This window comes from Catenovulum adriaticum (assembly GCF_026725475.1).
In the GTDB taxonomy this organism is placed as follows: Bacteria; Pseudomonadota; Gammaproteobacteria; order Enterobacterales; family Alteromonadaceae; genus Catenovulum; species Catenovulum adriaticum.
This window is the reverse complement of record NZ_CP109965.1, coordinates 288,358-346,028: the sequence shown is the minus strand read 5'-3', so window position 1 is coordinate 346,028 and position 57,671 is coordinate 288,358. Positions and strand designations below refer to the sequence as shown.

General features: G+C 39.7%; 38 protein-coding genes (2 of these 38 only partly in view). 17 read left to right on the top strand and 21 right to left on the bottom strand.

Annotated features, from left to right (window positions below):
• The 3 genes from OLW01_RS01435 to OLW01_RS01425 form a co-directional block, all read right to left on the bottom strand.
• On the bottom strand, positions 1-1,246 hold the 5' portion of the coding sequence (locus OLW01_RS01435) for a GGDEF domain-containing response regulator (RefSeq protein ID WP_268074860.1). The gene continues 17 nt to the left of window position 1, outside the view; 1,246 of the gene's 1,263 nt are visible here — the first part of the coding sequence; its start codon is at positions 1,244-1,246; the stop codon falls past the left edge of the window.
• A gap of 91 nt (positions 1,247-1,337) precedes the next feature.
• Positions 1,338-3,503, bottom strand: a complete 2,166-nt coding sequence (gene uvrD / locus OLW01_RS01430) for a DNA helicase II (protein WP_268074859.1) — start codon at positions 3,501-3,503, stop codon at positions 1,338-1,340.
• A gap of 294 nt (positions 3,504-3,797) precedes the next feature.
• Entirely contained in the window at positions 3,798-20,129 is a 16,332-nt protein-coding gene (locus OLW01_RS01425) for an Ig-like domain-containing protein (protein ID WP_268074858.1), read from the bottom strand.
• A 231-nt stretch (positions 20,130-20,360) separates the two neighbouring features.
• On the opposite strand from OLW01_RS01425, the gene OLW01_RS01420 reads away from it, so the two are divergent.
• From OLW01_RS01420 to OLW01_RS01405, 4 genes are all read left to right on the top strand, one after another.
• Positions 20,361-22,289 carry a TolC family outer membrane protein gene (locus tag OLW01_RS01420; RefSeq protein ID WP_268074857.1) on the top strand — a complete coding sequence of 643 codons (1,929 nt, stop codon included), beginning with the start codon at positions 20,361-20,363 and terminating at the stop codon, positions 22,287-22,289.
• An 81-nt stretch (positions 22,290-22,370) separates the two neighbouring features.
• Positions 22,371-24,509 (top strand): type I secretion system permease/ATPase, encoded by a 2,139-nt coding sequence (locus tag OLW01_RS01415; RefSeq protein WP_268074856.1) that lies wholly within the window; start codon positions 22,371-22,373, stop codon positions 24,507-24,509.
• Positions 24,506-25,933: an HlyD family type I secretion periplasmic adaptor subunit gene (locus OLW01_RS01410; RefSeq protein ID WP_268074855.1), complete on the top strand. Its 1,428-nt coding sequence runs from the start codon at positions 24,506-24,508 to the stop codon at positions 25,931-25,933. Before OLW01_RS01415 ends, OLW01_RS01410 begins: the two co-directional genes overlap by 4 nt.
• Entirely contained in the window at positions 25,930-26,526 is a 597-nt protein-coding gene (locus tag OLW01_RS01405) for a response regulator transcription factor (protein ID WP_268074854.1), read from the top strand. The genes OLW01_RS01410 and OLW01_RS01405 overlap by 4 nt, the downstream gene beginning before the upstream one ends.
• A 1-nt stretch (position 26,527) precedes the next feature.
• Here the strand turns inward: OLW01_RS01405 and OLW01_RS01400 are convergent, their stop codons facing one another.
• Positions 26,528-26,722 carry a hypothetical protein gene (locus OLW01_RS01400; RefSeq protein WP_268074853.1) on the bottom strand — a complete coding sequence of 65 codons (195 nt, stop codon included), beginning with the start codon at positions 26,720-26,722 and terminating at the stop codon, positions 26,528-26,530.
• Between the two features lie 555 nt (positions 26,723-27,277).
• Here OLW01_RS01400 and OLW01_RS01395 point away from each other — a divergent pair.
• On the top strand, positions 27,278-28,027 hold the full coding sequence (locus tag OLW01_RS01395; RefSeq protein ID WP_268074852.1) for a siderophore-interacting protein: 750 nt from the start codon (positions 27,278-27,280) through the stop codon (positions 28,025-28,027).
• Positions 28,028-28,133: 106 nt separating this feature from the next.
• Here OLW01_RS01395 and OLW01_RS01390 read toward each other — a convergent pair whose 3' ends face one another.
• The 5 genes from OLW01_RS01390 to OLW01_RS01370 form a co-directional block, all read right to left on the bottom strand.
• Positions 28,134-30,110, bottom strand: a complete 1,977-nt coding sequence (locus OLW01_RS01390) for a bifunctional diguanylate cyclase/phosphodiesterase (RefSeq protein WP_268074851.1) — start codon at positions 30,108-30,110, stop codon at positions 28,134-28,136.
• Between the two features lie 27 nt (positions 30,111-30,137).
• Positions 30,138-30,755 carry a transglutaminase-like cysteine peptidase gene (locus tag OLW01_RS01385; protein WP_268074850.1) on the bottom strand — a complete coding sequence of 206 codons (618 nt, stop codon included), beginning with the start codon at positions 30,753-30,755 and terminating at the stop codon, positions 30,138-30,140.
• A 212-nt stretch (positions 30,756-30,967) separates the two neighbouring features.
• On the bottom strand, positions 30,968-33,355 hold the full coding sequence (locus tag OLW01_RS01380; RefSeq protein WP_268074849.1) for an efflux RND transporter permease subunit: 2,388 nt from the start codon (positions 33,353-33,355) through the stop codon (positions 30,968-30,970).
• The gene (locus tag OLW01_RS01375) at positions 33,348-34,169 is read right to left on the bottom strand and encodes an MlaA family lipoprotein (RefSeq protein ID WP_268074848.1); all 822 of its coding nucleotides are present in this window, start codon (positions 34,167-34,169) and stop codon (positions 33,348-33,350) included. Before OLW01_RS01375 ends, OLW01_RS01380 begins: the two co-directional genes overlap by 8 nt.
• Positions 34,170-34,595: 426 nt before the next feature.
• Positions 34,596-36,629 carry an oxidoreductase gene (locus OLW01_RS01370; RefSeq protein ID WP_268074847.1) on the bottom strand — a complete coding sequence of 678 codons (2,034 nt, stop codon included), beginning with the start codon at positions 36,627-36,629 and terminating at the stop codon, positions 34,596-34,598.
• Between the two features lie 100 nt (positions 36,630-36,729).
• Here OLW01_RS01370 and OLW01_RS01365 point away from each other — a divergent pair, with 100 nt between their 5' ends.
• The 4 genes from OLW01_RS01365 to OLW01_RS01350 all read left to right on the top strand — a co-directional run bounded on the left by OLW01_RS01365 (position 36,730) and on the right by OLW01_RS01350 (position 40,157).
• The gene (locus tag OLW01_RS01365) at positions 36,730-37,608 is read left to right on the top strand and encodes a YihY family inner membrane protein (protein ID WP_268074846.1); all 879 of its coding nucleotides are present in this window, start codon (positions 36,730-36,732) and stop codon (positions 37,606-37,608) included.
• A gap of 5 nt (positions 37,609-37,613) precedes the next feature.
• Complete coding sequence (pip, locus tag OLW01_RS01360; protein ID WP_268074845.1) at positions 37,614-38,591, top strand: prolyl aminopeptidase; 978 nt, start codon at positions 37,614-37,616, stop codon at positions 38,589-38,591.
• Positions 38,588-39,025 (top strand): D-aminoacyl-tRNA deacylase, encoded by a 438-nt coding sequence (dtd, locus tag OLW01_RS01355; protein WP_268074844.1) that lies wholly within the window; start codon positions 38,588-38,590, stop codon positions 39,023-39,025. Before pip ends, dtd begins: the two co-directional genes overlap by 4 nt.
• A gap of 319 nt (positions 39,026-39,344) precedes the next feature.
• Entirely contained in the window at positions 39,345-40,157 is an 813-nt protein-coding gene (locus tag OLW01_RS01350) for a hypothetical protein (protein WP_268074843.1), read from the top strand.
• Between the two features lie 124 nt (positions 40,158-40,281).
• Here the strand turns inward: OLW01_RS01350 and OLW01_RS01345 are convergent, their stop codons facing one another.
• Positions 40,282-40,923: a hypothetical protein gene (locus OLW01_RS01345; protein WP_268074842.1), complete on the bottom strand. Its 642-nt coding sequence runs from the start codon at positions 40,921-40,923 to the stop codon at positions 40,282-40,284.
• Positions 40,924-40,987: 64 nt separating this feature from the next.
• On the bottom strand, positions 40,988-41,476 hold the full coding sequence (gene trmL / locus OLW01_RS01340) for a tRNA (uridine(34)/cytosine(34)/5-carboxymethylaminomethyluridine(34)-2'-O)-methyltransferase TrmL (RefSeq protein ID WP_268074841.1): 489 nt from the start codon (positions 41,474-41,476) through the stop codon (positions 40,988-40,990).
• A 342-nt stretch (positions 41,477-41,818) separates the two neighbouring features.
• Here trmL and OLW01_RS01335 point away from each other — a divergent pair, with 342 nt between their 5' ends.
• Positions 41,819-41,995, top strand: coding sequence for a DUF1328 family protein (locus OLW01_RS01335; RefSeq protein ID WP_268074840.1), 177 nt, complete (start codon positions 41,819-41,821; stop codon positions 41,993-41,995).
• Between the two features lie 59 nt (positions 41,996-42,054).
• On the top strand, positions 42,055-42,249 hold the full coding sequence (locus OLW01_RS01330) for a hypothetical protein (RefSeq protein ID WP_268074839.1): 195 nt from the start codon (positions 42,055-42,057) through the stop codon (positions 42,247-42,249).
• Positions 42,250-42,367: 118 nt separating this feature from the next.
• Here OLW01_RS01330 and OLW01_RS01325 read toward each other — a convergent pair.
• From OLW01_RS01325 to OLW01_RS01305, 5 genes are all read right to left on the bottom strand, one after another.
• Positions 42,368-43,479, bottom strand: a protein-coding gene (locus OLW01_RS01325; RefSeq protein WP_268074538.1) for an IS3 family transposase whose coding sequence is annotated in 2 segments (ribosomal slippage) — positions 42,368-43,218 and positions 43,218-43,479 — 1,113 coding nt in all. Because the reading frame shifts where the segments join, the coding sequence is not laid out codon by codon here.
• A gap of 290 nt (positions 43,480-43,769) precedes the next feature.
• The gene (locus OLW01_RS01320; protein WP_268074838.1) at positions 43,770-44,165 is read right to left on the bottom strand and encodes a DUF3465 domain-containing protein; all 396 of its coding nucleotides are present in this window, start codon (positions 44,163-44,165) and stop codon (positions 43,770-43,772) included.
• 347 nt (positions 44,166-44,512) lie between these two features.
• Positions 44,513-45,049, bottom strand: coding sequence for a CC0125/CC1285 family lipoprotein (locus OLW01_RS01315; RefSeq protein WP_268074837.1), 537 nt, complete (start codon positions 45,047-45,049; stop codon positions 44,513-44,515).
• A 16-nt stretch (positions 45,050-45,065) separates the two neighbouring features.
• Entirely contained in the window at positions 45,066-45,851 is a 786-nt protein-coding gene (locus OLW01_RS01310) for an anti-sigma factor family protein (protein ID WP_268074836.1), read from the bottom strand.
• Entirely contained in the window at positions 45,848-46,342 is a 495-nt protein-coding gene (locus OLW01_RS01305; protein ID WP_268074835.1) for an RNA polymerase sigma factor, read from the bottom strand. The genes OLW01_RS01310 and OLW01_RS01305 overlap by 4 nt, the downstream gene beginning before the upstream one ends.
• Before the next feature lie 150 nt (positions 46,343-46,492).
• Between OLW01_RS01305 and OLW01_RS01300 the strand changes: the two genes are divergently transcribed.
• Positions 46,493-47,884 (top strand): S8 family serine peptidase, encoded by a 1,392-nt coding sequence (locus tag OLW01_RS01300; RefSeq protein WP_268074834.1) that lies wholly within the window; start codon positions 46,493-46,495, stop codon positions 47,882-47,884.
• Between the two features lie 59 nt (positions 47,885-47,943).
• Here the strand turns inward: OLW01_RS01300 and OLW01_RS01295 are convergent, their stop codons facing one another.
• A complete protein-coding gene (locus OLW01_RS01295) occupies positions 47,944-48,855 on the bottom strand; it encodes a hypothetical protein (protein ID WP_268074833.1) in 912 nt (303 codons plus the stop codon).
• 77 nt (positions 48,856-48,932) lie between these two features.
• Entirely contained in the window at positions 48,933-49,796 is an 864-nt protein-coding gene (locus OLW01_RS01290; protein WP_268074832.1) for a hypothetical protein, read from the bottom strand.
• Between the two features lie 132 nt (positions 49,797-49,928).
• Here OLW01_RS01290 and OLW01_RS01285 point away from each other — a divergent pair, with 132 nt between their 5' ends.
• Entirely contained in the window at positions 49,929-51,203 is a 1,275-nt protein-coding gene (locus tag OLW01_RS01285) for a GGDEF domain-containing protein (RefSeq protein WP_268074831.1), read from the top strand.
• Here the strand turns inward: OLW01_RS01285 and OLW01_RS01280 are convergent.
• Positions 51,200-51,559 carry a hypothetical protein gene (locus tag OLW01_RS01280; protein WP_268074830.1) on the bottom strand — a complete coding sequence of 120 codons (360 nt, stop codon included), beginning with the start codon at positions 51,557-51,559 and terminating at the stop codon, positions 51,200-51,202. The two genes, OLW01_RS01285 and OLW01_RS01280, sit on opposite strands and share 4 nt — an antisense overlap.
• Positions 51,560-51,822: 263 nt before the next feature.
• Between OLW01_RS01280 and ccoG the strand changes: the two genes are divergently transcribed.
• From ccoG to OLW01_RS01265, 3 genes are all read left to right on the top strand, one after another.
• Entirely contained in the window at positions 51,823-53,268 is a 1,446-nt protein-coding gene (gene ccoG / locus OLW01_RS01275) for a cytochrome c oxidase accessory protein CcoG (protein ID WP_268074829.1), read from the top strand.
• A gap of 115 nt (positions 53,269-53,383) precedes the next feature.
• Positions 53,384-54,382, top strand: a complete 999-nt coding sequence (locus tag OLW01_RS01270) for a serine/threonine protein kinase (RefSeq protein WP_268074828.1) — start codon at positions 53,384-53,386, stop codon at positions 54,380-54,382.
• A 72-nt stretch (positions 54,383-54,454) separates the two neighbouring features.
• Positions 54,455-55,072 (top strand): thiol:disulfide interchange protein DsbA/DsbL, encoded by a 618-nt coding sequence (locus tag OLW01_RS01265; RefSeq protein ID WP_268074827.1) that lies wholly within the window; start codon positions 54,455-54,457, stop codon positions 55,070-55,072.
• A 118-nt stretch (positions 55,073-55,190) separates the two neighbouring features.
• Here the strand turns inward: OLW01_RS01265 and OLW01_RS01260 are convergent, their stop codons facing one another.
• Positions 55,191-56,345, bottom strand: coding sequence for an iron-containing alcohol dehydrogenase (locus OLW01_RS01260; RefSeq protein WP_268074826.1), 1,155 nt, complete (start codon positions 56,343-56,345; stop codon positions 55,191-55,193).
• A gap of 159 nt (positions 56,346-56,504) precedes the next feature.
• Here OLW01_RS01260 and OLW01_RS01255 point away from each other — a divergent pair, with 159 nt between their 5' ends.
• Positions 56,505-57,404: a LysR family transcriptional regulator gene (locus OLW01_RS01255; protein ID WP_268074825.1), complete on the top strand. Its 900-nt coding sequence runs from the start codon at positions 56,505-56,507 to the stop codon at positions 57,402-57,404.
• A 197-nt stretch (positions 57,405-57,601) separates the two neighbouring features.
• Here the strand turns inward: OLW01_RS01255 and OLW01_RS01250 are convergent, their stop codons facing one another.
• On the bottom strand, positions 57,602-57,671 hold the final stretch of the coding sequence (locus OLW01_RS01250) for an outer membrane beta-barrel protein (RefSeq protein WP_268074824.1). The gene runs 461 nt beyond the window's last position; only the last 70 of its 531 coding nucleotides appear in the window; the start codon falls outside the window, past its right edge; its stop codon occupies positions 57,602-57,604.

Here is a 57,671-nt window from a genome sequence, read left to right as displayed (position 1 = left end):
TGCGCCCACTTTGTTTACTCTGATAAAGCGCTTTGTCGGCTTGGGTGATCATAACATCTAGCATACTAACCTCGACAGCTACACCTATACTCACCGTATATTGAATTAGTTTATCTTCAAAAGCTACTTTCACTTTTGCTATTTTTTTCCGTAATTGTTCAATTTGCTTAACTAATGTTTTTAAGTCTTGGCCATATATAAATAAACAAAATTCTTCACCTCCAAAACGTGCAATTAAAGGCTCATCTTGCGTATGTTTAATTGCGGCAAAAAAATCAGTCATACAATCAGCAGTTGCTTTGATCACTTTATCACCGGCATCATGCCCGTATTGATCATTTACCTGTTTAAAATGATCTATGTCGAGCATAGCAATGCAAAACGCTTGTTCGTTTGTTTTAATTCGCTTAATCAATTTAGGGGCTTTTTGAAAAAAACACTGGCGATTGATTAAACCAGTCAGGTAATCAATATTTGCAAGCCGTTGAATTTGATTAACATACTCTGTATTTTCTATATTTTGATTAACCCGACAATAAAAATCCTCTAAACAAAATGATTTAGGGAGAAAGTCATTAGCACCATTTTGAATAAAACGAGACGACAAAGCACTCGCATTGGCACCAGAAAGTGCAATAATCGCTAATTGATCTTTCTCGTAGCGTTTTCGAATTTCACTAACAAACCGAATACCACTCATTACAGGCATTTCGTGATCAGTAATCACCAGTTTAATATCCGAAAACTGCTGCAGTTTAACTAACCCTTGGGCTCCATTTTCAGCTTCTGAAATTTTAAAATGATGGCGTTTTAATAATTTACAGATATAAGACCGAGCTGAGCTAGAATCATCCACAACCAAAATTCTAACCTTTTTATTGCTTTGCAAGCGGCTCAGCAATTTACCCAAATATAAATAAGTTTGAGCTGTTTCTTTAGGAATATAGTCAATAACGGAGCGTTTTAAAATTAACTCCCGAGTTTCACTATCGACTCTGCCTGTTAATACAATAGATGGGACTTGGTGAGATAAGGTTAAATCTACAGCTTCACCATTTTGTGCATCCGGTAAATTATAATCGACTGATGCCAGTTGATAAGTTTTGTTCGACTTTAATAAAGCTTGCGCTTGAGCATAACTGGATGCGATATCAACTTGATAGCCAGCTTTATACGCAATGTGTTTAATAACAGAGGCGATAGGCTTGCTATCTTCAATCACTAACATAGGTATTAAACTATCCAAACTTTACCCTTATCCTTTGAATCTAAGTGACTCATTTTTAAAGATTATAGAAGCTTATTTCGTTGAAAAAAAGCTCGCTTTTCAAACTTAGTTAACAGGCTTCTAATCGCGCATAAGCTAACATCAACCATTTAGACCCCAAATCATCAAAACTAACTTCAACTCGGCTTTGATTACCCGCGCCTTCAAAATTAGTGATAACCCCTCGACCAAATTTAGCATGTGAAACACTTTGCCCTAAACTAAAACCAGTTTCATTAAAAGATTCAGTCTTTACTGTTTGACTAAAACGGCCGGCTGAACTAGGCCGAGACACCTGATTATTTAAACGAACTTCTTCAATGCAATCAGCTGGAATCTCTTGCAAAAAACGACTCGGAGAGTGATATTGATCCTTCCCGTAAATACGTCGAGTTTCAGCGTGCGTAATATATAATTTTTGCTTTGCGCGCGTCATACCCACATAACAAAGCCGACGCTCTTCTTCCATTCGACCTGATTCTTCTGTGGTTTGCAAGCTTGGAAACATACCTTCTTCAACACCCGCCATAAATACCAATGGAAACTCTAACCCTTTCGCTGTATGTAATGTCATTAGCTGAACCGCATCTTGATGTTTATCCGCTTGGTTTTCTCCAGACTCTAGTGCCGCGTGTGATAAAAATGCACTTAAATCGGTTAACTCCGGTTCAGTATTATCAAATTGCCGACAAGCCGTGATTAACTCTTCAATATTTTCAACTTTAGCTTGCGCTTTTTCACCTTTATCAGATTGATACATTTGTAACAATCCTGATTTTTTAATCGCTGCGTCTGCTTGTTGATATAAAGGTAAATCGTCTATCTCATTATCAATTTGCGAAATTAACTGTACAAAGCCTTTAATACTTGAGGCCGCTCGCCCTGCTAATAGTTGTTTCTCGAGCATTTCTGTTGCGGCATCCCACAATGTAACCGAATGCTGACGAGCAAATTGACGAATTTGCTCAAGCGATTTATTACCGACCCCCCGAGTTGGCGTATTAACAATACGCTCAAATGCGGCGTCATCTTGACGATTATTGATGATTCTTAAATATGCGAGTGCGTCTTTAATTTCTTGCCGATCAAAAAAGCGCAAGCCGCCGTAAATACGATAAGCAATTTTTTCCATTAGCAAAGCTTCTTCCAATACCCGAGATTGAGCATTGCTTCGATACAAAATGGCACTTTCTGCTAATTTATTACCTTGGCTAAACCAATCTTTAATTCGTCCAACAATAAATCTTGCTTCATCTAATTCGTTAAAAGCGGCATACTCGGTAATGGTTTCACCATCACTGGCTTGAGTCCACAAGCTTTTGCCTAAACGATCACTATTATTTTTAATAACGGTATTAGCTGCTTTTAGAATAGTACCGGTTGAGCGATAATTTTGCTCTAGACGAATAGTGTGAGCATCTGGAAAGTCGGTTAAAAAGCGCTGTAGGTTTTCAACTTTTGCGCCGCGCCAGCCATAAATTGATTGATCGTCGTCACCCACTATCATCATATGGTTATCAGCATCGGCCAATAACCTTAACCAAGCATATTGAATATTATTTGTATCTTGAAACTCATCGACCAAAATATGTTTAAATCGGTTTTGGTAATGCTTTAACAGCTGAGGCTGCTTTAACCACAACTCATGAGCTCGCAGGAGTAATTCAGCAAAATCAACTAAACCAGAGCGATCACAGGTCTGCTGATAAGTCTGATACACTTTTTTCCAAACTTCTTCCTGTTGATTTCCATAGGTTTCTATATGTTGGGCGCGCAAACCTTCATCTTTTTTACCGTTGATGTACCACATAGCTTGCTTAGGTGGCCACTTTTTTTCATCTAGCTCCATGGCTTTAACAATACGTTTAATCAACCTATGCTGGTCATCTGAGTCTAGTATTTGAAAACCTTCAGGTAAACCAGCATCAGCGTAATGCAAACGCAGCATTCTATGAGCGAGGCCATGGAATGTCCCTATCCACATGCTTTGTACTGAGGTTTGTAATAAGTCTTCAACTCGGTTGCGCATTTCAGCAGCCGCTTTGTTGGTAAAGGTAACGGCTAAAATAGAATGTGGGGAGATATTTTCAACTTGCATTAAATACGCGATTCTTTGCACCAGCACTCGGGTTTTACCACTACCAGCACCCGCTAATACCAACATTGATTGCTCTGGCGCGGCTACGGCTTCGCGTTGCTTGTCATTTAAGCCATCAATTAAATTTGTAATATCCATCCAGATCCCATTTTATAAATACGCAATTAAACTCATTGGCGAATTGTACTGGATAAACTAACAGTTCCCAAGTTAACGGCTGAATTTATTTTTATCTGGATTAAAAGTAAACAAAAAAAGAATTTAAGATTACTTAATGAGGAGATTCGGTTGGTTAACCGAATGTGTTTAAATAAATTAAAACCAAGCATATAATGCAATTTAAAATTACATTATATGCTTATTTTACTTAATCGATGAGCGAATGCGCATTTATCTTTGTTTATAATTTGAACTGAACGAAAGATTCACACCTTAAATATCTAACTTACTATCTGACATGCTACGCATGATTTCCTCATCTGCACTGCTAGAAGGTGAACCTGATTCACTTGGGGCTGACCCTAAACTTACATCTTGTTGCCCGCTTAAACTTACGCTGTCACTGCCTAAAATATCATCAGCATTATCAGCTAATAAATCATTAAGTGTTAAACTCGTGACTTCATCACCTGAGATTTGCCCCGCGTCATCAGCATAATTTATTTCAATACTTTCATCATTTGATAATAAATCGTCATCAACAAACCCTCTTGTAGCCAGCATAGGTCGACCGGCGGTACCAACATCATCAGCATCTACAGTTAATGTGGCGAGATTACCATCACCATCCTCCATAGATATTGTAATGTTAGCAATATCCAATAAACTGAGCTCTGTAATAGTCCAGCTACCATCAGATTGAACCAAAGCGGTGCCTAGTTCTACAGTTAAAGCGCTAAGCAACTCAACAGAAACTGTAAGTTCTGTACCCTCCTCCGCATCTGAGGTACCTGAAATTGTTGTAGATTTAAGCGCAACCAGATCAATAACATCTATTGACGTGACCTCTAAGGTTGGCGGTATTATATTTAAATCAGCCCCTATATCTAAAGTCGTTTTATTCTCGGCTTCATCTTCCACCGCTAGTTGTAAACTAATATCACCATCTTCTAAATCAGTAATGTTTTCAAATAAACCTGCGGTTAAATCGATAGAAAAATCGCCGTTTGCATCTGCTTGTAAAGTTGTTACTTCAGATAAAGCACCAAGCACATTGACGCTAAGCGTAATATTCGCATTTGCTTCGGTTGAACCAGATAAGGCAGGTGACAGCACGGTACTAATGACACCAGTCAATGACCCATCAAGTAAACCATCGACATTTAAAATAGGCGCTGTGATATCTAAATTGGCGCCGACACTGGTGGTATTTATATTACCATTCGCATCCGAAACACTGGCCTCCAACGTCAGTGCACCATCATCAATCCCTGATAAGACTGTTGGGTTAAGTGTTAAGCTAAAGTTGCCACTGCCATCGGCCGTTGTGGTGAGCGTGGTTTCTGTTACTCCGCCAGCTTTTACTGCCACATTCACAGTCGCGCCCGCTTCAGTTACCCCAGTCAATGCCGGTGATAAAGTCGAGCTAATCACGCTAGCCAGTGGATTTAAACTAAGGCTTGGCGCTGTGATATCTAAATTGGCGCCGACACTGGTGGTATTTATATTACCATTCGCATCCGAAACACTGGCCTCCAACGTCAGTGCACCATCATCAATCCCTGATAAGACTATTGGATTAAGTGCTAAGCTAAAGTTGCCACTGCCATCGGCCGTTGTGGTGAGCGTGGTTTCTGTTACTCCGCCAGCTTTTACTGCCACATTCACAGTCGCGCCCGCTTCAGTTACCCCAGTCAATGCCGGTGATAAAGTCGAGCTAATCACGCTAGCCAGTGGTTCTAGGGTTAAATTCGGTGGGGTAATATCTAATACGGCATCAATATCGACCACGTTTTCGTTCCCCGCGGCATCGGCGACACTGGCTTCAATAACCAGGGTGCCTTCACTAATGCCTTCGCCGGTTAATAAATCTGCATCAATATCGAGGGTGAAATCGCCGTTGGCATCCGCGGTAGCGACTCCAATTTCAACTAATTCATTGCCCACCACCCCGGCTTTAATGGTAATACTGGCGCCCGCGACTGTGCTGCCGGTTAAGGTTTGGGTGAGCACTGAGTTGATCACATCATCCAGTGGTTCTAGGGTTAAATTCGGTGGGGTAATATCTAATACGGCATCAATATCGACCACGTTTTCGTTCCCCGCGGCATCGGCGACACTGGCTTCAATAACCAGGGTGCCTTCACTAATGCCTTCGCCGGTTAATAAATCTGCATCAATATCGAGGGTGAAATCGCCGTTGGCATCCGCGGTAGCGACTCCAATTTCAACTAATTCATTGCCCACCACCCCGGCTTTAATGGTAATACTGGCGCCCGCGACTGTGCTGCCGGTTAAGGTTTGGGTGAGCACTGAGTTGATCACATCATCCAGCGGTTCTAGGGTTAAATTCGGTGGGGTAATATCTAATACGGCATCAATATCGACCACGTTTTCGTTCCCCGCGGCATCGGCGACACTGGCTTCAATGACTAGGGTGCCTTCACTAATGCCTTCGCCGGTTAATAAATCTGCATCAATATCGAGGGTGAAATCGCCGTTGGCATCCGCGGTAGCGACTCCAATTTCAACTAATTCATTGCCCACCACCCCGGCTTTAATGGTAATGCTGGCGCCCGCGACTGTGCTGCCGGTTAAGGTTTGGGTGAGCACTGAGTTGATCACATCATCCAGTGGGTCTAGGGTTAAATTCGGTGGGGTAATATCTAATACGGCATCAATATCGACCACGTTTTCGTTCCCCGCGGCATCGGCGACACTGGCTTCAATAACCAGGGTGCCTTCACTAATGCCTTCGCCGGTTAATAAATCTGCATCAATATCGAGGGTGAAATCGCCGTTGGCATCCGCGGTAGCGACTCCAATTTCAACTAATTCATTGCCCACCACCCCGGCTTTAATGGTAATACTGGCGCCCGCGACTGTGCTGCCGGTTAAGGTTTGGGTGAGTACTGAGTTGATCACATCATCCAGTGGTTCTAGGGTTAAATTCGGTGGGGTAATATCTAATACGGCATCAATATCGACCACGTTTTCGTTCCCCGCGGCATCGGCGACACTGGCTTCAATAACCAGGGTGCCTTCACTAATGCCTTCGCCGGTTAATAAATCTGCATCAATATCGAGGGTGAAATCGCCGTTGGCATCCGCGGTAGCGACTCCAATTTCAACTAATTCATTGCCCACCACCCCGGCTTTAATGGTAATACTGGCGCCCGCGACTGTGCTGCCGGTTAAGGTTTGGGTGAGCACTGAGTTGATCACATCATCCAGCGGTTCTAGGGTTAAATTCGGTGGGGTAATATCTAATACGGCATCAATATCGACCACGTTTTCGTTCCCCGCGGCATCGGCGACACTGGCTTCAATGACTAGGGTGCCTTCACTAATGCCTTCGCCGGTTAATAAATCTGCATCAATATCGAGGGTGAAATCGCCGTTGGCATCCGCGGTAGCGACTCCAATTTCAACTAATTCATTGCCCACCACCCCGGCTTTAATGGTAATGCTGGCGCCCGCGACTGTGCTGCCGGTTAAGGTTTGGGTGAGCACTGAGTTGATCACATCATCCAGTGGGTCTAGGGTTAAATTCGGTGGGGTAATATCTAATACGGCATCAATATCGACCACGTTTTCGTTCCCCGCGGCATCGGCGACACTGGCTTCAATAACCAGGGTGCCTTCACTAATGCCTTCGCCGGTTAATAAATCTGCATCAATATCGAGGGTGAAATCGCCGTTGGCATCCGCGGTAGCGACTCCAATTTCAACTAATTCATTGCCCACCACCCCGGCTTTAATGGTAATGCTGGCGCCCGCGACTGTGCTGCCGGTTAAGGTTTGGGTGAGCACTGAGTTGATCACATCATCCAGTGGGTCTAGGGTTAAATTCGGTGGGGTAATATCTAATACGGCATCAATATCGACCACGTTTTCGTTCCCCGCGGCATCGGCGACACTGGCTTCAATAACCAGGGTGCCTTCACTAATGCCTTCGCCGGTTAATAAATCTGCATCAATATCGAGGGTGAAATCGCCGTTGGCATCCGCGGTAGCGACTCCAATTTCAACTAATTCATTGCCCACCACCCCGGCTTTAATGGTAATGCTGGCGCCCGCGACTGTGCTGCCGGTTAAGGTTTGGGTGAGCACTGAGTTGATCACATCATCCAGTGGGTCTAGGGTTAAATTCGGTGGGGTAATATCTAATACGGCATCAATATCGACCACGTTTTCGTTCCCCGCGGCATCGGCGACACTGGCTTCAATGACTAGGGTGCCTTCACTAATGCCTTCGCCGGTTAATAAATCTGCATCAATATCGAGGGTGAAATCGCCGTTGGCATCCGCGGTAGCGACTCCAATTTCAACTAATTCATTGCCCACCACCCCGGCTTTAATGGTAATGCTGGCGCCCGCGACTGTGCTGCCGGTTAAGGTTTGGGTGAGCACTGAGTTGATCACATCATCCAGTGGGTCTAGGGTTAAATTCGGTGGGGTAATATCTAATACGGCATCAATATCGACCACGTTTTCGTTCCCCGCGGCATCGGCGACACTGGCTTCAATAACCAGGGTGCCTTCACTAATGCCTTCGCCGGTTAATAAATCTGCATCAATATCGAGGGTGAAATCGCCGTTGGCATCCGCGGTAGCGACTCCAATTTCAACTAATTCATTGCCCACCACCCCGGCTTTAATGGTAATGCTGGCGCCCGCGACTGTGCTGCCGGTTAAGGTTTGGGTGAGCACTGAGTTGATCACATCATCCAGTGGGTCTAGGGTTAAATTCGGTGGGGTAATATCTAATACGGCATCAATATCGACCACGTTTTCGTTCCCCGCGGCATCGGCGACACTGGCTTCAATGACTAGGGTGCCTTCACTAATGCCTTCGCCGGTTAATAAATCTGCATCAATATCGAGGGTGAAATCGCCGTTGGCATCCGCGGTAGCGACTCCAATTTCAACTAATTCATTGCCCACCACCCCGGCTTTAATGATAATACTGGCGCCCGCGACGGTGCTGCCGGTTAAGGTTTGGGTGAGCACTGAGTTGATCACATCATCCAGTGGGTCTAGGGTTAAATTCGGTGGGGTAATATCTAATACGGCATCAATATCGACCACGTTTTCGTTCCCCGCGGCATCGGCGACACTGGCTTCAATGACTAGGGTGCCTTCACTAATGCCTTCGCCGGTTAATAAATCTGCATCAATATCGAGGGTGAAATCGCCGTTGGCATCCGCGGTAGCGACTCCAATTTCAACTAATTCATTGCCCACCACCCCAGCTTTAATGGTAATACTGGCGCCCGCGACGGTGCTGCCGGTTAAGGTTTGGGTGAGCACTGAGTTGATCACATCATCCAGTGGGTCTAGGGTTAAATTCGGTGGGGTAATATCTAATACGGCATCAATATCGACCACGTTTTCGTTCCCCGCGGCATCGGCGACACTGGCTTCAATAACCAGGGTGCCTTCACTAATGCCTTCGCCGGTTAATAAATCTGCATCAATATCGAGGGTGAAATCGCCGTTGGCATCCGCGGTAGCGACTCCAATTTCAACTAATTCATTGCCCACCACCCCAGCTTTAATGGTAATACTGGCGCCCGCGACGGTGCTGCCGGTTAAGGTTTGGGTGAGCACTGAGTTGATCACATCATCCAGTGGGTCTAGGGTTAAATTCGGTGGGGTAATATCTAATACGGCATCAATATCGACCACGTTTTCGTTCCCCGCGGCATCGGCGACACTGGCTTCAATAACCAGGGTGCCTTCACTAATGCCTTCGCCGGTTAATAAATCTGCATCAATATCGAGGGTGAAATCGCCGTTGGCATCCGCGGTAGCGACTCCAATTTCAACTAATTCATTGCCCACCACCCCGGCTTTAATGATAATACTGGCGCCCGCGACGGTGCTGCCAGTTAAGGTTTGGGTGAGCACTGAGTTGATCACATCATCCAGTGGGTCTAGGGTTAAATTCGGTGGGGTAATATCTAATACGGCATCAATATCGACCACGTTTTCGTTCCCCGCGGCATCGGCGACACTGGCTTCAATGACTAGGGTGCCTTCACTAATGCCTTCGCCGGTTAATAAATCTGCATCAATATCGAGGGTGAAATCGCCGTTTGCATCCGCGGTAGCGACTCCAATTTCAACTAATTCTCCCCCATAATTTCCAACTCTAATGGTTACATCCACTCCTGGCTCAGTTTTCCCTGAAAGCAAATTAGTTAAAATGGAATTTATCGTATCTAAGTTGGCATCTAGATCGAGTGTTAATAAAGGTGGTGTGGTATCTATATTACCGACTGCATTAGCAGATTCTGTATTTCCAGCAAGATCGCTAATACTGGCATTAACAGAAAACTCTCCATCTACCAGTTCAGTTTCTGCTTCGACTTGCCAATTACCTGTAGCATCTACCACTGCTTCCAGAGTTTGCTTATTTCCTTCTGCATCAATAATATCTAGATTAACTACAGTGTTTTCTACCGCATTGGACGTGCCTGAAATAGTAGGCGTATTGTCCCCTTCAGCTCCCGTAGACTCAATGATTAAACTTGGCGCTGTCGTATCTATTTCAGCCGTCATATTGTCACTGATCGCATTTCCGGCTTGATCAGCTACGACAGCCGAAACACTAAATTCGCCTTCGGCTAATGCAGATGGCACTTCGATACTCCAAGTACTATCAGCTTTAATTTCTGCGGTTAAAGTTTGTGTAATGCCATTAGAAACTACATTTACACTCACAATTTGTCCCATACCCGCCGAACTAATCCCTGAAATAATCGGCGTCGTATCGTTAGTTATACCCACTTCATCAATTCGAATTTCTGGTGGGGTAATATCTACTTCGCCATTGGCAAATATACTGGTTTTATTGCCAGCGACATCAGTCACACTAGCATTAACGACAAAGTTGCCTTCTGTAAGTTCATCATTTACTAATACTTGCCAACTGCCGTCAGCGTTAACTGTTGTTTGAAGTACCTGTTCGTCGTCACTATTTGGATTAATCGTTAGATTAATCACAGTACCTGCGGGCTCGTCAGAAGAACCTGACAATAATGGTGTCGCATCATTAGTTACACCAATATCATTAATAACAAGGCTTGGTGCTTGAGTATCAATATTTGACGAACTAGAGGCAGTTGCTTGGTTACCAACGTCATCTGATACGCTAGCAATAATTGAAAAATCGCCGTCTACCAAAGAGTTTTGTGTTTCAGTACTCCAGCGGCCATCACTTAACACATTTGCGGTTAATTGCTGCACATTCCCATCGCTGTCTTCTACCGTAATATTTACCTGACTACCCAATTTAGCATTACTTACACCACTAATTTCAGGCGTAACATCGCTCGTGGTATTTACCGAGTCAATTGTAAGTGTTGGAGGGGTTACATCTAATTCAGCCGTTGTGGTGGCAGATCCCTCGTTACCTGCTGCGTCCGTCGCACTCGCCGTAATACTAAACTCACCTTCAGCCAATGCATCATTCGTTGCTACTGACCAATTACCATTGCTATCAACTTGAGTATCTAAGCTGTAACTAACATTATCCGCATCTACAACCTGAATATAAATCGTTTCGCCTACAGCTAAATCACTTTGCCCTGAAATTAAAGGAGTTGTATCATTAATTAGGTTTAATTCGTCTATTTCAATTTCGGGGCCACTTATATCTAGCTCGCCAATCCCATCTATCGTAGTTTGATTTCCTGCAGCATCTGTAGCCGTAACAGATATGTCAAACTGACCTTCGGCTAAAATATCCGTTATCGTTGCACTCCAGCCCCCGTTTGAATCGACCGAGGTTTGCATTGAATATTCATTGTTTAATGCATCAGTTATAACCAAATTGATAAAACCACCAAAGGCCAAGTTTGAACTACCTGAGATGACAGGTGTAGAATCATTGGTTATTCCGACATTATTTAAACTAACCTCTGGTGCCGTTAAATCGAGTGTTCCCGTTGCATTTGCAGTGCTGATATTACCCGCTGCATCAGTAATACGGGCCGTTACACTAAAATCACCTTCTGCAAGTTCATTCGGTACACTTGCAAGCCACTGTCCTGAATCTCCTACCGTTGCAATAAAGTTTTGACTACCACCCAAACCATCTATTACCGTAATTTCAACTTGAGTTCCTGGAAGCTCATTTGTTATCCCCTGAATAACAGGCGTAGTATCTTTAGTATCTGAGAATTCAGATATTTCTATACTTGGCGGTGTTGTATCAATAGTAGCATTTATGCTGGTTTGACTCGTTTGTCCATTATTCGTAATAGAAGCACTAACCTCAAAATCACCTTCGCCTAAAGCTGAACCAATTTGTACATCCCAGCTACCATCATCGCTGGTTGTTACGTTGAATGTTTGAGTTGTTCCATCAACAGAGTTAATCACAACGGTAACAGCCCCATTCGCTACACTGCTTGTACCTTCAATTAAAGGGGTTGAGTCATTGATTTCACCTATCGCTTGAATGCTAATACTAGGTGCGGTTGAATCTAAATTAGCCGTTTGCTCAGCGCGGGTTTGATTTCCTGCTGAGTCCGTAACCGAAACTTCCACCGTAAAAGCGCCCTCGGCCATTTCATTTGGTACGTCAGCTAGCCAATTACCATTGCTATCCGTTTGCGCCGTAAAATTTTGCGCTTGGCCGCTGGAATCAATTACAGTTATTTCAATTAATGTATTAACAGGTGCATTTGATTCACCAGAAATAATTGGGGTTGTATCATTAACGACCCCTAACGGTGTTAATGAAAGCTGGTAAGCTAAAGTATCAATCGTAGCAGAGTCCACTACCTGTGTTGAATTGCCTGCGCTGTCTGTAATACTTGCCGATACATTAAATTCACCATCGGATAAAACGCTACTCTCCACTTGCCAGTTACCATCATCATCAACTTGAGTTATAAGCTGCTGTTCATTTCCAGCTTCATCGATAATATTAATTGTAACTTCTGATCCCGCAAGAGAGCTTGTACCACTAATTAATGGGGTTGGATCATTAGACAACTCGTTAAGGGTTACTGTCAGTTCAGGTGCTGTCGTATCTAATACCCCTGCAGCACTTGTATTTGCTTGGCTTCCAGCAAGGTTTTCAGTCGTTACCTCAATATCAAAACTGCCTTCGGCAATAGGTTGCTCCAATTCCAATTGCCACTTACCATGCGAATCTATGTGTGTTGTCTGAGTAAAAGTATTGCCATCTGCATCCGTTAAAATGAGTGTGACTGTTTGGTTTTCACCCGCATTACTATTACCAAAAATGAGAGGCATATTATCATTTACAATCAAAGACGAAGTAATATCAATAGTTGGTAGCGCTGAATCAATTTCCCCTTCGGCTCCTACTGATGTTAAATTTCCAGCAGTGTCTGCTGCTCTCACTAGTACTTCGAATTGACCATCACTTAACGCTGCTTCTGTTTCTATTTGCCAGTCACCATTTTCGTCAACGCTCGCTTGTAATGTCTGGCTTTCACCATTTAAGTCTGTAATGACAAGAGTCACCACACTATTAGCAGGTAAGTCTGATGAACCAGAAATTATCGGGGTTGTATCATTTAAAATGCCTAGGGTATCGATAGATAAGCTAGGCGCTTGGGTATCAATATTGCCTACTGCATTTTCAACCACTTCATTACCTGCACTATCAACGCCTTGAACTAAAACATTAAATTGGCCATCACTTAAGGCTACTGGTGACTCTTGCTCCCAACTCCCTTGATCATCTGTGTTAACATCAAAATTACTAATATTGCCAGTGGCATCTGTGACCCTGATACTTAGCGAGCTATTAATAAGGTTACTTGTGCCACTTATAACGGGTGTCACATCGTTTGTATCGTTCAATGCATCAATGGTTATAATTGGCGCGCTAGTATCGATTTCGCCTTGAGCCTGAGCAGTGGTTAAATTACCAGCTTGATCTTCAATACTTGCATGTATTTGGTACTCGCCTTCTGGAAGTACATTTTCCAACTCGACTTGCCAACTTCCATCTTCAGATATATTTGCAACCAAAACTTGCTCAGTTCCAGCTGAATCAGTGATCATTAATTTCACTTGTGAACCAACTGGCTCATCACTTGTTCCAGAGATCAGAGGAGTCGTATCATTAGAAATAGCGGGAACATCAATAGTTAAGGTCGGCTTAACAGAGTCTAAAAAAGAAACCGAATTCGCAGTGCTTTCATTGCCAGCCTCATCAATTATATTTGCGGTAATGGTGAATTCACCTTCACTTAGCTCATTCGAAATAACGGCAATCCAGCTACCGTTATCAGCAACTTGAGCCACCATATTTTGAGTTACACCATGTGAATCAACCACTTCGATTTGCACAGGTGTGCCTGCAATTGCATCCGACTGACCACTGATTACTGGAGTTGTATCATGGGTAAATGCTGAGTCATTAATAGTCAATGAGTAAGCTTGTGTATCGAGTATACCCGATTGTTCTGCTGAGCTTTGGTTGCCGGCTACATCTTCAGCAGTGACTACAACGCTAAAACGCCCATCGACTAAATCACCAGATTCGACCTGCCATTGACCATTATCGCCAACCTCTGCGGTTAAAGCTTGGTTACCCCCTTGCGCATCAGTAATACTGACATTGACTATTGAACCCGCTGCTAAATTACTGTCACCACTAATGACTGGAGTTGCATCATTGGTTTGACCAATAGAATCAATTGATAATTCTGGCGCCACTGTATCTATTAAACCCGCTTGGCTAGCCGTGGCAGTGTTTCCCGCTGCATCTGTTACGCTGCCTGTTACCGTAAATTCTCCATCTGGTAATTCAGTTGGTATTGCGACTTGCCAATGCCCTTCTTGTCCTATTGTAATTTCAACCTGCTGTGTGCCGCCTTCGCTATCCACCACGGTTAAATTAACTGTATCTCCTGCATTTAAATTACTATTCCCTTCTATGGTGGGGGTCGTGTCATTCGTATCTGCTAATGCATTAATGCTAAATTCTGGTGCTGTAGTATCTATTTGACCTGTTTCTGTTGCTTCGCTAATAACACCGTTGCTTTCTATTTGCGCTGTAACTTCATATTCGCCTTCTGCAAGCTCATCCAATACATCGACTGACCAGTTACCATTTTCATCAACTTGTGCTGTAATTGTTTGGCTGGTATTGCCACTATCCACTACTATAACGACCACATCTGAGCTCTGAGCTGCGCTTGTACTTCCGCTAATTGTTGGCGTAGTATCATTTGTGCTATCTAGGGCGTTGATATTGAGTTCGACCCCACTACTGTTCAGGTTGCCAGACTCGCTGTCTGTTCCTTCATTTCCTGCACTATCACGCACTGAAGCGTTTACTTCAAAATCACCTTCAGCTAGCGCATTATCCGGCTCAACTGACCAGCTTCCATCATTTTGAACCTGGACAATTTCAGTTTGAATGACGCCCGCTGAATCTGTCACCGTGATGGATATGTCACTGCCCGGCGCTACATTTGAGCTACCGGTAATGGTTGGCTGAGTATTAATGACCTGACCGATAGGATTAATTTCTATGGTTGGCGCTAGGGTATCAATCGTGCCCGTAGCACTAACTTGGGTTTGATTCCCTGCTGCATCTGTAGCGCTGGCTGTAACGGTAAAATCACCATCCACTAATTCAGCTGCGGTGACTGTCCAACTTCCATCTTCGTTAACTATCGCGGCTTGCGTTTGGCTATCTCCATTGACATCTGTAATGGTAACGCTAATTTCACTGCCTTGTACTTCATCTGAAATACCGCTAATTTGTGGTGTATTATCATTATTTTCACCAAGTGGATTAATGCTAATACCGGGTGCTTGGGTATCGACTGAAAAGGTGATGTTTTGGCTGCTTTGGTTGCCGGCTTCATCACTGAGTTGTGCACTAATTTCAACTTCACCATCAGCAACCGCTGAGGGTAACTGTGCTGACCAACTGCCATCTCCTGTTACTAATGCGTCTATGCTTTGAGTTTGACCCTCGCTGTCTATCACGCTAATTTGAATTTCACTGCCCACAGTTGCATTACTGGTTCCGCTCACTGTCGGTTGGTTATTATTGATTGTACCTAACTCTGTCACGCTCAATTCTGGCGCCGTTAAATCTATTTCGCCTTGTGCTTGCGCTGTACCTGTATTACCTGCGCTATCTGTTACACTTGCATTAACACTATAAGGACCTTCGGCTAAAGCTTGGTCCGCCTCTACACTCCAGTTTCCGTCCTCGTCAACTTCACTCGTTAATAATTGCTGGCTGCCTGCATTGTCAGTCACAACTAAATTAATAATCGCACCTGTGCCCGCGGTACTTGTACCATCAACTAGTGGCGTTTCATCATTTGTAATTGTAAGTGGGTTAATGGCGACTTCAGGCAACTCAGTCAGACTAAAAGTACCAGATTGTGAAGCTGTGGTTTGATTACCAACACTATCTGAAACTTGTCCTGTAACCGTGAAATCCCCTTGTGCTATATCCTCAACTACTTCGACCTGCCATTGACCATTATCACCAACCTCTGCGGTTAAAGCTTGGTTACCCCCTTGCGCATCAGTAATACTGACATTGACTATTGAACCCGCTGCTAAATTACTGTCACCACTAATGACTGGAGTTGCATCATTGGTTTGACCAATCGAATCAATTGATAATTCTGGCGCCACTGTATCTATTAAACCCGCTTGGCTAGCCGTGGCAGTGTTTCCCGCTGCATCTGTTACGCTGCCTGTTACCGTAAATTCTCCATCTGGTAATTCAGTTGGTATTGCGACTTGCCAATGCCCTTCTTGTCCTATTGTAATTTCAACCTGCTGTGTGCCGCCTTCGCTATCCACCACGGTTAAATTAACTGTATCTCCTGCATTTAAATTACTATTCCCTTCTATGGTGGGGGTCGTGTCATTCGTATCTGCTAATGCATTAATGCTAAATTCTGGTGCTGTAGTATCTATTTGACCTGTTTCTGTTGCTTCGCTAATAACACCGTTGCTTTCTATTTGCGCTGTAACTTCATATTCGCCTTCTGCAAGCTCATCCAATACATCGACTGACCAGTTACCATTTTCATCAACTTGTGCTGTAATTGTTTGGCTGGTATTGCCACTATCCACTACTATAACGACCACATCTGAGCTCTGAGCTGCGCTTGTACTTCCGCTAATTGTTGGCGTAGTATCATTTGTGCTATCTAGGGCGTTGATATTGAGTTCGACCCCACTACTGTTCAGGTTGCCAGACTCGCTGTCTGTTCCTTCATTTCCTGCACTATCACGCACTGAAGCGTTTACTTCAAAATCACCTTCAGCTAGCGCATTATCCGGCTCAACTGACCAGCTTCCATCATTTTGAACCTGGACAATTTCAGTTTGAATGACGCCCGCTGAATCTGTCACCGTGATGGATATGTCACTGCCCGGCGCTACATTTGAGCTACCGGTAATGGTTGGCTGAGTATTAATGACCTGACCGATAGGATTAATTTCTATGGTTGGCGCTAGGGTATCAATCGTGCCCGTAGCACTAACTTGGGTTTGATTCCCTGCTGCATCTGTAGCGCTGGCTGTAACGGTAAAATCACCATCCACTAATTCAGCTGCGGTGACTGTCCAACTTCCATCTTCGTTAACTATCGCGGCTTGCGTTTGGCTATCTCCATTGACATCTGTAATGGTAACGCTAATTTCACTGCCTTGTACTTCATCTGAAATACCGCTAATTTGTGGTGTATTATCATTATTTTCACCAAGTGGATTAATGCTAATACCGGGTGCTTGGGTATCGACTGAAAAGGTGATGTTTTGGCTGCTTTGGTTGCCGGCTTCATCACTGAGTTGTGCACTAATTTCAACTTCACCATCAGCAACCGCTGAGGGTAACTGTGCTGACCAACTGCCATCTCCTGTTACTAATGCGTCTATGCTTTGAGTTTGACCCTCGCTGTCTATCACGCTAATTTGAATTTCACTGCCCACAGTTGCATTACTGGTTCCGCTCACTGTCGGTTGGTTATTATTGATTGTACCTAACTCTGTCACGCTCAATTCTGGCGCCGTTAAATCTATTTCGCCTTGTGCTTGCGCTGTACCTGTATTACCTGCGCTATCTGTTACACTTGCATTAACACTATAAGGACCTTCGGCTAAAGCTTGGTCCGCCTCTACACTCCAGTTTCCGTCCTCGTCAACTGTCGCGGCTTGCGTTTGGCTATCTCCATTGACATCTGTAATGGTAACGCTAATTTCACTGCCTTGTACTTCATCTGAAATACCGCTAATTTGTGGTGTATTATCATTATTTTCACCAAGTGGATTAATGCTAATACCGGGTGCTTGGGTATCGACTGAAAAGGTGATGTTTTGGCTGCTTTGATTGCCGGCTTCATCACTGAGTTGTGCACTAATTTCAACTTCACCATCAGCAACCGCTGAGGGTAACTGTGCTGACCAACTGCCATCTCCTGTTACTAATGCGTCTATGCTTTGAGTTTGACCCTCGCTGTCTATCACGCTAATTTGAATTTCACTGCCCACAGTTGCATTACTGGTTCCGCTCACTGTCGGTTGGTTATTATTGATTGTACCTAACTCTGTCACGCTCAATTCTGGCGCCGTTAAATCTATTTCGCCTTGTGCTTGCGCTGTACCTGTATTACCTGCACTATCTGCTGCACTTAAACCAACTGAAAACTCGCCTTCACTTATCGCAGCTGGCACCTCAACCTGCCATAAACCTTGCTGATCGACTTCGGCTGACAAAGTTTGCTCATTACCCTGTGAATCAGTCACCACAATCGTAATTAAACTAGCTGGCGGCAGATTAGAGCTTCCCGTGAGTGTTGGCTGTTGTTCATTTATTGATCCAATCTCATCCATGCTCATAACGGGCGGTGTAACATCAATTTCACCAGTTTCACTAAGCGTGGTTGTGACCCCATTTTCCGTCACGTTTACTTCTATCGTAAATTCCCCTTCGGATAATTCCTCAGCAACCTCAACTGACCAACCACCATTTTCATCCACTTCAGCTGTCACATTTTGAATATTTCCAGCACCATCGGTTACTTCAATATTAATACTAGTACCTTGACCAGCATCGCTGGTTCCGCTCACACTCGGTGTTAAATCATTAGTTACGGGAATTTCATTAATTGTTAATTCGGGTGCGGCTAGGCTTAAAGTGCCATTTTGCTGGGCATTAGCTTGATTACCCGCTAAATCTGAAACTGACGCAGATACAGTAAAATCACCTTCACTTAATTCATTACCCATTTCAACTTGCCAACTTCCATCTGCTTGAACCTCAGTGGTTGTATTTTGTTCAGTTCCAAGGGAATCAGTTACAGTTATATCAACAACACTGCCAGACGCTGCGTCGCTAGCGCCAATAATTAATGGGGTAGCATCATTTATCACACCGATCTCATCAATACTAATCACAGGTGCAGTTAAATCGACCTCACCACTGCCACTTATTTGCGTTATATTGCCGGCAGGATCAGATACACTGACTGTATAGCTAAACTCTCCTTCAGGTAATACGCCAACCTCAACTGACCAGTTACCATCACCATCTGTTTCAGCTGTTAGTTGTTGAGTTGCGCCTGCGCTATCGTTTATCACTACGGTAACAAGAGTCTCTGCATCTAAATCACTACTGCCACTTATAATTGGTGATTGGTCATTGATCTCGCCAATTTCATTAACTGTTACAATAGGGGGTGTCGTATCGATAGTGCCTGTTTCTGTATCTCCGTCATTGGTCGCTACATTTCCGTTATTACTTTCAATTGAACCGTCAACAGAGAACTCACCTTCAGGTAAGTCTGTATCAGCTTCAACAGACCAATTACCATTTTCATCCACTTCAGTTGTTAACACTTGAGTTTGACCATCGCTATCTATTATAGAAATACTAACTTGGCTGCCTGCTTCAGCTGTTGAACTACCTGTAATTGTCGGTGTTGGATTATTTATATCGCCGAGAGGATCAATATTAAAAGATAAATCTTCTACTTGAATGTCTGTGATAGCGGCAGTGTCATTGGCAAAATTCTGCTGTAAAGGTGTAGTTTGATCATTATCCGCATTAAACTGAAAACTAAGTGGTTCAGTGGTTTGGGCAATTCGTAATAAGCGAACAAAAGAAACCCCACCACCACCGCCGTTTGCTTGACCACCCGCGGCGGTTGCTTCCAATTGAGAAAGAATATCGCCGTCACCAGACAGAGCCGTTAAAAAATCGTCAACGCCCTGCTCATCAGTCGCATCATCCTGTTGTTGCGGGACATTCTCTGAATTTTCATCATTTTGATAAGGTAATTGCTCAAGCCATGAAAAGGTTTCATCTATACTGGATTCATCTACTTGGCTTTCTAATCGTTCGATAATCGCTGCTGTCGATAAATTAGGCGTAATTTCTATGATTTGATTTTCGGGAATCGTAATTTGGTCTTCACCGAAATTAAGGGTTATAAACGAGTTTTGATAAGTAATAAGGGTTTCGCCTTGTACTATCTGACTACCTGCCTCCAGTGACGTAAGCTCACCACCTGCTCCTTGCACAAAACAATCACCTTGAATTTCTACAACAACCGCAATAACTTCATTCATAGTCTTCACCAAATCCGTTAATTAAACGACTCTAGGCTGAATGGGGTATTCAACCTATATGATAATTTAAGTGTAGAAGTGCTTGACCGGATATCTATTGGACTAAAGTCCAGTTAAAGCAAAAATAATAAAATTGCAGTTAATAAAAAAATTAATTTGCAGAATGTGAATTTGTTTTCTAAGTTTTAAATTCAAGGAAATTTGTAAGTGAATCATACTCGGAGAAACCGTATGACTTGTTCAATTAAGTATGCAGTTAACTATTTAATACGTACACTCACAGTAACTACCACCGTATTAGTATCACCACTAAGCTTCGCAGAGCAAACTCAAGGAATCACTCAACAAGTTCAACAAGCCATCAATAAAAATCCAAGGGTACAAGAAAAATGGCATGCGTTTAAAAGCGCTATTCAAGGCACTGAAATAGCAGAATCTGGATTTTTCCCCACCATAGATTTTAATGCCAACATTGGTTACCAAAAACAAAACTATGGTAACAGCGACAGCTTCTCAACAAATAGTGCTGAAATCAGTTTGACGCAAATGTTATACGATGGTTTTGAAACCAGTAATAACGTTGCTCGTTTTGAGAATACTCAAGTAGTCCGCTATTTTGAACTAATGGAACAAGCGAATTTAACAGCATTTGAAGCAGCCAGAGCCTATTTAGATGTGCTTAAATTTAAACAACTCACCCTCATTGCCAAAGACAGCTTAAAAACGCATGAAGCTGTATTTAATCAAATAAAGCAAAGTGTCGACGCTGGTGTTTCTCGAGCTGCCGATCTTGAGCAAATCACGGGCCGTTTATCACTCGCCCAAACCAACTTATTAACTGAAAAATCAAACTTGCATGACGTAATAGCTAGATATTTACGAATTATTGGGCAAATGCCACCCAAAAACATGACCCCTTTTTCTGTACCATCGAGTAATATTCCTAACAAAATCAAGTCAGTACTCAATCAAGCTTATTCAAATAACCCTAAGTTTTATGCAACTTTGTACAATATCCAAGCACAAGAATCTCTAGCTAAAAGCCGAAAGTCTGGCTACCACCCCCGCGTTAATTTAACCGCCCGTTATGGTATAGAAGACAGAGATGAATTTGGTTTTGACGAAGATAGAACTGAAGGTCGAGTCGGTATTGAAATTCGTTACAACTTATTTCGAGGCGGCGCAGATAAAGCATCAATCAAACAAGCTTATCAAGATGTTAATTTAGCGAAAGACTTACGAGATCAGGCCTGTCAGGAAATCAGACAGAATGTACAGATCGCATACAATGATATCCGTGTTATTGGTTCACAACTCCCTGCTTTAGAAAACCACAGAAATGCTTCAAGCAAAGTTAAAACAGCTTATAAAGACCAATTTGATATAGGTCAGCGCACCTTGCTAGATGTGCTAGATTCAGAAAATGAGTTCTTCCAGTCTAGCCGAGCATACATTAGCGCTCAATACGATAAATTAACTGCACAACTCAGTGTTTTAACCGAAATGGGACAAATTTTACCAGTATTAAATGTTAGCCCAAATGAAATCCCCTCAGTTAATCAGTTAACTGATGAGCCTATAAAGTTTGATCCTAACTCAGCGTGTCCTACTTACGATATCAACCAAGCAATGCGTCAATATGAACCACATGAACCACGCGAAATTGCAAAACCAGATACGACAGATACCGATAAAGACGGAGTTTACGACTCAATTGACCTTTGCCCTGATACCTCACCTAATGACAGAGTTAATGCACGTGGCTGTACTTTGTTTAAAAACGAAACGGTTTCTGTTGATATCAAAATTCCATTTGCATCTAACTCGTCAGAAGTTCAAAGACAATATTACTTAGAAATAAAAAAGCTATCGGATTTTTTAGAGAAATATCCTGAAACTGTTGTTGAGATTCAAGGACATAGTTCGCTTGATGGTGATGCAAACTACAACAAAAAACTATCTGAAAAACGCGCATTCTCCGTTGCAGATGTATTAACCCGAACTTACGGCGTATCTCCAAATAGAGTTCGTTCAATTGGCTACGGTGAAGAGCAACCAAAAATCAATGAAATTACATCTAGAGCCAATGCTATAAATAGAAGAATAGAGGCAAAAGTAAGTGCGGAATTTCAGCAGGCTATAAAAAAAAATAGCTTTTAGCTCATGATAACAATAATTCGGCGTTGAGTGATGCTCAACGCTGCTCGCTATACAAAGTAAACGGCTACAACAAGGACTTTGATGAGTAACTCTATTCAAGACGACTCAGGCGGCATTTTATACAACTGCTTACAAGCGATTGCCCACTATCATAATATTAATATTGCTGGTCAATCTATTTTATCGGGCTTGCCATTAGAAAACGGTGAGCTTAAACCTTCTAATTTCAGCCGAGCTGCAAAACGTGTTGGGTTTACTAGCAAAATAGCGAGCCGAGCTTTAATGCAAATAAATAAACAGCTACTACCCGTTATTTTACTCCTAAAAGATAACCAAGCTTGCATATTAATCAAAATAGAATCTAACCAAGAAATTGCACATGTTATTTACCCCGAGCTAGATCACTCAGTCGTTGAAGTTGCAATGAATGAGCTAGAGCAAACTTATACTCAACAGCTCATATATATTCGACCTGAGTTTCATTTTGACAACAGAACGTCCGATATAAATACAGATAAACCCGTCAGTTGGTTTTGGAGTATTGTCAAAGAATGCAGACCACTTTACCGAGATGTAATTATTTGTGCGGCGGTCATTAGCATTTTTTCAATCGCAATGCCGCTATTTGTAATGAATGTTTACGACCGAGTTGTGCCTAATAGCGCAACCGAAACTTTATGGGTACTCGCGATTGGCGTTATTATTGCGCTAAGCGCAGATTTAGTTTTAAGATTGGTCAGAAATTATTTTGTTGAGCTAGCAGCGAGTCGTATCGATATTAAAGCCTCATCTCGCATTATGGAAAATGTACTCGGGATGCAATTGCTTAATCGCCCCGTTTCAGCAGGCTCATTTGCAACTAACGTTCAAGCTTTTGAATCCGTACGTAACTTTTGCGGTTCTATGATAGTAGTGGCTTTAGTTGATTTACCTTTTGTGCTCATTTTTATCACTATTATTGCGTTAATTAGTCCCCAACTTATTATTCCAATTATATTTGGGGCTATTTTTATTTTTTTATATGCATTATCCGCTCAACATAAAATGCATGAATTAACCGAACTTTCAATGAAAGCCAGCGCGATGCGCAACGCCACATTAGTAGAAAGCATTCATAATATTGATGAAATAAAAAGCTTTAATGTTGAGTCGAAAACTCAACAGACTTGGGAAAGCACCACTATTGAACTAGCCAGTATCACAGCAAAAATTCGCTCAATTTCAGTATCTATTAATAATTTGGCAACTTGGCTGCAGCAAACCGTTGGAATTGCAATTATTATTACAGGTGTATATTTAATTATTGAAGGTGAATTAAGCCAAGGGGGGTTAATAGCTGCTTATTTATTATCATCTCGAGCCATGGGGCCTTTAAGTCAAACTGCTGCATTAATTTCTCAATACCATAACGCAGCAACCTCCATGAACTCACTTGATGAAATCATGGATAAACCAATAGAAAAACCTCATGATAAATCTTATCTGAGTCACCCTGTTATTCACGGTGATATCGAATTTAAAAATGTTTATTTTAAATACCCAGATCAACAAAAACACGCTTTAGCCAATGTCAGCTTTAAGATAAAAGCTGGAGAACATATAGCCATTTTAGGTAAAAATGGCTCGGGTAAAAGTACAATTGAAAAATTATTAATGGGTTTATACCAAGCGGAATCTGGCAGTATTTTAATTGACGGCATCGAAATTTCACAATTAGACCCATTTGAACTTAGACATAACATAGGCTATGTTCCGCAAGATATTTGCCTGTTTTATGGCTCGCTCAAAGACAACATTAATATCGCATTTGGACAACCTTCTGATGATGATTTTTTAAGAGCCTGCAAAATGAGTCATTTAGATACACTTATTCACTTTCACCCGGACGGCGCAAACTTACCCGTGGGGGAACAAGGAAAATTATTATCTGGTGGTCAACGACAATCAATTGCCATTGCTCGTGCCATTATCAACAATCCAAACTTATATTTACTAGATGAACCAACGGGTGCATTAGATCACCAAAGTGAACATAAAATAATTCACAACTTCAAACAACTATCTGCAGAAAAAACGCTCATTTTAATTACGCATAAATCATCTTTATTGGAGTTAGCAGACAGAGTGATCGTCTTAGACCAAGGTAAATTAGTTGCCGACGGGGCAAAAGAAAAAGTGATTTTATCATTACGAAATGGTGAGGTTAGCAAAGCATCATGAGCCAAGATAAAAAAAATAAAGATAGCTTAGAACAAAAAGGATTTAACAGCATATCCAAGCTAACGCAACATAAAGCAGATAAGTCTTCGTGGCTATCTAAACTTTTCGATAAATGGATAAAACCAGCTGACAGCAAAGACTGGGTTATCGATGCAAAATGGCAACAAATTCAACAAGAACCCGCCAATGCTAGAAAGTTGCTCTATATCATTGTGCTTAGTTTAATTTGCCTGATTGTTTGGGCTGGGTTTGCCCAATTAGACGAAATAACCAAAGGGGAAGGTAAAGTAATACCATCACATAAACTGCAAGTTGTTCAATCTTACGATGGTGGCATGATAGAAGATATTTTAGTAACAGAGGGTCAAACAGTTGATAAAGGAGATTTATTAATTGAAATAGATCCAACTCGCTTTATCTCCAGTTTACGAGAAAACCAAACTCAGTTTTTTTCTTTAAGTGCAGAGGTTGTGCGCTTGAAAGCCTTAACCTCAAAAACAACGCCTATTTTTCCAAAAACTTTAATTAAAAACGCACCTCAAGCTGTCGCGCATGAACGACTTATTTACAACTCAAATTTAGAAGGATTAGATAAACAAATTGAAATTCAACAAAAACAAGTAGAACAAAAACAGCAAGATTTAAATGAGTCACTGGCTGCTAAAGAGCAATACAGCAGCAGTTTAAAATTAGTAAAACGAGAGCTTTCAGTTACTAAGCCTTTATTAAAGTCAGGCGCTGTATCAGATATGGATATCATCAGATTAGAGCGCCAAGTTATCGAATTAGAGGGGGAAATAAAACGAGCGCAAGCAGCCATTAATAAAAGCCGCTCGGCTATTAGCCAAGCCAGCAACAAAATAAGAGAAATAGAACTGAGTGCCATCAATAAATGGAATAATCAATTATCTGAAACCATTATCCGGTTAGATGCACTTAGAGAAAGTAAATCAGGACTGGCAGATAAAGTCACACAAACCGCAATTCGCTCTCCGGTAAGAGGCACAATTCAACGAATGCTTGTTAATACGATTGGAGGCATCATTCAACCGGGCAGTAATTTAATTGAAATCATTCCTCTGGACGACCAATTAGTGGTTGAAGCTAAAATATCCCCTAAAGATATTGCCTTTTTAAAAGCTGGACAATCAGCAACGATAAAATTTAGTGCATATGACTTTACCATTTATGGAGGCTTAGAAGCTGAATTGGTGCACATTAGCCCAGATACTATTACTGACGAAAAAGATAATACTTTTTATCTTGTCAGGCTCACAACTAAAGCAACCAAACTTGCTGAGCAGTTCTCAATCATCCCAGGAATGACTACTCAGGTCGATATTATCACTGGCAAAAAAACTATTTTAGAATATTTAATGAAACCTATTTTACGCGCGACTTCACAGGCAATGACAGAACGATGAAACGACATTTATTTATTACTGAAAAAAACTTAGTGTCACCTCGCTGGAAACAAGCTTGTCCGATCGCTCAAATCGTTGCTGAAAAAAACGATATCGCAACTTTTCAAGAGACTGAAATTTGTTGGATTTTAGCTGGTATTCCAAATTGGCTAACCATTATCAGAAAGTATGAAACGCAGGGCACTCCCGTGGTCGTGATGACTAAAAGATTAACTGTTGAAGAGCTCTGCCAAGCCTTAGAGGCTGGTGCGAGAGGTTATCTCGAGGCATTATCCAGTAGCCATATTATTGAACAGGCTAGTGCCACAATTCAAAGCGGTGCATTATGGATACCCAGTGGTTTGCTAGCAAATTTAGTGGGCAGGTTAGCTAAAAGTGCGCCAACCCCAGCTGCTAATCAAGAAAAGTTATTACAAAAATTAACAAAACGTGAACTAGAGGTCGCCACTCAAGTGATTACCGGTCAAAGTAATAAACAAGTGGCGCTCACTTTAAATATTACAGAACGAACCGTTAAAGAGCACTTAACGTCCATTTTCTATAAATTAAAAGTTAAAGACAGGATGCATTTAATGCTATTACTAAAAGCCTAAGCTAACATAAAATTTTAGCAGCACTGCTTAAATTATTTGTCATCTCTTTCACCACTCGGTTGAAGGTAGCTAAATCTTCACTTGATATATCTTGTTCTAACTTTTGCTGAACCACCAGATCCCTACTGCTGATTATACTCAATAGCGCAATTTGAGCTTGATCTCTTTTCATAACTTGAGCAATTTTATTTGCCACACATCGACTCTGAGAAATGGCTTGCACTATATTAAAATATCGATATGCAATGCTGATAACCCCAATTCATTGACGTGGACACGGCAAATTAGCGCGTCAATAGCTAGCCTCGACTTCAGTTCCAACGACGCTCTACCTATACCTCCCCCATCCATGGTGTCGTATTGCCAAGGAATTTAACGCTGTCCCCGTGAAAAAAGCCGTTTGAAACATCTTCATTAAACTGAGTTGAGGTTAAATAACATTTTACAGCTTTGTATTAATTTTACGATTGATTCTTGAACACTCATTTTGCTTCATAACTTAATTACAAAAATTTAAATCACCCTTCAAATTAGTTGACAATGTCTACCAAATGAATATAGTAGACTTTATCAACCTTATGAGCAGTGCGCATCTAAACATTATTTATCTTGATAGGTCGGCATTTTTAGTAAAAGAAAAAGATTTATTTGTACCGTTATTTAAAGATATCAATTCAAAATGTTGTTCGCTTCGTTTGTACTAAATACATAACCCAGCTAAACAACACACCAAATAGGAGTAGGAATCAACATGAAAAAAGCAATTCGTCTAACTCGAGTAACTCAAATTATTGATTTATCACCTCATTTGCGAAGAATTATTTTAACAGGCGAAGCGTTAAGTGATTTTCCTCAAGATCAAATTGGAGCTTATATTAAGGTATTAATTCCTGATGCTAACCCCACCGCGCCGGGCGTTAACGCGGAAGACGAAAACACGCTAATTAAACGCTCCTACACCATACAAAACTTTAATCCCACCACCAAAGAGCTCTCTTTGGATTTTGTCATAAATTGTCATAATGGTCCTGCAAGCAATTGGGCAAAAACAGCTAAAATTGGAGACGAGTTAAAAATAGCTGGCCCTGGCCCAAGAAAATTAACTAACTTGTCCGCAAGTAACTATCTATTTATTGGTGATCTAACGTCAATCAATGCGATTGCCGCTTATAATAATATGATCCCACCAGATGCACTTAGTTATATTTTTATTACCGTACCAACAGAAAAAGACATACCTACTGGCAATATAAATACACTCACTGGCTTTAATGTTCATTGGATTATCGATAATGCGCTAGATGAATACAGTAATCAACTGCTAGAGCAACTCGCAGCTCTACCTAAGTTACCGACAGACACTCAAGTATTTATTGGAGCCGAAGGACATCAAGTTAGAATTACTAAAAATTATTTAAGTAATGAACACAACTTAAATAATTTTGCTGCAAGTGCGTATTGGAAAAAAGGGATCAATGCTGATGGTCGTACATCGCCATAATACAGTCCATTCCCAATGCTCAATTTCCACAATAAAACGAATGGCTCTTACAACAAAAGGCGTTACTGTACACAAACTAGATAGCGTTTAGCCGACACCTTGCCTGTTACAGCATTTCTAAATCGTTATCTTGAAAATTAGGAACAATGGCATCGCACCCCATTTCAAAAATCAATTCAGAATCCAGCGGAGAGGAAATGCCATCGGCAACAACTTCAATGCCAATAGAATGCGCCAAAGCACATAAGCCACGAATGTAAAACTGGTTCGACTGGTTATTCGCAATATTATGAACGTAAGCACAATCGACTTTAATTGTATCAAGTCCCAGTTCATGAATTTTCGGTACTTTGGAAAAATTAGCGCCAACTTGGCGTAAACCAAATTTAGCACCGGTTGCTTTAATTGCTCGGCAAAATTCAACGAATACAGCTTTAGATTCAATGGCGCAACTTTCTTTCACTTCAATGCAAATATGCTGGACTTTATCTGGGTGCTGATTTAGTAGCCCGATAATCCTCGAACGTGTGACAGCATCTGTCATACTCGCTTTTGAAATAAGCAAAGAAATATTATCTGAAACTAAAGGCTGAATTGAATTTAAAGTTCGAGTCAGCGCAAGTAAATCGATTTTTTCAAGCAAACCTAGTTCTTGTGCCCATTGTAAATAATAACCGCCTATATGAACTTCATCATTTATATTAAGCCCGACTATAGATTGCATATGAGATAACTCATCCCCTTGCTTCATCACTGGATGAGATAAAATTTCTATTGCTTCATTTGATAAAGCTTCGTTAATTGCGTTTTTCCATTCTTCAGGTTTAAGAATATGAGCTTCATTTTGCTCGACAAGGGCACCAGCAATAGCTTGATTATCTTGCACCTTTTTCAGCATTAAATCTAACTGCTTTAACATAGCAGATATACTGCTTTGTTTTTGTATATAACAACCAGCGTGAACAATGACTACATCAACTTCTTGCCGGTAATTTTCAGCTATTTTCTGATGCATCTCTATTAAATTTTTTCTAATTAACGAAATATCAGCCGCCACCGTAAATAAAATCGCAAACTCAGAGCCATTTAACCTCGCAATATGGCTATCGTTATAACGACCATTTAAATCTTCTAATAATAAAATCAAAGATTCTGAAATTTCACAAATCAGTTCATCAACATCAGTTCTGTCTAAATTCCGATTTAAGTTATCCAAATTACAAAGCTTAATAATAAAAAGTGCAGATTGACCTTGATAAAGATTTTGATCGCTAATTAAAGCCGATAGTGCCCCCATAAAGTAATTCCGAGAGGCAAGGCCGGTTAAGCTATCGTGCTGCATTTGAAAGCGCATTTTTTCTAGCCGTTTATTACCTTGGGTTATCGTCTTTTTAAATCGAACAGATAAAGTATTAATAGCTTGCACAACAACAGCAAATTCAGGTGTTGATGGCACAGGAGACATAATAAATTGTTTATTGCCTAAGGCCGTCGCGTGATCAACCACGTTATTGAGGGGTTTCAAAATATGTTTCAATAGTTTTGAACCAATAAACCCTGCGGCTAAAGCAACCAATAAAAAACTCAAAAATAACTTAATACAGCTACGCCAGAGCGAATAAATGGCGTATTCACTATGGCTTTCAATATACAAAGTACCATATTGGCTCCAACCATCACTGACCTGAGCGACACCCGGCTTGATATTAAAATCAATCCAATTAACAAACCAACTGGGCGCTCGTTCCGTTGTATCGATATTTTCATCGCCTGAATCAATAGGTGTTTCAGATGGAGGTTGGTAGCGTAAATTAACAATCGATTTATTGTCTGGGTCAACGAGTTCGATGCGCTGATAATGACCTGTATCAAAAGTCGCTGCGACCAATAATTCAATAGTCGTTTGGTCTTTATCCAATTGTGAAAGCGTCATTGCCAACGCATTAACGTTATCTACATTCTTTAAATATAATTGCTGCTCAAAATACTGTTTAGCAGATAAAATACTTATTAAAACACTGCCACAAAAACTGACTAATACAATAATAATGATGGCAAGCCACAACTGTTTAATGAGAGACATAAAATATCCTTTTCAACAAAACCCTCGTCACCAAGATACTCCTTGTAGTTTAGAACGCTCAATCACATCTCGCCAATGAGATAAACGAGCAGTTGGTTTGGCGACACTCGTTTTACTATTTTTTGACCATAATCCTTCACTATTAAAACTAAATATAGGTTTTAAGTCAGCTCGTTTGCTGGCAGGCAGTACTGGGTTAACTAAGCTATCTAAAATGAGTGGCATTGCATTAGGCGTTTTATAATAACCTAATACCATATGGGCTTGAGTTTTTACCTGACCAGCTAATTTAGCTTTAACATAAACCAGCCTTAATTTATCTTCTGCTATGCCCATAGCCCGTAAACTAATGTATTTGGCGATGGCGTAATCTTCACAATCGCCTTGGCCTTTGCCTAAGGTTTCTAAAGGTGTCGCCCAATAATCGTTTGTTTTCCAAAGCTGTAAATCTGTACGATAAAGTAATTGAGCATTAAAAAAACGATTAATTAAAACAACCTGTTCCTGCTCTGATAAATGGGCTGAACCCAAAATTATTTTTTGCCATTTATTCGCAACATCAACTCGGCTAGATCCGTAATTTGTATTAATCAGTTGGATAAACTGATTAAAATTAAGCTCAATATTGCTGATGGCTGTACTCATGACTAAAACACTCAAAAACAGCGCATAAACTAAAATGCGCATGCGCTGAGGAGCCCAAATAATGAATAAAAATTTAACTGCTTGGGGCATTTAACTAATACGCCAAATACATAATAGGTGCCATAATCCTATCTAAGCTAATTGAATTAAGAGGCGGTTAGTTTATTGCGCCCCACCTCAACAATAAAAGCAACTTATTAGTTATAAGCTGCTTATTTACTTTTTACAAATCGAGATAACATTGCAGGCAATAAAGTTAAATCAGTAATCAGAGCCATCATCATTGCCAAGCCAGTTAATAAACCAAATAAGATACTAGGTACAAAGTCAGAAAAGCTCAGCAGTGAAAAACCTAAGGTGATAATGAGTGACGTAAATAGCAAAGCAAAGCCAACACTTTGAAAGCTATTATGCATGGCTTGGTTCGCATCGTGTGATTCAGACTCAGATAAATAACGATGCACATAATGAATTGTATCATCTACTGCTATCCCCATTGCGATCGCCGAGATAGTAATGGTCATTAAATCTAACGGGATTTTTAGCCAGCCCATAGTGCCAAGCACCACTAAAGTAGATATCACATTAGGAATTAATGCAATCAAAGCCACTTTAAAAGATTTAAAAATTAATAAAAGTACAAAAAATAGTGCAACGTATACTATGCCCAAAGTTAATATTTGAGATTTAAACAAGCGCTGCAATATATCCTGATACAATACAAATAAATTCGTTAAGGTATAATTATCTTGCTTAATATCCACCGCAGCCAAATCTTGTTTTATTTGTTCTAACAACTCTGCACGGTTCAAACCTGGGGTTGTGTCTTGCACTCGGCTGCTAATTCTTAATTGTTGAGTATCTGGGTCAAAATAAGCACCTAGCAATTCTTTTTTCAGTGATTTATCTAACAAATTATAGATAACCGATAGTTCGTATTCAGTTAATGGTAAGCCATCATTAATTTGTTTTGCCAATTTAGCAAAATTTACAATTGAGGTAGTACTACCCATTGCCTCATACTGATCTAAAACATGCTGAATTTTTTGCATGCTTTGCAAACCTTGGGCAGTGATTGCTAAATCATTTTGTTGTTCACTTTCAGGCAATTGATACACTAAATCAAAAGGCGTAGAGCCACCAAACTCTTGATCAATAAAGCTTAACTCTTGATGGGTTTTAGTTGAAGATTTAAAGTAATTAATAAAACTATTTTCGACATCTAATCGCGCAGCTCCTATTGCACCGAACACAATAATCAGTGCCGCGACTATAAAAGTTGAGGTTTTATACTGCTCAGCAATATAAGAAAAAAATCGAATAATGGCTTTTGAGAATCGATTTTCCAGCGGTTTGTGCGCGGGGCTCAATAAGGTTAATAAGCTGGGAAATAATAACAAACTTACGGTAATAGAGACTAACATGGCTACTATCATCATCCAGCCGAACGCAACAACTGGCTGAATTCCACTAAAAATTAACGAACCAAAGCCAACTGACGTGGTTAACCCCGCATAAAAACAAGGTTTAAATTTAGCTAAAAAAGTTTTTTGAGCAAGCTCAGCATGATTTAAATCGTTATGTTGAGCAGAAATTTGCCGGTACTCCACCATTAAATGAATCACAATGGCTAAGGTTAATATCAGTTGCAAGGCAATAAAATTAGATGAAATTACTGTGGTCTTCATGTCCAGCATGCCAAACAAGCCAACCGTCATAATCACACTAACCGCACAACAAAAAATTGGAATAAAAATCCACTGCCACTGGCGAAATAATATCCATAACAACAAACAAATAACTAAACCAATCGCACTACCAAATAAAACCAAGTCGCTTTGAATTATTTGAATTAACTGAAACCCTAAAACATGTGGCCCTCCTAAATAAATATTAGCCTGATCTTTATAGGTATCGGTTATTTGATATATTTTTGAAATTTCATCTTGGCGCTGCTTGTTTAGTTCAGCAACTAAAGGTTCAGCTTGTTTATTTAATTGATCAACCTTTTTTTGATCGGCCTCGGTAAACTCGTCATTTAATACTTTCTTTTTAAGATCGGCTATTTTATTTTGAATTTTTTCAAGTTCAGGGTTAGATTTAAATACCACCTGAATCGCGGTCGCACTTTGCTTTTGATTAACTAATAAATCTGTATATAAAGGGTGGTCAGTGAACACTGACTTCATTTTTTCAGCTGAGTATTGCTGAGTCTGCCAAGTTAAATCATCAGGATTTAGATCCGGATCGAGTTTAGGCATTAAAGATAATAAAGGTACATTCAAAATAGAGGTGACTGAATCTACTCGTTTTAAATCTTTAAACTTACCCATCATTTGATCTATATTTTGAAAGGTTTGCTCTGAAAATATAGCCGAATCTTTTGCTTCATAGGCAACCAAAATAAACTCTTGAGGTGAAAATCGTTTGTTCATTAATTGAGTTTCAATATACAAACGATTATTTTTAAGCAGTAAAGTTTCGGCAGAAGCATCAATTTTAAAGTTTTGACTAAACCAAGCTAGTACCGCGGCTAACAAAATAAAAGCAGCTAATATCCACTTTGAAAAACCAGTAATAAAACCTGCAAATTTATTCATTGTTCATACCTTTTTTATTTTTATTATTTGGTTTAACTGATTTTTCGTTTTCAGATTTTTCTTTATCAGGAAATTTAAAAGCTTGATCTCTTAATACACTTTGCAAGTACAGGTTTCTAAAAAACGTATAATGATCATCACTTTGATTTCTTAATTCTGGGTAATTAACTGCGGTTGGCGCTATTTCGTGAAACTTGGCATAAGCTTGAATGTATAAACTATCCGGATTGCTAGTTGCTAAATTAATTGGACTGGCAAACCCTTCGGTTAACGTTGAAAAACCATTACGCACATCGGTCTGCCCTAATAAAGGCAATACCAAAAATGCGCCATGACCCACTTGATAATTCGCTAATGTATTATTTAGGTTGGTATCTTTGTATTCAATATCAAACCAACTCGTTGCCGGATCAAATAAACCTAAAATACCGATTGTACTATTAATAAAAAAGCGCGCTAGGCTTTTTCCACTTAACCCACCTTCTAACTGAATAGCATAATTAATCGCATTTAAGGGTTCGTCTATATTGTTAAAAAAGTTGCTCACACCGTCTCTAAATATATCAGGGGTGTAATCTAAGTAACCTTTACTAACAGGAACTAATACATACCGATAAGCTATATCATTAAATTCAAAGACAGGCCGATTAAACCATTCTAACGGATCTTCAAAGTCTTGCTTTTCTTCGTAGCTCACAATTAATGGCTCTAATTCGGCAGTGCCTTTACTGGTGGTTACCTTAATAGGTTCAGAAGGCTTATTGTGCTGAGTATTTTGTTGCTGCTGTGGTTCAGACTGAGCTTGATCTGGCATTCCAGAGCAAGCCGCTAAAAGAAAAGGAAAGATTAACCCTAAGAAATGACATGGTTTAACACTGCGCAATTGATTTGGCTTCACCGAATAAGACCCTTTTAGTAATTAACCTAAATTCTGGATAACAAGTTGCTTTTAATCGCTATTTTTTTATTGACTACTTTTTTATTTACTACTTAGGTAAATCTATTTGTTATTGACACACAAATTTTCTTTGGGTGACCAAAAATATCGCACTAAAATATTAAGGTTTATTTAACATCAATAAATTCAATACTCTAGCTAACTTCTTATCCTAAATTCAGGTTACATTATAAGCTATTAGTATTTAAGTTATTTATAAGCTAACCAAGTTAATAAACTTATGCAAATACCAAACAACTTGAGATGTGAGATATTACACATTTGCTATACGATAAGCTCACTTTAAATAGAAGCGGCTAATATTGCAGCTTGTTTAATAGCGCTTTTGGCATCTAGTTGCGCCGCTTTATACGCTCCGCCAATGATATGTACGGGCTGATGAACAATTTGATCACTTAAGTTTAATAAAGATTCCTGCCCAGCGCACACTATAACCTGATCAACAGCCAATATCTGTGGTGTTTTGCCAATTAATATATGTAAACCTTGCTCATCTACTTTTTGGTATTCAACCTCATTTAGCATTTTAACGCCCTGTTGGTTCAATTCTGCTTTGTGAATCCAACCCGTGGTTTTAGCTAGCCCCGCACCCACTTTGGTTGATTTTCGCTGCAACAAATAGATAGTTTTGTTTGCCTGCTGACCACTTTTGTCCACTGAAGTGCGTTTTAACCCGGCTCGGCTAGATAAACTCAAGTCAATCCCCCACTGCTGTGCAAATTGAGCAATATCGCTTTCGGCCCTCGGCTCTACGTTCGCCGTATTAAATTGGCTTACGTATTCTGCAACATCAAAACCAATCCCACCTGCCCCAATAATGGCAACTGAGTTAGCGGGTTTAACTTTTTCAGATAAAATATCGGCATAACTCACCACCTTAGGGTAACTTGCGCCATCCAATGCAATTGCACGCGGTATAACGCCAGTTGCTAACACAACTTCATCAAAATCAGCCAAGTTTTCAGAACTAGCGCAAGTATCTAAAAATATTTTTACATTATGCAGCGCCAAACTATTTTTAAAATACCTAAGCATTTCGTAAAATTCAGATTTTCCTGGTATTTTTTTCGCAAAGTTAAGTTGCCCCCCTAATTCACTTTGCTGTTCAAATAAACTAATTTGATGGCCGCGCTGAGCGGCATAAATAGAAAAAGCCATGCCTGCAGCCCCACCTCCCACTACCGCAATTTTTTTTGGTTGTTTGGTTGGTTCAAAGTTAAGTTCTGTTTCATGTGCAGCTCTAGGGTTAACCAAGCAAGATGCTAACTTGCCTTCAAACACCTGATCTAAACAGGCTTGATTACAAGCAATACAAGTATTTATTAATTTAGTTTGATGATTTTTTGCTTTATTGACCCACTCACTATCAGCTAAAAAAGGCCGAGCCATTGAAACTAAATCGGCACAACCATTTGCCAGTACTTGTTCTGCCGTGTCTGGCATGTTAATTCGATTACTAGTAATAATAGGTATATTAACATGCTGTTTAACTTGCCGACTAACTTGCGCAAAGGTAGCTCTGGGTACCATAGCCGCAATGGTAGGGATTCTGGTTTCGTGCCAACCAATGCCAGAATTTAGCAAATCAACCCCTAAGGCTTCAACCTGTTTCGCAAGACGAATAACTTCATCGAACGTTGCACCATCTTCCACTAAATCTAGCATAGATAAACGGTAGATTAAGATAAACTGCTCTCCTACCTGAACTCTAATTCGTTTAATTATTTCAAGTGCAAACCGGCAACGATTATTAAAATCACCACCCCATTTATCTTTTCGTTGATTCGTTCGCTTAACCAAAAACTGATTAATTAAATACCCCTCAGATCCCATAATTTCCACACCATCATAACCAGCTTGCTGCGCTAGCTTGGCTGCATTAACATAATCATCGATTTGAGAATCAACTTCTTGTGAGGTTAGTTCATGAGGTATAAAAGGGTTAATTGGTGCCTGAATGGCACTCGGCGCAACAATAGCTGAATGAAAACCATAACGTCCTGCATGTAATATTTGCATGCAGATTAACCCACCGGCTTGATGAACAGATTCAGTAATTTGACGATGTTTATCAGCATCTTCAGCGGTTGCCATCAAAGCTTGTTTAGGCGCAAGGGCGCCCACTTTATTGGGAGATATTCCACCCGTGACAATTAATCCAACCCCGCCATTAACTCGTTCTTTGTAAAATTGTGCCAACTTAGTAAACCCATTATCAGCTTCTTCCAAGTTGGTATGCATTGAGCCCATCACAACTCGGTTACTAAGTTGCCAGTGTGCTAATTTTAAAGGGCTAAATAAATGCGGGTACGACATATAGAATTCCACTTTAATTATATTTTTCTTTCAGTATAGTCTGTTGTAGCTGCTTTTCGATATACTAAAATTAACTGACAAAACGAAGACTGAATTTAAGATGGAATTTTCAACTAGACTCACAGACACAATTAAATCAATTTGGGCATTTGTTGTTCAAGTTACCCAAAAATGCCAAAAAGACGAACTCACCGTTATTGCCGGACATTTAGCTTTTGTAACCTTGCTGAGTTTTGTTCCCTTTATCACAGTTGTATTAGGTGTTTTTAGCGCACTTGATATATTTGAAGATGCAAAACATCTGATTGAAAACTTTTTATTTAATCAATTTGTGCCAAATACTGGAGCCGAGGTGCAAAATCATTTGGTTAAATTTATGGATAATATAGGCAAAATGACAGGCATAAGCTTAGCAGCACTAGTTGTTATCGCGATTATGCTACTCAAAAATATAGATAAAGAGCTCAACCGTATTTTTGTCACCGACAAAACTAAACCCTTTTGGAAAGATTTATTAATTTATTTATTAGTTATTATTTTAGGCCCTATACTTATCGGTATTAGTGTAGCTGCTACCAGCGCTTTTATGGCACTTGAATGGATAGAGCAAGTTGCCAGTTGGTTGCCAACTAATTGGCTAAATGCCGCTTTACCAATAATGTTTTCATTTTTATATTTTTTATTGTTATATCGAGTTGTGCCAATTCGTTCTCCCTCAAGTAACGTTGCCATTATTGGTGCTATTATTACCAGCTTATTGTTTGAATTATCTAAATATTTATTCAGTTTATATATTAGCTTGTTCCCGACGTATCAGGTTATCTATGGTTCATTAGCGGCCATTCCGATCTTCTTTTTATGGGTTTATTTTAACTGGCTGATTGTATTATTTGGCGCAGAATTTACCTGTGTATTAGATGATTTTAATAAAAAGAATAAACCAGGATCTATACTCAATAAATCCAACGCGAAAGGTTAATGGTTATGTTCATCTACCCGGAAATTAAAGCAAATAGACAAATTTGGTTACCGACTACTGACGGGCATCAGATTTATTTAGAAGAGTCTGGCAATCAAAATGGCTATCCAGTTATTTACTGTCATGGCGGTCCGGGAGGTGCAAGTAGTAACCAATTTAGGCGGCTCTTTGATCCTGAATATTACCGTATTATTATTTTTGATCAGCGCGGCTGTGGTCAATCTAAGCCTTTTTTATCACTTAACCATAATACCAGCGAGCATTTAATTGAAGATATAGAGCTTATCCGCCAACATTGCCAGCTTGATAAATTTTTATTAGCTGGCGGAAGTTGGGGAACAACGCTGGCTTTACTATACGCTCAACAATACCCACAACATGTTAGCGCCATGCTATTAAGAGGTATTTTTTTAGCTCGCAAACAAGATTTAGCTTGGCTATATGAACCCCAAGGAGCCGCGCGATTATTCCCTGATTACTATCATGAATTTAAAAAGTTTTTATCTAATTCAGCACAGTCTAGCGAACAAATCATAGATGAATATTTAGCTCAACTTACTAGCAGCAATCAAATTAAACAATTAACAGCCGCTAAAGCTTGGTGTGCTTGGGAAAGCCAAATTGCAAAATTACATTTTAGCCACGAAGCAACTGAGCAAGCCACTCAAACGCATCATGCAATGGCTATGGCGCTATTAGAATGCCATTACTTTAAAAATCAATGCTTTATTGCCGAAAACCAAATATTAAATAACATCGATAAGCTAGAATCTATTCCAGCAACCTTAATTCATGGCCGATATGATGCGGTTTGTGATTTAAGTCAAGCTTGGCAACTTAATCAGGCTTGGCAAAGTAGCCAATTATTAATTGTACCTGAAGCAGGACATTCCCTAGGCGAAATAGCCATTGCCAAAGCTTGCTGTCAGGCCTCTGACGATTTTATGAAGTACTTTAAAGAACAGGAAAAACTAGAAACATGATTGCTTTATTACAAAGAGTTTCCCAAGCCAGTGTCATGGTAGACGGACAAATCATTGCCAATATTAATCACGGATTACTTGTTTTTGTAGGCGTCGAAAAAACAGATGATGAAAAAAAAGCGAAACGCTTAGCCGAGCGCGTCGCCGGATATAGAGTATTTGAAGATGAGCAAGGTAAAACCAACCTCAGTGTAAACGATACAGGTGGCGAAGTATTAGTGGTATCGCAGTTTACGTTAGCCGCTGACACTAAAAAAGGCATGCGTCCAAGTTTTTCCGATGCAGCATCACCAGAACTTGCCAATCAATTATACCTAGACTTTGCCAGTCAAATTGAAACTCAAGGTTTATCAGTACAAACCGGCAAGTTTCAAGCTGACATGAAAGTTAGCCTAATCAATGATGGTCCTATGACTTTCACATTGAAAATTTAAACCTCCATAGGCGTTGTTTTTCACGTGAGACAACTTAGCTGCAGAATAAGAATAATCAAAAATAAATCAACTAACATTTCATATTAAAGATGCATCCGAATTCACTTGTATTTGTACTCTTTAACCAATCTTTTGGGGTACCTGGCTCTAAATTACCGTCCTAAAATCTGATACTTAGAATAGATATGTCAATTTACTTTACACCTAAAGTTTATTCCATTTACCTTTATTCTATATGCCTTTGAATGCTAAGCGTATTATCAAAACGGTTTAAAATTTGCTTTGTTTCAAAAAGTAATCATAAATTGGAATAAAATTAATGGATAATAAATTAGTACCTGCTTTCATTGCATGTGCGTTAATGGCTTCATGTGGTGGAGGTAGCTCGGATGGTAACGATGCTGCTAACGACAATGGTATCCCCTTTGGCATTCAAGACGGTATGCCAGTTTCTGGAGTGTATCTATCGGTAAGAGGCTACACCCCAGATAGAATAATAACAGAAGATGAACAAACCGATGGGGCAGCTATTTTAATAGATAAAACATTAGCCATAGTTCACAAAGGCCATTCATTTTTAATTTATAATTTATCAGGCGATCGAAAACGCCTAAATGCTGAAGGACGTTTATATAATGCGGATGGTAGCTTTAAACAAAATATCAGTTCTATAGGATTAGCCCACAGCACCGAACTTAATGGCGTTGAAGACTACTCTGAAACAGTGGAGCTACACACTTATGAGTATAATTTAGTGACGAAAAAAGAAGCCGCAGGGCGATCTGTTTCCAACTCAACTTTATACTCAGGTCTCACTTACTTAGAAGCGCCTTTTACGACCTTAGCAGGCAACTGGGTTGCAGAAGACGGGATTAGTAGTTTTGCAATAAATACTCAAGGTGATATTACAGGATCAGATCAATCAGGTTGCCAATGGGAAGGTCGTTTAACTCAGCCAGATTCCAACCGGAGTGTATTTAAATCAAATTTAACACTAACAGGATGTAATAGAGCTGGAAACTATACAATGTTTGCTGGGTTTACAACGTTAGAAGATTATCGAGTTGATTTGAGCAACATTACATTTAACAATGATTTTGCTGATTCCGACAACTGGACGAAACAAGACTAGGGCTTAATTGTCGTATTAAATTTATTGCCTCACGCAAGAAGTGAGAGAGTTAAATTTTAATATAAACTGTAGCTTTAAAAGGCAAAGATAAAAGGGCAAAAGCATTTTTGCCCTTAATGTTTATTTAAAAACCATAAACAAACTCTAAGCCATATAAAGTTTTACTATAAGGGCGATCAAAATGGATTTTTCGATGACGGACAACGAAATTAATCCCCCACTGAGCATGGCTATACCCCATTCCTAAAGTGCCGCTGTAATCAAGTTGATAATCCTCATAACGGCGCGAGTCGTCAGTATTAATATCGAGTACCTGACCAAATAACAGCCGCCCTGTATCTACCCCACCTTCAATAAATAAATGCCAATTTTTATTGATAGGTACATTCATTCTAACCGCATTTTCATAAGCAAAATAATCACTACCATTATAATCGTAGCTACGATAATCATAATCTAAGCGACCAAAAACAAGCCTGTTTATAAATAACAAATTTAAATCATTAACTTGATTAAAGCCTTCAAATAAAGGAATAGCGATATTTAAATCATAAAAGGTGTCGCTATCAGTTTGTTGAGCTGACAAGGCGATTACCCAATCTAATTTCGCAGGCTTATTAAACCAAGCGTTTTGAGAAGTTTGATATGTGTAATTATTTTTCGATAGAATAGAGGACTCAGCCGTATCATCAACTGCGACTGCGGGCAAAGAGAATAAGCCCAATAGACAAGCAGGCAAAAATGAGTTAATTAGTATTTTTTTCAATTCGATTTCCTTATATAGCCCGAATAATATTATCACTCGAACAATATTACTCCATTTCTTATCACTATTTTACATAACCAGGTGCGGGTTTTGCTTGTTCAAAACTGAGTTGTCGCCAAGCTTCATACACAAAAATAGCCACTGAATTTGATAAATTTAAACTCCGGCTATCAGGCATCATAGGTAGCAAAACTCGGTTTTGTGCAGCAATCATACCTTCGCGAATTTCAACTGGTAATCCTTTAGTTTCAGAGCCAAATAAAAGCATGTCACCCGCTTGGTATGACACCTCAGAGTGGTATCGAGTTCCATGCGTTGTACAGGCATATATATTTTTAGGTTTTATTTCATCAATACAGGCTTGAAAATTGGGGTAGCGTTTAACGTCTGCGAACTCATGATAATCCAAACCTGCACGTTTTACGCGTTTGTCATCCCATTCAAATCCCAGCGGCTCAATTAAATGCAATTTAAACCCGCTATTAGCACACAAGCGAATAATATTACCGGTATTTTGCGGAATATCGGGTTGATGAAGTACAACATGCAACATGGTATGACCTAAATCAGAAATTAAATAGCTTGATATTGTAATCTATCTGTCAAATTGCACCAAGTATTAACTCAAACGCATAGCGCAGTGAAATAATTACTTTTTCACTGTAATTATTGCAAGTAGCGGGTCTGATTAATAAATGTAAAAACCTCCCCCTTAAAAATAAAAATAAAAAACAAACCTTAAAATCAATAACTTAACAACAAATCAGCATATTGGCACGATATTAGCTTTAGAGAAAGAGACTAAGTAAACACAAACGACAACATAACCAGATGGGATAAGCGGTATCTGAGTTACAAGTTGTAATAAACAGACGTTAGTTAAACGGAGGTATGTATGTTAAGTTGGAGTGTAACTTTTTTAATAATTGCTTTAATTGCTGCTGTATTAGGTTTTTCCGGTATTGCTGGCGCAGCGGCAGGCATAGCTAAAATTATATTTTTTATTTTTATTGTTTTATTGGGCATTTCGCTCATATCTCGTGCTTTACGAGGTAAGTCTTCTAAACTATAACTTACTATACCAAAGTTTTAGTTTGTTAATATTATTTATCCAACACAAGGAGTTAAGGTATGAAAATTAAATCAATCGTAATGCAAGTTTTATTTGTAATGTTTGCTGTAACAGGTGTAGTAGCTTGTGAACAAGGACCTGCTGAAAAAACAGGCGAAAAGATGGATGAAGCATTTGAAGATGCAGGCAACAAAGCAGAAGACTTATGCGAAGATGCGAAAGAAGGCGCTAACGCTGAAGATACAGATTGTTAATTTAACTGTATTCGTTAGACAAGCCATTTTTAAATTTACATAAGCAAAAAGCCTTTGATTTAACATCAAAGGCTTTTTTTATGCGGTTCTTAAATGTGGGTAGGTAATACACCCATTTTTAATTGACGCTAAAAGTAGAAGGTTGCGTTATTAAAGCCTGTTTGTATTTCGGTGGTATGCCACCAATTGCCTTGTTTGGTCGTTCATTGTTGTAAAACCATAGCCATTCTGTCGCATGATCTTGCACTTCGGCAATACTGCTGAATAAATACTGGTTCAGCCATTCGTAGCGAACGGTGCGGTTATACCGCTCCACATAAGCATTTTGCTGTGGGTTGCCTGGTTGGATAAATTTTAGTTCAACATCATGTTTTTCAGCCCACTCAGCCAATAACGCACTGATATATTCCGGGCCATTGTCACTGCGGATTTGCCTGGGCTTTCCACGCCATTCAATAACTTGATTGAGAGTGCGGACAACACGTTCAGCTGGCAGCGAGAAGTCTACTTCAATCGCCAGACCCTCACGATTAAAATCGTCAATGATATTGAGTAGCCTGAAGCTGCGGCCATCAACAAGCTGGTCATGCATAAAATCCATAGACCAACACTGGTTTATCGACTCAGGCACAGCAAGTGCTTCAGGTTTATCCCGTTTTAAGCGCTTCTTAGGCTTTATGCGCAGATTAAGCTCCAGCTCCCGATAAATCCTCAACACCCGCTTATGGTTCCAGCCAAAACGTTTCACATTACGTAAAAAGTAAAAACACATACCAAAGCCCCAACTGCGGTGAGTTGTCGTTAGCCAAAGCAGCCAGTCAGCAACTAGCGCGTTCTCGTCACTCAGTTTGGCCTGATAGCGATAACAGGTTTCGCTAATCCCAAACAAGGAACACGCTAACTTGATGGCAATGGAATGGTTTTGCACCGCCTTTTGCGCCAACTCCCGTCGGCGCGACGGCTTTACCACTTTTTTTCGATGGCCTCTTTGAGGATTTCAGCCTTTAGTCGCTCCTCGGCATACATCTTTTTAAGCCGTGCATTTTCGGTTTCCAGCTCTTTTAATCGGGCCATCATGGACGCATCCATGCCGCCAAACTTGGCGCGCCATTTATAAAAGGTAGCCGAACTCATGCCATGCTCGCGGCATAGCTCCGGAACCGGCGCACCGGCTTCCGCTTGTTTTAAAATTGCCAGGATTTGGCTGTCGCTAAATTTTGATGTTTTCATGCAGAATCTCCTGCGTTTATGTTACGAGAAAATTATACTTTTGACGTCAGTTATTTTTAGGGTGTATTACCGGTAACCTCAACTCGGGTTAAGGTGTATCCTAGCTAATTGAATTATTTAAGCTTATCACTCGACCTTCCTCAGCTATGGGGTTTATGCAAAGGAATTTAACGCAGCCCCGTAAAAAAGACCCTTTGAAACATATTCATTAAATCGAATTTAAGTTAGGTAGTAATGTGAGTTAGTTACAAATTAATCTGGCTGCTTAATTTTATACTTTTATTATAAAATTATTGATACATTTTACCGTTATGCTTTAACCACCCGCCAACATGACGACCTGCTGGATCATGATGAGTCCAATGAACGACCCCTCCTTTTTGATTCCATTCATATTCGCCATAAAATTCAACACTATCCCCTTTAGCTATTGAATCTATTCTCCCCGCCAGGTCGATATTATGTGCAATCAGAATGGTTTGCCCGGATAACATCTTTAGAATAAATTTTTGATGACGCGAGCCTTGATTGTCATCTTTCAGTATCCGAATAACAGTGCCACTGCCTTTAACCTGCACATCGCTCTGATGGTTCTCATAGGCAGATTTAACTGAAGCGGCTTGAGCCAAATTAATTGCTTGTAATAAAACAAATACAATAAATAGCGACTTAAAGAATTTACTCATTTGCAAAACCTTCCCTAGTAATTTGATAGATCATTCATTAAAAATTAAATAGATTAAAAATTTAAGCTAACTGAAAATTGCTGAATATTAGAACATATGGTTAGAATTTACTAATACTTGTTGCAATTTACCTTACCTACAAAATTACCTACATAAGTCAGGCATTATATAATTAAAGAAAGTTGGGAGGAACGTAGTTAAAGTATTGAGTGCAGTATTGAGTAGAACGCAGAGTAACTATTGATTGACGCTAGATGGGGCATCTAGCGTTACTTACCCCACCCACGCCAAAGTATTTTAAAATGAAAAGTTGAAATGTGTAGACAGCTACATTATTAATAGTACTTTTAATCGATTTTATAATTGGCTTTAATATTGGTCATTAATTCGCCTGCAGGGTAACTGTCAGCCGTTTCAGGTTCAGTGCCTTTGCCCATCTTAATTTCAATAATGCTTTCAATTACTTTGCTCTCATCGCCAAAATTAAGCCCAATACCAACACTACTGCTCGGTCTTGAATGAGTACTACAACCTAAAACACCACAAGACCGATAAATATCACGACCTGTGCTCACACCGACACTCGAACGAGGGCCCACTGACTTTTGGTCAATCAGAGTTTCTCTTGAATTCACCACAAACCATTCATAACCTTGTTGTTTTGTTAACTCAGCCGCGCGTAATAAAGCAAAATCCATCACCATTAATTTATCATCTCCTCTGGTTTTAAAACCCACTCTGTATCTGTCTGAGGTAATTTTACTATCTGTGTAGCCATAACCTGAGTTTTCAGCTGGTTTGTACTTAGGGCCAGAGGCGCACCCAATCAGCCCGATTAAAGTTAAGGTCACCATTAAAAATGGTTTAAATATAATAGTCTTCATCGCTTTTCCTTTTTAATTAATATTTTTCTGATGTGGACCAATCGTTTTTAATGGCTTGTTGCTCTGCCTGCCGATTTAAAAACGAACCTTGAGCCATATTATCAATAGCTTGTTTTAATACGCCATTTGCAGAGGCCGTTTGATATTCTGCCTGCAAATTTTGAGCCTGATAAAAGCTAGCGGTCAGTTGCCATTGGCTATTCATTTTACAAGCTATATTGTTTTGAACTTGCGTTTGGTTTGAAATTTCAAATTGCCGACAATATTGGCCTTGTTTGTTTTTAAAGCTTAGTTTGGCCTGTAGCTGATTACCAGCTAAATTAATGACTTTGTTACTGGGTTCAACATTTAGAACATTATTAATTTGCGACCAATTTGCCATTGTAAATGGTGATTGTGATTCCACGGGCTTGGTCATATAAAGTTGAGATAAGCTCATACCAGCCAGTAAAGCCACACTCGCAGCCATAGCTAACTGTGATTTTGACGAGCGTTTAAACGACTGCCAAGCCGATAATTTAACCACTTTATCATTACTTGATGATGTATCTTGCGAATCATCAGGTAATGCCGCTAACATCTGCTGTAAGGTTTCAGGCAAAGGCCGCTGATTAATTTTAGCATAATGCTCAATAATTAATTTATCAGCTAAAGCGAGCTCTTCAACTCGGCTAACTAAACTATCATCCGTTGCGATACACTCTCGAATTTGCTCCATCTGAGCATCATCTAACTCGGCATCTAAAAAAGCACTTAATTGTTCATCCGTTATTTCAGTATTCGGTTTTAAAGGGGTACTCATGCCAATTCTCCTTTGCTTTGATCATGGCGAATTAACTTGTGTAAACTCACTCTTGCTCGTGCTAGCCGACTCATAACAGTACCAACAGGAATCGCTAAAGTTTCAGCCACATCTTTATAAGAAAAACCTTGCAATGCGACTAATGAAATAATCGACCTTTGCTCATCAGGCAAAATATCCATTGCCTGATTTAATTCATTTAAACTAATTTGACTGGTTTGTTCGGCTTCGCCGTCCACTATCTGGTATTCGGTTAGTACCTCTGAAAACACAGCGTTTTGCCTGACTTTTCGTGCGCGGTATTCATCTATCCAAATATTACGGCAGACTTTAAACATCCACTTTTCTAACATTACATCATCCGGCACACCTTTATCTAACAATCGCTCTACCGTATTTTGCAATAAGTCATCCGCATCATGCTGATTACCTGTCAACGAAAAAGCAAATCGTCGAATCATAGGGATTAACCGGATTAGGTCTTTTTTCATTATAGTTTCTCGTAAATAAGCGTCATCATTATTAAGTTAACGGTTTAAATTTTGATTTATTCCAATGTTTTTAAAATTTTTTACGGAATAAATTCCCCTGCTTAAACGTTCTTTATACTATGGTATAACCAATAACTGTTAAAGAGCATTATGAATTTAATTAAACTAACGCGTTTGGCGTTACTCGCCAATATACTGTTAAGCCATGTTAGCTATGCTGATTTAATTGATAGCCAACTAGATACATTAGGCTCGATTGAACAATCGCTTGACGCTGAAATTATATCGCCTGATCTACCTGTTATTAAACCGATTCAAGACGCTGACTTACCTACAAAAATAAATACGCTTGAACAAAAAATAGAATCTCAACACTTAAAAACACTATCTAATAGACTCAAAAAATTACCTGCTCAGCTTAATATTAAAAATAAAAAAGGTGAAACTCAGTTTATTGAAGTAAACGTTGAAAATGGTTGGCGTGCGGTCAAACAAGAGTGGCTCGTTATGCTCAATACCGTTGAGCTTGCTGCATTAAAGCAGCTTAGCCAATCGGTTAAGCTTAACATTATTGAGCAAACCTATTTTAGCCAACTTAATACCACTCTGGTACGTTTTAAAGTAGATAGCTCGCTTGATAGCTACCTTGCGCTGAAAAAAATACTACCGACTAGTTTGCTTAATAAATTGGATAGAAACCATATTTATAATGCGCAAAAACAAAGTCCGCCACCTGCAACTGAGCATTTAAAACCAACCGATTCAAAAGCTTCTATTTGTCCAGCGCCGGTTAGAGTAGGCATGTTAGATACAGCTATCGAATTAAACCACCTAGCCTTTAAAAAAAGTAAAATAAAACAACAACTTTTTCTTACAACGAATATCCCACAGCCTAAAGAACATGGTAGTGCGGTCGCAGCCCTATTCATTAGCTCAGCTAAAAAAGTGCCTGCTTTATTACCTAATGCGCAGCTTTATTCTGCTGGTGTGTTTCATGCACAAAGCACTTATGCTCAAGGCGCAACCGTGCTTAATTTAATCAAAGGAATTAATTGGTTATTGTCACAACAAGTCAGTGTTATCAATATGAGTTTAGCTGGCCCAGATAACCAAGTGTTAGCACAGGCCATCTCACAGGTGTTAAAAAAAGAAGTGGCAATTGTAGCCGCCGCAGGTAATCAAGGCCCAACGGCTGAAGCTATGTATCCAGCAGCTTACTCAGGCGTAATTAGCGCAACCGCAGTCGATGCCAACCAGCAAATTTATCGCTGGGCAAACCAAGGAAGTTATATCGATTTTGCGGCATTAGGGGTGGCGGTTAAAACGGTAACAATAGACGAAACATTAAATGGTTTTGGCTTACAAACTGGCACCTCAATGGCTGCTCCTGTCGTAAGCGCATTTGTCGCCTGTGAAAAACACAAACATCCAAATTATTTAGCCCACCTGATTTCACTCGCTCAAGATTTAGGCAAACCAGGTCAAGATTCTGTGTTTGGTCATGGCTTGTTATCCATTAACCCTACCAAATCATTTTTTTAACTTTAATTGCCCTACCCCAATAAATATAGAGCAACTAATCTAAAGCTAAATAAGCGCTTTTAATATTTAAAAGCCTGCCTTAGGCTCACCGATGCTAATTGCTCGGTGTAATCAGCGCTGGCGATATTAGACTGATAATCTGCATATTCAAGTTTAGTATGTAAACTAAAAATTGAGTTTAAATTCAGTTGCCATAATAAGTGTGCTGATTGACGAATATCGAAACGTTTTTGCGCTATGCTGGGTGTGACATGTTGGTAATCTCGTTCCAAGTAACTTAATGCTAGCTGTATTTTTTGAGTTAACCCCCAAACTTGATACTGATGAGAGTATTGGTTTTGCAAACGAAACTCATCATAATCGAATGTCTTATCATTAGCTGACTGGCTGTCTGTAGATAAACTCAACGAAACAAAACTTTTAGCTTGATTAAAAAAGATAAAACCATCAGCCGAGGCACCTATAGCATTGGCATCTCGCTGACTAACCAGAGCGAATGATTTGTGTTTAAAGTGAGTCGCTAAGCGGAAAAAATAACGATTATTAATAAGCTTACTGCCATACAAACTGGCTTGCTGTAGCTTCAAAAATGATTTATCTGCTAAATCGGCATCGGCCAAAAAATACTGAGTACCCAATTTAAAATGAGATAAGTTTTTACTCACATCCGCCGATATTTGATTAATGGTTAAATCAAACTCATCGTATTTTTGATACTGCTTGGTCGAATACGCATAACCTGCTTTTACTTGTACGCTTGGACTAGCCTGCCAATTTAAATTAGCTTTACCTTTAAATTTTACCGCAGTGTCTGATTGTTCAGTGAGTTGATCAAGTTCAATAACACTTAATTGGCTATCGTACTCTAAACCCGAAGATAACGAAAAATTAGTATGAATTGATTCGCTTGAAAACCCATCAAAGCTCAATAAAGAAATGGCTAAACTATAAAGTTTAATTTGAATATTCATTTTGTACCTCGTCACTCAAATTAAAAGCTGAAAAAACCAGTAACCGACACGCAGCTACTGGTTCGCAATGATGAAAATTAAAGCAACCCATTTTCGCTTACTGTGCTTTCCAGCGTATTTTCTACTGAACTTTCCACACTAGTTTCAATGCTATTAGTTAATTCATTTGCAACCGATGCATTCACTTGATTACTGACACTATTTTCAGCTGAACTTTCAACGCTTTCTTCTGCGGTTAAATTTAAAGCTTGCGAAATATTATCTGAAACAACTTGATTAACGACTTCCGTTGTCACTTGCTCTGCGACCTGAGCTGATACTTGATTTCCAACCGCTAAACCAGCATCAATAGCAGCATTGGCTTGCTCAGATACTGAACTTTCAATAGTAGAACTCACTTGCTGTGAGGTTTGTAGCGCGGTATCCGCACTAGTGTGTAGTGTTTGTGATACATTTTCGCCAAGCGCAATACTTTGCTCATGAAGAACATCTGTGGTGGCTTGTAGTTGACCATTAGTATTACTTATTAATTGAGCGTTAGATTCAGCTGAGCCTGCTCCATTGACCTGAGTTGAATCAGGTGTATTCTCATCTAAAGTATCAGTGTTTAAGCTACTGTCTGCTGAGTTATTGTTTATTGAGTTATTGTCCGTTGAATGAGAGCCCATTGAGGTAATGTTCATGCCGTTATTTACAGTTGAGCTTGATTCAGCATCAGTTTGCGCAACAGTTTCTGAATTTGCCGAATTAAACTCTGTTGAGCTTTGCATGTCTGATTCTGAACCAACGGTTAATTGAGACGCGGCATTATTCTGGTTCGCTTCAATTTGGTTTTGCGAACCTAATTGATAACTACCACTAATACTGGTTTGTGCCATCGCAGACAATGAAGTAAATGAAATAGCGGCAAGCAGTAAGCTGGTGTGAGTTAAATTATTCATAATTAAATCCTCTTGTTTTGCGTTAATGTCATCCAGTTAACGAATCAAGATTACGATTTATTCCGAGCTAATTTATTAACACTTTTAGAATGTGACAGGGTTCACAAAAGATATCAGCTAGTGATATTCTCCTTGCTAAATAAAATTGCGAAAACTGAGGTTCGAGTGCAACTGTTTGTATTTTTTCCTTTAATTTTGATCATTGGCCTGCACTGGATCGCACCCGAATTTAGCCAATTTTTAGCCAGATCATTTCCGATTGCTGTCTATTGCCTACTTGTTTTAACGATTTCATTGTCGGTATTAATGCGGCAATGGCGTTGGTTGTATAGCCTAAGCTTAATTGCTAGTCACTACATTGTGGTGCAAAATACCTTGCAGCAGCCTTTAGAAAACCCACAAGCTGCAGCTATTTACTACTTTTTGCCTATTATATTTAGTGTGCTAATACTCGGTTTAGAGTTTATTAAAACGCCCCAACTACCAACCAGAATAGGGTTTGCCTTTTTAAGTGGATTATTCCTGCTACCACTTTGCATGCAATGGCTCGGCTTAGAAAGCATATTAATAACACCAAATACGCCTGGTTTTTTCATTGAACCTATAAATGAAACCGCTCGGTATAGCTGGTTTTTCTTATTAATGGTGGTCACTATTAGTTTAAGCGGTGTTGCTTTCTTATACTTACGTCACTCAAATAATCAAGAATATAGCCAGTTTGCCGCTTGGTTTTCTATCATGCTGTTTTATATTTATATTGAACAAGCACACATGTCTGGTTGGATGACACTTGCCGCTACCTTCTGTTTGCTGGTGAGTTTATCCGGACAAATGCTCAAACTCGCTTATATAGATGAATTGACCCAATTACCTCAACGACGAGCCTTATTAGGCCATTTAAGTCGTTTAGGTAAACGCAGCGCTGTCACTATGCTGGATGTCGACCATTTTAAAAAATTTAATGATACTTGGGGGCACGATGTAGGCGACCAGGTACTTAAACTTATAGCGTCAATATTATCTAAAACCCGGGGCGTAAAAGCATATCGTTATGGCGGTGAAGAATTCACGTTAGTTTTTAATCACGATGATCCTGAAATTATTGCTGAACGATTAGAGTACATCCGGGCGCGAGTTGCCAATTACCCATTGGTTTTTAGACAATCCAGCCGGCCCAAAGATCACCAAACCGGAAAGCAAGCCCGTGGGCATAACAATGTTGGCAAAATATTACATGTTAGTATTAGTTTAGGTTGTGCAATAAGACGCCCTGGCGAACATACCGAGCCCTTATTAAAACGAGCTGATCAAGCATTGTATCAAGCAAAAAATGCAGGGCGTAACCAAGTTACATTTGCAGATCAACCTCTAGCTCGGGTTGATTTAAAACATACAAAATTAAGTTAGGGTGTGTATACTTCTTTTGCTTTTTCACAGCTTACATACAAATTAGCTTGCGTTAATTTAGGATGGTACAGCTTAGCTTCAAAGCAATAGTCCGTGACAAAGTGATTAAATTGAACTTGGTTTTTCGATAACTCATTAATAAAAGCTTTTTCATTTTCGGAAAAATCTTCTCGCCAGTATTTCATTTTATAGGCGAACCGCTGCGCGCTATTCCGTTGCTTTGGTGCAGCCGTATCTGACGCTAAGTGCCAAACTTTATCGATACTTTCATCTTTAAGTTTTTGAAACTCAGGTGTTTTCCAAATTTGTATAGCCGCCAGCAGCAAAAATGACCAGAAAATTAATTTTTTAATCATTACTACCTCTAAAAACGTAACGATAACGAAATAAACAAAACCTAACTCACTATACCATAAAATGAATCTTGCTCAGTAATTAGAGCATTAGCTTAAATCAAACAAACAAAGCATCCAATCAATATTTTATCCTAAGTAAAGCGGTTAAATTGATCTAGCGCATGGCAGTCCAAATTAGTGCAATTATGTTTCGCCTCACCCTGCCCTTCGCGTTATACTTAGTCCATTCTATTCGTTTGTAATATTGAGATTAGAGCAACCTAATGAGTGAGCAAATCAAAGTAAAATCAGACACCTCTCCTAATTCCAGCAACCCCGTAAAAATTCAACCCGCTAAAACTAAGTCTGATGGTGCAGGTAACGCAAGAAACCGAATTTATGTTAGAGCCGTAAAAGGCATATACCAAAGTGTTCGCCAGCGAATGGGGCTGGTATGCATGTTATCATTTTTAATTTTGCCTTGGTTACAATACCAAGGGCAGCAAGCCATCTTGTTTGATTTAGCCAATCAACAATTTCGTATTTTTGCCGTTACGTTCTGGCCACAAGACTTACTCCTATTAGCCTTTATTTTTATTATTGCCGCCTTTGCACTTGTGTTAGTGACTACCTTTATTGGCCGCGTATGGTGCGGTTATATGTGCCCTCAAACCGTCTGGACTTTTATTTTTATTTGGTTTGAAGAAAAAATAGAAGGGACAAGGCATCAACGAATGAAGCTTGACCAACAACCTATGACAGGTAAAAAAGCGTTTAAAAAAATAGCCAAACACGCTTGTTGGATAGGGTTTAGTTTGTTCACCAGTTTAACTTTTATTGGTTATTTTGTTGAGATAGGTCATTTGTTCATCGACTTTTTTACCTTTTCTGCTGGGTGGCTAGTCAGTTTTTGGGTGCTATTTTTTACCGTTTGTACCTATGGTAATGCAGGCTGGATGCGCGAAATTATGTGTACCCATATTTGCCCTTATGCCCGATTACAATCAGCCATGTTTGATAAAGACACTTATACCGTGGCGTACAATCCAGCTAGAGGTGAAAACCGTGGCCCAAGATCACGCAAAGCCGACCCAAAAACTCTAGGTTTAGGTGACTGCATTGATTGCAATTTATGTGTTCAGGTGTGTCCTACCGGGATAGATATTCGTAACGGACTGCAATACGAATGTATAAATTGCGGTGCTTGTATTGATGCCTGCGATGGCGTAATGGATAAAATGGGTTACCAAAGAGGGTTGATTAGCTACACCACAGAGCGCCAACTATCAGGTGGATTTACCCGTCTGTTCAGAACTAAATTATTTGCTTATAGCATTATTTTAGTTGTGCTCATTGCCTTGTTTACAACAACACTCTTGTCGCGAACGCCTTTTGATTTAGATATTATCCGAGATAGAAATCAATTATTTAGAGAAAACTTTAGTGGTGAAATTGAAAACACGTACACCTTAAAAGTACTTAATCAATCACAAACCACAGTTACCTATCATTTATCACTCAGTGAATTAGCTAGTGAATATAAATGGATTGGTGAAAAATCAATTACCGTATCTGCCGGTCAAGTAGAAAGCATCCCGGTTACTTTAGCAGTTGATCCCAGCTTATTAAGTGATACCCGAAATGATTTCTATTTTGTGATTACCATGAAATCAGGGCAAGACAAACCAGTTACTCTGTACGAAGAAAGCCGTTTTTTTAAAGGCCGTTAATTTAAATAAGCATTTAACCCCTAAACCGAGTTAAATGCTTATCTCAGTAATCTAAACTTACCTTTATTACTAGGCTTGTGTATTATGGCTTTTATTTTTTGATTAAAGACATTCTATGCAAGCCGATTCACTTGATAACTTTTCTTTTGCTTCACTCACTCCAGACCATATTTTAGATGCGATAGAATCTATCGGTATACGCCCAGAATCAGGTTTAATTGCCCTAAACAGCTATGAAAATCGGGTATATCAATTTATTGCAGAAAATAACAAACGGTATGTGGTCAAATTTTATCGCCCTGCCCGCTGGACTCAAGCACAAATTTTAGAAGAACATGAATTTGCTTGCCAACTCGACGAAGCAGAAGTGCCTATGATAGCACCGCTTAAAATAAACGACCAAACCCTGCACCAATTTAATGGTTACCTATTTTGTGTGTATCCAAGTGTGGGTGGGCGCGCATTTGAAAACGACAATTTAGAGCACTTAGAATGGATGGGCCGATTTATAGGCCGCATTCATTTAACCTCAAAAAAGCAGCTATTTAAACACCGGCCATCGATTGGTACAGAAGAATATTTAGATTTAGCCAAACAACATATTATTGATAGCAACATGGTGCCACCCGCACTAGAAACTGCCTTTATGACCATTTTAGAGCAGTTAATTATTGAAACAAAAAAACGTTTTAAAATGGATAATTTATCACAAATCCGATTACACGGAGATTGCCATGCCGGTAACATACTGTGGCGAGATGGTCCCCAATTTGTTGATTTAGACGATGCTCGAAACGGCCCTGCAGTACAGGATTTATGGATGATGTTATCCGGTGATCGCCCCCAACAAATTCTACAACTCGACACCATGTTAGAAGGCTATCAAGAATTTAGCGATTTTGACAATAAAGAGCTTCACCTAATTGAACCTTTACGTGCCATGCGCATGGTGCATTACATGGGTTGGATAGCTAAGCGCTGGTGCGACCCTGCATTTATTCACAGCTTTTCATGGTTTGCTGAAAGTAAATATTGGGAACAGCAAATATTATCGCTTAAAGAACAACTTGCAGGGCTTTATGAGGAACCATTAAGCTTGATGTCAGGTCTATGATACGATAACTTTAACATATACGCTTGCTGGGGAAACCTAGTTAACTGCAACAATAAGTCTATTGGAACAATTATGAAAAAGATTTTAAGTTTTATTTTTATTTTATTCGCTCTGCCTTTAACAGCATGCGCAGATACCGAATTTAAAGAAGGTACACATTACGAAGTTTTAAATAAACCAGCCACTAGCCAACCAGAAGTAAAAGAGTTTTTCTCTTTTTATTGCCCCCACTGCTTTGCATTTGAGCCAATCGCCGATGACATAAAAAAACAATTACCCGCTAACGTCGATTTCAAACGTAGCCACGTTGACTTTATGCCTAGAAACAACCGCGAAGTTGCAACAGGCTTGGGAAAAAGCTTAGCTGCGCTAGAATTAATGAAAGCAGACAAAGAAGGTGTATCGGCTTTATTTAAACATCTTCATAAAGACAGAAAACAATTTAGCTCAATGACAAATGTACGTTCGGTATTAGCCGACGCAGGCATAGATCCAGTTAAATACGACTCAGCCTACAACAGCTTTATTGCAGCGGGCCAAGCTAACCAAATGAGCTCAGACCAAAAAACCTATAACATCCGCAGCGTGCCAACGCTGGTTGTTAATGGTAAATATAAAGTAAAATCAAGTGGCTTAAAAAACGAAAAAGAATATGCAGAAGTAGTGCTATTTTTACTTGAAAAGAAATAAGCTAAAAAAATAAATTAATAAACAAAAACCCCAGTTGTGTTGCCACAACTGGGGTTTTTGTTAAATCAGTTAAACTTAATTTGCAAACTTAACCTAAAAGCTTAGTGAGCAGCTAAATTTATAAAGCAAGCTTTAAAATAGCAGTCACTTTAGTTAAATCAATATCCTGATGCTCACCTAGTTGAGTCATGCCGTTTTTCTCAAGGTTAGTCACGACTTGCGTTATCGCACTTTCAGTTAAATCATAATCCGCTAAACGCGTTTTAACTTTCATTTGCTCAAAAAAGTTTTGTACAGCCTGAATTGTTTTATCAATTTGTACCGCATCATCAGACTCATTAATCGCAAATACACGCTGACCTAACTGTTTTAATTTTTCAGCTTTTTTATCACGCTGAACGTACATTAGCGATGGCAATACAACAGCTAAGGTTTGTGCATGATCTAAATGATAAATAGCAGTTAATTCATGTCCTATCATATGAGTAGACCAATCTTGTGGCACACCCTGACCAATTAATCCATTTAATGCCATAGTAGCCGACCACATAATATTGGCACGGGTGTCATAGTCTTGAGGGTTTGCTAACGCTTTAGGCCCCTGTTCAACTAATGTTTGCAAAATGCCTTCGGCAAATCTGTCTTGTAGTGGTGCATTAACTGGGTAAGTTAAATATTGTTCAATAACATGAACAAACGCATCTACAACCCCATTACTGATCTGCTTTTCAGGTAATGAATAAGTATAAACAGGATCCAAAACTGCAAACAAAGGCTGCACTAAAGGTGAAGTAAAAGGCAATTTTTGCTGAGTTGATTTACGTGTAACGACAGAGTTGCCATTACTTTCAGAACCCGTTGCCGGTAAGGTTAATACACAGCCTAAAGGTAAAGCTGATTTAACTTCACCGCCTTTAGCTAAAATTTCCCAAGGATCACCATCATAGTTAACCGCAGCTGCAATAAACTTACCGCCATCAACAACACTACCGCCGCCTACAGCTAAAATAAAACCGATAGATTCTTGCTTAGCTAACTCAACTGCTTTAATAAGTGTTTCGTAACTAGGGTTTGCTTCTACCCCTGAAAATTCAGTTACTTCAAAGCCATCGAGCAAATTAATGACATCATCGTAAATACCATTTTTTTTAATCGAACCGCCGCCATATAAAAACAAAACTTTAGCATTGTTAGGAATGCGACTACGGGCTTCATTGATTTGCTTTTCACCAAATAAAATTTCGGTCGGATTTTTATAAGCAAAGTTAAGCATATTTTTCATTCCTCTTTAAAGATTTTAAAATAAAGGCCATCAATTAAACGATGGCTTTGTGTCTGTTTGATTGCACTGAAATCAGTATATTAAAGTTTAAGTGGATAAAGAATTCAGTTAATCTTGCATTAGGTATCAAAAAACTGATAGGTCGTCATAATGTCTTACTTTGCTCAATTAAGAACATTTGTTGAAGTTTATCGCAGCGGCAGTATTTCACGCGCGGCAAACAACTTAAATGTATCTCAACCCTCTGCCACATCACATATTCAAAGTTTAGAAACTATGGTGGGCCAACCGCTGTTTATTCGCAAAGCCAGAGGGGTGGTTGCCACACCCACGGCTCATGATTTGGCACAACAGGTGTCCCATCATTTTGACGCAATCGAAAGAAAAATTGCCTCTGTTAGAGGCCGAGGTAACGAGCTCCAAGGCACTATTAATATTGCAGGCCCGGCAGAATACATTAGCTATGTCGCTTCTGCGCAGCTCGCTAATTTATTACAGGCAGGTCAAGTTAGAGCAAATATTCATTTAGGTAACCGAGCTAAAATATATCAAATGCTAAGTAATGGCGATGTTGAACTAGCTATAAGCGCCTCTGTGCCAGACTCAAGCCAATTTGACTATCAAATACTTGACCGAGAATCTTTAACTTTAGTTGCAAACCCATTTACCGCAAAGCAAATTTTAAATAATGAAATTAGTGCGGAGCATTTATCTTGCTTCCCAGTGGTTAGTTACGATACTAACCTGCCATTAATTAGAGAATATTTTGCTCAAACATTTAATGCCCAGTGCCAATCAGAGATAGCCGCTTTATGCCCAGATATACGCGCATTAAAAGGCTTAGTTAAAGCTGGTTTAGGCTACACAGTACTGCCAGATTACTTGTGTGACGATGCCATAAAAGCAAATCATTTGGTTAAATTGGGAATTGATGGGCCTGAAAATTTAATTTATTTAGTGTGGCGAAAAGGGGCTTTGTCTAACCCAAGAGTTGAGTATGCTCAAGATATTTTGCTCGCATTTTCAAATATCAACCAACGAAATCGTTAACCAAAGAAATCACTAACCTCAACTCGAGTTAGCAGTGTGGTTATAAACCACAAAAGCCGTGATCAATAAAACCTTAAATAGCTTTTATTGATCACGGCTTTTTTCTATATACAGTTCAAAAATAGCAAGCAAAACAGCCTGTATTAAACTGTACCAATTAGCAAAAGTTAGCGCCTTAGCTGCGTTATATTCATAAATTAAAAATATTTAATAACCCCCAACTGATAACCATTTACCTCAGCGCCATTTTCATCAATATAATTCATA

Bases quoted from the DNA above. Each gene is read 5' to 3' on its own strand.
- uvrD (WP_268074859.1), bottom strand. From the start codon at position 3,503: ATGGATATTACAAATTTAATTGATGGCTTAAATGACAAGCAACGCGAA.
- OLW01_RS01425 (WP_268074858.1), bottom strand. From the start codon at position 20,129: ATGAATGAAGTTATTGCGGTTGTTGTAGAAATTCAAGGTGATTGTTTT.
- OLW01_RS01420 (WP_268074857.1), top strand. From the start codon at position 20,361: ATGACTTGTTCAATTAAGTATGCAGTTAACTATTTAATACGTACACTC.
- OLW01_RS01415 (WP_268074856.1), top strand. From the start codon at position 22,371: ATGAGTAACTCTATTCAAGACGACTCAGGCGGCATTTTATACAACTGC.
- OLW01_RS01410 (WP_268074855.1), top strand. From the start codon at position 24,506: ATGAGCCAAGATAAAAAAAATAAAGATAGCTTAGAACAAAAAGGATTT.
- OLW01_RS01405 (WP_268074854.1), top strand. From the start codon at position 25,930: ATGAAACGACATTTATTTATTACTGAAAAAAACTTAGTGTCACCTCGC.
- OLW01_RS01395 (WP_268074852.1), top strand. From the start codon at position 27,278: ATGAAAAAAGCAATTCGTCTAACTCGAGTAACTCAAATTATTGATTTA.
- OLW01_RS01390 (WP_268074851.1), bottom strand. From the start codon at position 30,110: ATGTCTCTCATTAAACAGTTGTGGCTTGCCATCATTATTATTGTATTA.
- OLW01_RS01385 (WP_268074850.1), bottom strand. From the start codon at position 30,755: ATGAGTACAGCCATCAGCAATATTGAGCTTAATTTTAATCAGTTTATC.
- OLW01_RS01380 (WP_268074849.1), bottom strand. From the start codon at position 33,355: ATGAATAAATTTGCAGGTTTTATTACTGGTTTTTCAAAGTGGATATTA.
- OLW01_RS01375 (WP_268074848.1), bottom strand. From the start codon at position 34,169: ATGCCAGATCAAGCTCAGTCTGAACCACAGCAGCAACAAAATACTCAG.
- OLW01_RS01370 (WP_268074847.1), bottom strand. From the start codon at position 36,629: ATGTCGTACCCGCATTTATTTAGCCCTTTAAAATTAGCACACTGGCAA.
- OLW01_RS01365 (WP_268074846.1), top strand. From the start codon at position 36,730: ATGGAATTTTCAACTAGACTCACAGACACAATTAAATCAATTTGGGCA.
- pip (WP_268074845.1), top strand. From the start codon at position 37,614: ATGTTCATCTACCCGGAAATTAAAGCAAATAGACAAATTTGGTTACCG.
- dtd (WP_268074844.1), top strand. From the start codon at position 38,588: ATGATTGCTTTATTACAAAGAGTTTCCCAAGCCAGTGTCATGGTAGAC.
- OLW01_RS01350 (WP_268074843.1), top strand. From the start codon at position 39,345: ATGGATAATAAATTAGTACCTGCTTTCATTGCATGTGCGTTAATGGCT.
- trmL (WP_268074841.1), bottom strand. From the start codon at position 41,476: ATGTTGCATGTTGTACTTCATCAACCCGATATTCCGCAAAATACCGGT.
- OLW01_RS01335 (WP_268074840.1), top strand. From the start codon at position 41,819: ATGTTAAGTTGGAGTGTAACTTTTTTAATAATTGCTTTAATTGCTGCT.
- OLW01_RS01330 (WP_268074839.1), top strand. From the start codon at position 42,055: ATGAAAATTAAATCAATCGTAATGCAAGTTTTATTTGTAATGTTTGCT.
- OLW01_RS01320 (WP_268074838.1), bottom strand. From the start codon at position 44,165: ATGAGTAAATTCTTTAAGTCGCTATTTATTGTATTTGTTTTATTACAA.
- OLW01_RS01315 (WP_268074837.1), bottom strand. From the start codon at position 45,049: ATGAAGACTATTATATTTAAACCATTTTTAATGGTGACCTTAACTTTA.
- OLW01_RS01310 (WP_268074836.1), bottom strand. From the start codon at position 45,851: ATGAGTACCCCTTTAAAACCGAATACTGAAATAACGGATGAACAATTA.
- OLW01_RS01305 (WP_268074835.1), bottom strand. From the start codon at position 46,342: ATGAAAAAAGACCTAATCCGGTTAATCCCTATGATTCGACGATTTGCT.
- OLW01_RS01300 (WP_268074834.1), top strand. From the start codon at position 46,493: ATGAATTTAATTAAACTAACGCGTTTGGCGTTACTCGCCAATATACTG.
- OLW01_RS01295 (WP_268074833.1), bottom strand. From the start codon at position 48,855: ATGAATATTCAAATTAAACTTTATAGTTTAGCCATTTCTTTATTGAGC.
- OLW01_RS01290 (WP_268074832.1), bottom strand. From the start codon at position 49,796: ATGAATAATTTAACTCACACCAGCTTACTGCTTGCCGCTATTTCATTT.
- OLW01_RS01280 (WP_268074830.1), bottom strand. From the start codon at position 51,559: ATGATTAAAAAATTAATTTTCTGGTCATTTTTGCTGCTGGCGGCTATA.
- ccoG (WP_268074829.1), top strand. From the start codon at position 51,823: ATGAGTGAGCAAATCAAAGTAAAATCAGACACCTCTCCTAATTCCAGC.
- OLW01_RS01270 (WP_268074828.1), top strand. From the start codon at position 53,384: ATGCAAGCCGATTCACTTGATAACTTTTCTTTTGCTTCACTCACTCCA.
- OLW01_RS01265 (WP_268074827.1), top strand. From the start codon at position 54,455: ATGAAAAAGATTTTAAGTTTTATTTTTATTTTATTCGCTCTGCCTTTA.
- OLW01_RS01260 (WP_268074826.1), bottom strand. From the start codon at position 56,345: ATGCTTAACTTTGCTTATAAAAATCCGACCGAAATTTTATTTGGTGAA.
- OLW01_RS01255 (WP_268074825.1), top strand. From the start codon at position 56,505: ATGTCTTACTTTGCTCAATTAAGAACATTTGTTGAAGTTTATCGCAGC.